Source organism: Geobacillus sp. 47C-IIb (assembly GCF_014679705.1).
GTDB classification, from domain to species: Bacteria; Bacillota; Bacilli; order Bacillales; family Anoxybacillaceae; genus Geobacillus; species Geobacillus thermodenitrificans.
The window spans coordinates 1,229,367-1,286,809 of the sequence record NZ_CP061473.1; the positions used below are offsets into that span (position 1 = coordinate 1,229,367).

Sequence of the window (57,443 nt, forward strand, 5' to 3'; positions counted from 1 at the left end):
TGCACAAATGTTGGATATGCGGCAGCTTCAGAAGCTGCGGTGCTGTCGGCATCTCCACCGTCTCGCAAACGGAAGAAAACACGCGGCGGATCATGTGCACAACGAATTGATGTTCCTCACGGTTTTTCGAATCAGCCTGCAGCCAGGCGCCAAGCTGTTCATCTTCTCCAGGGCTGCTTCCGCGGCGCACGGATCCCGCCAAGCACACCGATTGGCACATCTCTCCGTCTTTTTGAACGAGCTGCTCAGGCGAGGCGCCAATAAAACAGCGGCCATCTTGTTCAAACGCAAAAAGGTAAGCAAACGGCTGCTGTTCACGAAGCCGCGCCAGCACAGCGGCGGCGTCAATCGTCCCGGTGAACGCCAACCGCCGCGAACGAGCGAGCACGACTTTATCCAACCTTCCGACACGAATGGAAGCAATCGCTTGACGGACCGCCGCGAGCCACCGCTCTTTTTCCTCCTCTTCATCTGAGACGAGCGCTGGAAGCGTTGCCGAAACCGGCTGCGGCTCCTCGATCCGTCTAAACAGCCGCCCGATTCGCTCCATATCCCGCTCTACGCCGTCAGTTGGTAGCGTGACCGTCAGCAGCGTCCGTCCGTTTTTAACCGAGAGAAGCACCGTCGGCGCGATGAGTTTTCCGGCCGGAAAACCGCGCCATACGGATGTGCGCGGTTGATGCGGGTCAAAAGCAAACCCGCCAAACAATAGCGGCGGCATATCCGCTTCACCGTGCCGCTCGATTTGTTCAACCCATCGTTGGCGCTGCTGTTCGACATAATGAAACCGTCCGTCTGTTTCCTCTGTTTCGATCGTATAAGCCGAGCCAAGGCCGACAAAGATGGTGCTGCCACTTCGGTCAGACCAAAAAAATCGCTCGCGAAACCCGCAGGATGGCCCTTGCATAAAAAAAGAAACCGGATCGATGTCTTCCAACGGTTCCGTCCAGCTCACAAACGGCCGTGCGGCATTTGCCGCCAACTCGTGCAGTTGTTGTTGGATTTTATGTTGAGATACAATTGCCACGACCCTCACGCTTTCTTTCGTTAGATTCCTTCTCCATCCCCTACTTTCATTATATATAATAGGAAATCATTTATCTATCGGAAAGGGTTGACACACCTGAAACGTTTTCCTACACTTATTTTGAACGTAAATGAAACGATATTTTCACGAAACATTAAGGGGAAATCAGTATGCAACCATCAACACATATTGATCACCAACCGCCTGCCCGCCGCGACTGGCGCGTCTTTTGGCGGCTGACGCGGCCGCATACGCTGACAGCGGCGTTCGTACCGGTATGTGTCGGCACGGTGCTGGCGCTTGGCGAGACGGGGGTTCGCTTTTCGCTCTTTGCTGCTATGCTGGTCGCTTCACTGCTCATTCAAGCCGCAACCAACATGTTTAACGAATATTACGATTATAAGCGCGGGCTCGATTCGCCGGAATCTGTTGGCATCGGTGGCGCCATCGTCCGCGATGGCCTCGAACCGAAAACCGTGTTAACACTGGCGTTCGCCTGCTGTGGAGCGGCCATGCTCATTGGCGTTTACATTTGCGCGCAAAGCAGCTGGTGGCTTGCGGTCATCGGAACCATTTGTATGGCGGCGGGCTACTTTTATACCGGTGGACCTGTTCCGATTGCCTATACACCGTTTGGCGAACTGGCGGCCGGGTTTTTTATGGGATTTGTCATCATTTTAATTTCATTTTTTATCCAAACCGGTGATGTCAGTGCGAAGGCTATATTGGTGGCCGTTCCTGTCGCCATTTTAGTCGGGGCCATCTTGCTCGCCAACAACATCCGCGACCTAGACGGCGACCGCGAAAAAGGGAGAAAAACGCTTGCCATTTTAGTCGGGCGCGATTGGGCAATCCGCGTGCTTGCGATGATGTTCGCCGCCGCGTTTCTTTGGGTTGTGGCGCTTGTTCTGTTCAGCGTCGTACCGTTTTGGACATTGCTTGCTTTATTGAGTGTGCCAAAAGCGGTGGCAGCGGCGCGCGGCTTTATCGGTAAAACGAAACCGATCGAGATGATGCCGGCAATGAAAGCGACCGCCCAAACGAATACGCAGTTTGGCTTTTTGCTCGCTATCGGCTTGCTCGTCAACCATTGGCTGTGACACGGTCAGAATGACCGTGTTTTTTTTTGATTTTCGCCCATACTACACCATATAGACGCTATTGTGAAGGAAGGGGTTGCAACCGATGTTGACGAGCGAACAACTTGCCGCCTTCCGCTCAACGCTGCTTGAGATGAAGCGGGACATTGAAGACCGGCTGAAGCAAAACGACCATTTCGGCATCGTGCGCAGCCATGCCCACGATGCCGTCGGCGAGCTGGCGAGCTACGACAATCATCCGGCTGACGAGGCGACCGAACTGTATGAACGGGAAAAAGACCTCGCTTTAGACGAACATACTGAGCGCGAACTTCGTGAGATTGAACAGGCACTCGAGGCTATCGATGACGGCACATACGGGACGTGCCGCGTCTGCGGGCAGCCGATTCCGTACGAACGGCTTGAGGCGCTGCCGACAACTCTTTATTGCCGGCAACATAGCCCCGACCAGACCGTCTCACAAAAACGGCCGCTCGAGGAAGGGGTGCTTATGCCGCCGTTTGGCAAATTTGATTTTGATGACCGCGATGAGTCGGTCGCTTACGATGCTGAGGACGCATGGCAGGAGGTCGCCCGTTACGGTACGTCCGACACCCCGTCCGACCTTGGCAAAAACGTCGATCATTACAGCGAAGTGTACGCCGAGTCGGAAGAGAACGTCGGCTATGTCGAAGACTTGGAAAATTTCGCCGCTGTCGATTTGTACGGGAGAAACGTTAACGTGTACCCGACCCGAGAACATGAACGGCTCGAAAACGTACTGGATGATGAAGGCATCATGTCCAATATCGGCGATTTGCCGGCCTATGAAAAAGACCCGTATACATCCAAAGACACGCATCGCCGCTAGACGAAGAGGGGCGATGGCCGCCGGAACGATGGACGCCACTATGCTAAGAAAAAGACCATCCGTGTGATGGTCTTTTTTGAAACAGAAAAGGCGTGTTTTTCGTAGTACATAATGGAACGTTGATGAAGATGATGGAGGAGAAATGATGAACGCACACGAAATTGATTACCAGTTGTACGGCGATGACATGCAGTTTGTCGAAATCGAGCTTGACCCGCGCGAAAGCGTCATTGCGGAAGCGGGCGGCATGATGATGATGGAGGACGGCATCGTCATGGAAACGGTATTCGGCGACGGTTCCTCGAGCGGAAAAGGGCTGCTCGGTCGCCTCGTTGGCGCCGGCAAACGGCTGCTCACCGGGGAAAGTTTGTTTATGACGGTGTTCACCAATCAAGGAACCGGCAAGCGCCGCGTCGCCTTCGCCGCTCCGTATCCAGGAAAAATCATCCCGGTCAACTTGCAGGAACTCGGTGGGAAGCTGATCTGTCAAAAAGACTCATTTTTATGCGCGGCCAAAGGCGTCTCTGTTGGCATTGAATTTCAGCGCAAGCTCGGCACCGGCTTTTTCGGCGGTGAAGGATTCATTATGCAAAAGCTGGAAGGAGACGGTCTCGCCTTTTTGCACGCCGGCGGAATGATTCACCGCCGCGAGCTGCAACCGGGAGAAAAGCTGCGCATCGATACCGGCTGCCTTGTCGCTATGACAAAGGAAGTCAATTACGACATTGAATATGTCGGCAACATTAAGACGGCCTTTTTTGGTGGCGAAGGACTGTTTTTTGCGACATTGACCGGACCGGGAGTCGTCTGGGTGCAATCGCTCCCATTCAGCCGGCTCGCTGACCGTGTGATCGCCGCCGCTCCCAGCTCGGGTGGGCGGTCGGTCGGCGAAGGCAGCATCTTAGGCGGCATTGGCGATTGGTTTGATGGAGACGACTAACACGAAAAGGGACGTTCTGCTTGGTTCAGAACGTCTCTTTTCTGTTCATGCCGTTGCCGCCCAATCAAGGTCAGCAACCGTGATTCACCAAACCTCTTGACTGGTGCGCAACCGCCCTTGATTTTGCTTTTGCCTCACATCGATGGTGAAATGCCCCAAATATCGACGGCGTACTCGGCGATCGTCCGGTCGCTTGCAAAGTAGCCGGAGTGCGCGATGTTGACCGCGCTCATATACCACCAGCGTGCCGGGTCGCGGTAAGCGGCCTCCACCCGCTCATGCGCTTCGGTATAAGCGGCAAAGTCGCGCAGAACGAAATATTCGTCGTTTTGCGTCAGCAAGGAGTCGTAAATCGGCTCAAAGTAATCAGCAACATCAGGGAAAAAGCCGTTCACAAGTTGATCGACCACTTGTTTAATCCGTTTGTCGTGGTGGTAATATTCATGCGCCCGGTAACCGCCGTGTTCGTAGTAGTTCAGCACTTCTTCGGCGGTCAGCCCGAACAAAAACATATTTTCTTTTCCGACCGCTTCGGCGATTTCGACGTTCGCTCCATCGAGCGTGCCGAGCGTGAGCGCCCCGTTCATCATAAATTTCATGTTGCCCGTCCCGGACGCCTCTTTGCTCGCGGTTGAAATTTGTTCGCTCACATCAGCAGCCGGGAAAATTTCCTCCGCAAGCGACACGCGATAGTTTTCTAAAAAGATGACTTTGAGCTGCTCGTTCGTCTGTTTGTCATTGTTCACCTTATCGGCAACCGAATGAATCAGCTTAATGATTCGCTTGGCGTAATAGTAGCCAGGCGACGCTTTCGCTCCGAAGATGAACGTGCGTGGGTAAATCGAGAAGTGCGGGTCTTCTTTTAGACAATTGTATAGATACATAATGTGCAGTACATTCAACAGCTGTCGTTTGTAGGCGTGCAGCCGCTTCACTTGCACATCAAAGATGGACGACTCATCAACACGGATCCCGGTCTTTTCATAAATGCGGGCAGCGAGCTTGCCTTTGTGCTGCTGCTTAACGGCCGAAAGCGCCTGCTGGAACGCCGGATCGGAGGCATGCGGTTTCAGCTCGATCAGTGTTTCCGGCTCGTGAATCCAGCGCGAACCGATCGTGTCGGTAATCAACGCCGACAGCTCGGGGTTCGCTTTTAACAGCCAACGTCGATGCGTCACCCCGTTCGTTTTATTGTTAAACTTGTGCGGCGCCCATTCGTAAAACAAGCGCATTTCCCGCTGTTTCAAAATTTCTGTATGCAGCTTCGCCACTCCGTTGACGCTATGGCTGCCGGCGATGGCCAAATGCGCCATTTTCACCACGCCATGGGCGATAATAGCCATTTGTTCAATCCGCCCCCAATCGCCGGGGTAGCGTTCCCATAGCTCACGGCAAAATCGTTCGTTAATTTCCTCGACGATCATATAAATGCGCGGCAAGAGCGGCTGAAATAAATGAATCGGCCATTTCTCAAGCGCTTCGGATAACGTCGTATGGTTTGTGTAAGCGATCGTATGGGTCGTAATGTGCCACGCTTCTTCCCAACTCATGCCTTCCTCATCGAGCAAAATGCGCATTAGTTCCGGAATCGCCAACACCGGATGAGTGTCGTTTACATGAATGGCGACATATTCATGAAGCTGGTGTAGGTTCCCGTGCTGAAGGCGATGGGCGCGCACGATGCTGCCAAGGCTGGCGGCCACGAGAAAATATTGCTGCTTCAAGCGTAAAATTTTCCCTTCGTCATGCGCATCATCCGGGTATAAAAATTCGGAAATGGCTTCTGTCTCCCGCTTGTATTGCATGACATCCTTATGAAGCGGGAACGTTTTCGCCGGCTCCGCGTTCCAAAGCCGCAGCGTATTGACCGTGTTCGTCCCGTAGCCGATCACGGGCATGTCGTATGGCACCGCCATCACTTTTTCGCTGTCGATATGGCGGAAGACGAGGCGCCCGTTTTGTTCGGACACCTCAACTTTCCCCCAAAAATTGACCTCGACAGCCAGCTCCTCTTTTCGTATTTCCCAAACGTTTCCGTGGCGCAGCCATTGCTCAGGCAGCTCGACTTGATAGCCATCGACGATCTTTTGGTCAAACAGCCCGTGTTTATAGCGGATGCCATGGCCATGGCCCGGCAAATTCAACGTCGCCAGCGAATCGAGAAAACAGGCGGCGAGCCGCCCGAGTCCGCCGTTGCCAAGCCCGGCATCCGCCTCGCTCTCCTCGACATCTTCAAGACGAATGCCGAGATCGCGAAGCCCCTCTTCAACGACCTGACGGACACCAAGGTTTAATAAGTTGCTGCCGAGCAACCGGCCCAATAAAAACTCGATCGACAAATAATACACTTGCTTCCGCTTTTGCGCCCGATTGCGCTCATTCGTGGCGATCCAATGGCGGCTAATATGTTCACGTACCATATGACCAAGCACATAATAATGGTCGCGCGTCGTCGACTCCTCGAACTGTTTGCCGCACAACGTTTCAAGCCGTATCAAAAACGCCTGTTTAAACGTTTCTTTATCCGTGAACAAGCGTGTGCTCCTCCTTTTTGATCAGCTGTTCATAGGCTTGTTTATATTGGTTTGCCGACCGACGCCAACTGTAATCACCGCGCATCGCCCGTTCCGTCAACTGCTCCCAAACGGATGGTTGGCGGTAAAATGACAGCGCCCGGCGAATCGTATACAGCATGTCATGAGCGTTAAAATTGGTAAAGCTGAACCCATTTCCTTCTTTTGTTATCTCATTGTATGATTGCACCGTATCGTTTAATCCCCCAGTTTCCCGGACGATCGGGATCGTTCCATACCGGAGCGCGATCATTTGGCTCAGCCCGCACGGTTCAAATAACGACGGCATTAAAAACAAATCGGCACCGGCGTAAATTTGGTGGGCGAGCGGTTCATGGAAGCCGATGTACACGCCGACTTTGCCCGGATACGCCGCAGCCATTTGCGAGAAAAATTGTTCAAACCGCCAGTCGCCCGTGCCGAGTACGACAAGCTGCATATCTTCACTCATCATCTCATGAAAGACGCATGTTACTAAATCAAGCCCTTTTTGCGCCGTCATTCTCGTGACCATCGCGATAAGCGGTACATCGTCCCGCTCCGGCAAGCCGAACTGCCGCTGCAAGGCACGCTTGTTGAGTTGTTTTCTTTCCCGCGTATGTACGCTATACGTCGCCGTCAAAAACGGATCCGCTTCTGGATTGTAAAACTCATCGTCAATGCCGTTTAAAATGCCGAGCAGATCATCCCGCCGCGCCCGCAGCAAACCGTCTAACCGCTCGCCGTAATAGGCGGTTTGAATCTCCTCTTTATACGTCGGGCTCACTGTTGTAATCAAATCGGAAGCAACGAGCGCCCCTTTCATAAAGCTGACGCAGCCATAAAACTCAAGATGATCCACAGTGAAATAGCGACCATCCAAATTCAATAAGTCTTCTAAAATGCCGCGCGGAAACAGCCCTTGAAACTGCAAGTTATGAATCGTAAAGACGGTGCGCATGTCGACATAAAACAGCTCATGCCGGTATTGTTCCCGAAGCAAAAACGGCACCATGCCTGTATGCCAGTCATGGCAGTGAATTACATCGGGCTGGAACTGAATTTCCGGCAACACTTCGAGCACCGCCCGACAAAAATAGGCGAACCGCTCGCCATCATCATAATGGCCGTACAGCTGCGGCCGCTTAAAATAATATTCGTTGTCGATAAAGTAATAGATGACTCCGTCATGCCGAAGCTCCTCCACGCCGCAATATTGGCGCCGCCACCCAACCGGCACGATGAGCTCGGCGACTTTTTTCATTTTCTTTTTCCATTCAGGGGCGATCGTTTCATATTTCGGCAACATCACGCGGGCATCAATGCCGAGCCGGCGCAGCTCTTTCGGCAGTGCGCCGGCGACGTCAGCCAATCCCCCTGATTTGGCAAACGGTGCACATTCGGAAACGGCAAATAGGACCTTCATCGGCTGATAACCTCCCCTTGCACCGTTCCTTTGCGGACGATAAACGGTTGTTCTTTCGTTCCTTTGAGGACGACACCTGGTTCAACCTTGGCATCTTTATCAATAATGACGCCATCAAGGACACAACCGTCACCGATTTGGCATTTTTGCATAATAATGCTATTGCGCACAACCGCTCCCTTGCCAATTTTGACGGAGCGGAACAAGACGCTGTTCTCCACCGTTCCCTCAATGACGCAGCCGTTGGCGATCATCGAACGCTTCACGTTCCCCTCCCGTCCATATTTCGTCGGCGGCTCGTCCTTGACTTTCGTATAAATCGGATGCGACGGGAGAAAGAGTTGTTCCCAGACGTCTCGGTCGAGCAGCTCCATGCTTGAGCGAAAATACTGTTCCACCGAGTCAATGACCGCCGCATACCCGCTATATTCATACTCGCAAATCGACAACGAACGATGGTAATCGCGGATGACATCGACAATGCTATAGTAACCGTGGTTTTTGTAGTCGGCGATTAAGTCAAGCAACAGCGACGTTTCAAGCAAATACATTTCCAGCGACCGACCTCGATGGCGGATTTCGGTCACATCGCAGCCATTTTCGATATGACGCTTCAAGACGGCGTCAAAATCGATGTTACATACCGTATAGCCGTTCGCAATGACCGCATATTTTTGCCGGCTCCGCAAAAAATAGTCAATATGCTGCTCAAAATGAGCAAACGCTCCGACCCGGCGCTCGCCAGAAAACAGCAAATCCGGCGACGGGAAGAAAAACAGCCCGTCCCGTTTTCGGTTTAAATCCCAGTTCTTCCCTGACCCTAAATGGTCCATGAGAGAGCGATACTGATATTTCGGAAAAATAGCGACACTTTCAATGCCGGAATTGACCATGCTTGAGAGCACGAAGTCAATGAGCCGGTACCGCCCGGCAAATGGTACTGCGGCGATCGAACGCTGCTCGATGAGCGGCTCCAACGCCTCAATATACGTTGTCGCGTCAATGACGCCTAACATCTTGTTGTTCATTATGCTTCATCCTTCCTAGCTGTTTCCTCATTCGATTGCTTAAGCCATTCGGCGGTCACCAACACGACATCGTCAGCATCTTCCGGGCAAACCGACGAATGCGGCGGGATGATCGAATCAGGAGTAACAATCGCCCGTTCGACATACGCTCCTTCGCTGACTGCCGCTCCGGGCATAATGACCGACTCTTTCACGACCGCCCCTTTACCGATACGAACGCCTTGGAACAGTACTGAACGCTCCACCGTTCCTTCGACGACGCATCCTTCATTGACGAGTGAGTCACTCACTTCCGCTTCCGGAGAAATATATTGCGGCGGCTGATTCGGATTGACGGAATAAATGCGCCATGAACGGTCGAACAAGTCGAGCTCATTGTTCTCATCAAGCAAGTCCATGTTCGCTTCCCATAAACTTTTCACCGTACCGACATCTTTCCAGTATCCTTCAAACGGATACGCAAACAGCCGCTTTTTCTCCCGAAGCAACATCGGGATGACATCCTTGCCAAAATCGTGTGAAGAATGCGGATTCGCGTTGTCGATTTGCAAATATTGCTTCAACAGCGGCCAGTTGAAAATATAAATGCCCATCGATGCCAAATTGCTTTTCGGTTCAGCCGGTTTTTCGGCAAACTCAACAATTTCCATCTCTTCGTTCGTATTCATAATCCCAAACCGGCTCGCTTCTTCCCATGGCACCTCAATGACCGAAATCGTCACATCCGCCTGTTTGGCGATATGATAGTCGAGCATGTGCTGATAATCCATCTTGTAAATATGGTCGCCAGACAATACGAGCACGTAATCCGGATTATATTGTTCGATGTAATTGATATTTTGATAAACCGCGTTTGCGGTGCCTTCATACCATTTCACACCGGAAGAGACGGAATACGGCGGAAGAACGGTGACACCACCATTTCGCCGGTCCAAATCCCACGCGCTTCCAATGCCGATGTACGAGTGAAGGAGGAGTGGCTGATATTGAGTCAGCACTCCGACCGTATCAATGCCGGAATTCGTGCAATTGCTTAATGTAAAATCAATGATCCGGTACTTCCCGCCGAATGGCACGGCCGGTTTAGCGATGTTTGTCGTCAGCGAGCGAAGCCGACTTCCTTGCCCGCCGGCCAATAACATGGCGATGCATTTCTTTTTCATTTCGCTTTCTCTCCCCTCGTTTTTGCACTGGCCGTAAAATGGAAATGCCAAATGGCGGAATCGTCATGCGCACGTGGTATGGTTTACCATGAAACGGCTCATTGAAGGCGGAAAGCCGTTTCCCATTGACATGCCCCGATCCACCAAACGTGACCGCATCGCTATTCAGCACTTCCCGATACGGTACGAGCAACGGCACTCCAACTTTGTAGTCGTCATACGCCTGATTTGTGAAATTGCAAACAATAACAAGCACATCATCTTCTTTTTTCCCGCGGCGGATGAATGAGAAAATGCTTTGTTCAGCGTTGTGAACGTCAATCCATTCAAATCCTTGCGGGTCATGATCCAATTCGTAAAACGGCTTATACCGTTTATAGCAGGCGATTAACTCTTTCATGTAATCGTTCATCTTCCGGTGCAGCTCAAAATCAAACAGCACCCAATCGAGTTCATCCTCAAACTTCCATTCATCAAACTGAGCAAATTCATTGCCCATAAACAACAGCTTTTTCCCCGGATGAGCCATCATGTAGCCGTACAAGAGGCGCAGCTGGGCGAACTTCTCTTCATACGACCCTGGCATTTTATTGAGCAGCGATTTTTTGCCATGCACGACTTCATCGTGGGAAAACGGCAAAATGAAATTTTCCGAATACGCATAAAGGAGGGAGAACGTTACTTGGTTATGCACATGCCTCCGCTCATACGGCGGTGTTTCCATGTACTTCAGCATGTCGTTCATCCAGCCCATGTTCCATTTATAATTAAAGCCGAGTCCGCCTTCATACGTCGGCGCGGTCACCTTCGGCCAGTCAGTCGAATCTTCCGCAATCATCAGCGCATTCGGATCATAGGCAAACACCGCTTCGTTTAACTTGCGCAAAAACTCGACCGCATACGGGTTCTCGTACAGCCTGTCATTGTTCGGCCAATAAAGCATATTGGCAACCGCATCGACCCGGAACCCGTCGATATGGTAATACTCGAGCCAAAACAACGCGTTCGAGATGAGAAAACTGCGCACTTCCGGCTTGCCTAAATCAAAATTGGCCGTCCCCCAAACGTAATTTTCTCGGTCTTTTTCATTCGCGTATTCATACGTCGGGGCGCCATCAAACATATATAACCCATGGGCGTCCTTGCAAAAATGCCCCGGCACCCAGTCCATAATGACCCCGATTCCCGCCTGATGGCAACGGTCGACGAAGTACATGAAGTCGTGTGGCGTACCATAGCGACTCGTTACCGCATAATACCCTGTTCCTTGATAGCCCCACGAGCGGTCGAGCGGATGCTCGACAAGAGGAAGCAGCTCAATGTGCGTAAACCCATGATCGAGCACATACGGGATCAGTTCATCGGCCATCTCACGGTACGTATAAAAACGCCCATCTTTTTTCTTCCACGAACCGAAATGGAGTTCATAAATCACCATGGGCTGATCATAAATCCGTTTTCGTCGCTTCTTCCGCTTCCAAGATTGATCGTTCCACTGGTATCCTTTCAGATCGTAGACAATCGAGGCGGTATGAGGACGCAATTCGGAGTAAAAAGCGTACGGGTCGGCTTTGAACAGCACCTGTCCGTCCGGCGTAACAATCTCATACTTATATAAATGCCCTTCCAAGTTTTCGGCGACAACAATCGTCCATACCCCTTCATCATTCACTTTCTCAAGGCGAAAATCCGTCCCGTCCCAATCGTTGAAACTGCCGACAAGACGCACCTCGCGCGCGTGCGGCGCCCAAACACAAAAACGGGTGCCGACCTTCCCGCCCTCATTAATCACATGGGCGCCAAACAGCTCGTAACTTTTATACAAGCTGCCTTCATGAAACAAATACACTTCCAAATCCGTCGGATTCGCCGCAATCAAACCGTATCGCATCCTTTCCAAAGCAAGATGATGGCCACACATTATTCCTTATTCGCCACTTCACCGCTGCATTCCTCGAAAAAATTATCTATATTTTTTGACAAAATCCATCAAAAATTGTGGGATTTGTCGATAAATTTTTTGCACACCTAGCACTTTTTATATTATAATAGATATAAATTAATAATTATTATAAAAAAGAGGTGTATTATGTCTCCTGGAGCATACGATTTTCATCATCTTCCACACGTGAAAACACAAACCCAGTCGAAAAAGGCGCTTTGGATTACACTCGTGCTCACCGTCTTTTTCACGGTTGTTGAAATCATCGGTGGGGTGCTCTCGAACTCGCTCGCTTTGTTGTCTGATTCAGCCCATATGGCTTCCGATGTCTTAGCGCTCGGCCTGAGCATGGTCGCCCTTTACATGGCGACACGCCCGCCAAACCGCCGCTTTACGTTCGGGTTTTTGCGGTTTGAAATCATTGCATCGTTTTTAAATGGATTGACGTTGGCAGTCATTGCGGTGTGGATTTTATGGGAAGGCATTGAGCGGTTTCTTCATCCAGAACCGATCCAGTTTCGCCTCATGCTCGGCATTGCCGCGATCGGTCTTATCGTCAACTTAACGTTGACCATCGTCTTAAGCCGGAGCACAAAAGAAGAAGATAATTTAAACGTCCAAAGCGCCCTTTGGCACTTTATCGGCGACTTAATCAGCTCCATCGGCGTCATCATCTCAGCGCTGCTCATTTATTTCACCGGTTGGACGATTTTCGACCCGATCATCAGTCTCGTGATCGCCGCCATCATTTTCACCGGCGGGGCGAAAATTATGCGCGAATCGTATCTCATTCTGATGGAAGCCGTGCCGGATGAATTCGACCTCGAACAAATCCGCGCCGATATACGGAACATCGAAGGGGTCGAAGACGTGCATGACATGCATTTATGGGCCATCTCGACCGACCATTATTCGCTGTCGGCCCATGTGTTTGTCAATGAGCACATCCAGCCGCTTTGTGTCATTTTGGCGGTGAATGAAATGCTGAAGGAAAAATACGGCATCGAGCACGCCACCATTCAAGTGGAACACGCCATACTTCATGACCACGGCAGCTATGGCAAAGCGTTTTTAGAGAAAAGAAAGGCGTCACAACCATAAAGACCGCCCATATCAAACTGGCACGGGCGGTCAAAAACGTAAGGAGGGTGTCTCAAAGGAAATGGGGCATCCTTTTCATCATTTATACACAAGTACAACATTTCCATTAGATAATCTCTTCTTGCTCTTGAAGCTCAGGATCCTCCTTTGGATCAGCCGTTGCTCTTTCGATCTCACACAAGGCAAAGCAGATGAAAAAGCCCTCCTTCGTTTACCTTGTACGGTTTTACCGTTGCAGCTCATATTGTTCTTCCCGCATCGTTCCGTATTGCTCATAACGAATATGCCACGAGAGCGCTTTTTCCAAGACGTGCGGCGTATGGCCGCCGCGCTTAAGCGCTTCGTTGAAGTAATCGCGCAGCGGCTGGCGGTAGTCCGGATGGGCGCAACGTTCAATGATCAACGGAGCGCGTTCCACAGGAGCCAGCCCGCGCAAGTCGGCGTATCCGTACTCGGTGATAATTACGTCGACATCATGCTCGGTATGGTCCACATGCGATACGAATGGAACGATGCTCGAAATCGCCCCTTGCTTAGCACTTGATTTCGTAACAAAAATCGTCAGACGCGCATGGCGCGCAAAGTCACCCGAGCCGCCGATCCCGTTCATCATCTGGGTGCCGCGGACGTGCGTCGAGTTGACATTTCCGTAAATGTCGGCTTCAAGTGCCGTATTGATCGAAATGAGACCGAGACGACGGATGATTTCCGGGTGGTTTGAAATCTCTTGCGGTCGCAAAACGAGTTTTCCTTGATACGCTTCCAAATTTGTATACACTTGTTCCATCTTGCTTTCTGACAACGTCATCGAACAACCGGAAGCGAACCGTACCTTCCCTGCATCAATCAAATCGAACATGGCGTCCTGCAATACTTCCGAATACACTTCCAAGTCATAAAATTCAGAATCTAATAAGCCGTAAAGAACCGCATTCGCGACCGAACCGATTCCCGCTTGAATCGGTGCCAACCGCTCCGACAACCGTCCCGCTGCCACTTCGGCGCGAAGAAAATCGATTAAATGATTGGCGATCGCCGCCGTTTCCTGATCAGGCGGTACAATGGTTGATGGCGAATCCGTTTGGCTCGTAATGACAATGCCGGCGATTTTGGCGATGTCTACCGGAATGCCAATCGTTCCAATCCGTTCATCCACTTTGGTCAGCGGAATCGGGGCGCGCTCTCCTTGCTTGCCAACTTCATAAATGTCATGAAACCCATACAGCGCTTTCGGCTGAGCCATGTTTAATTCAATGATCACTCTTCTTGCTTTGTTAACAAAAACGGACGAATTGCCGACAGAAGTCGTTGGGATGATCATTCCGTCTTCGGTGATCGAAACCGCCTCCACAATCGCGTAATCAATTGGTTTCAATACATCCGAACGGACCAGCTCCGCCGTATGCGACAAATGCTGGTCAACAAACAGCAGCTCCCTTTCATTGATTTTCCGGCGCATCGTCGCGTCAGCTTGAAACGGTAACCGTTTCTGAATAATCCCCGCTTCCGCCATCAGCTTATCAATATCCGAACCGAGCGAAGCCCCTGTATAGACGTCAACTTTCAGCGGCTGCTGCTTCGCTTTCTCTATGAGTGCCATCGGCACCGCTTTGGCATCACCTGCACGGGTAAAACCGCTTAATCCAAGCGTCATGCCGTCATGAATCCACGAGGCCGCTGTTTCCGCTGTCACAATCCTCTCCCTCAACGCTCGATGGCCGATCCGTTCGAAAATGCGTTGCTCCACAGCGACTTCCCCCTTTTTCTTTTTTCTCTCATTATAGCGACCGGCAAGGGGAAAATCATTCGAATGGGAGTAAAAGGGCTTTCTTTTGCATTCAAGCAGCATTTTTCCTACATAACACAGAAAAATTCATTCTATGGTGACGAGCGCCTTGCTCAATTTGCGCCTAAAACGATGGCGGTTTAATGACAAAAAACCTTTCTCTCATCTAGACATGAGGATGTTTGAAGGTTTCGAGAATCAACATGGCCACGACGCAGCGATTTTCGACAACCTGTCTCGTTACCAAAAAAAATAGCCGCCCGTATCGGCGGTTTCATCAAAAGCCGAGCAATCTTCGAAAATGGCTCGCATACGTTTGGCTGACAGGCACTTTGGAGCCATCTTTCATCACAAGCAAAAACGTGGAGTGTGAATCCGGGTGAATTTCCGCGATAGAATCGACATTGACAATATACGACCGATGACAGCGGACAAACCGATGGCCGGGAAGCGAAAACTCCAATTCGGTCAAATTGTATTTATGATACCCTTCGGCATGCATCGCTTTCACAAATGTCTTTCGGTTTTGCGCCTCCAAATACACAACCGCTTCAAACGGAATCGGAATCCACCGATCCATCGTCCGTACAGTCAAATACGATGTCGCCAGAAGCGGCCTTTTCGGCCAAACAGCGGTCACACACCCTTTTGGCACGCCGTCTTCTAAAATCGGAACCGACACGCCGAAATACGGAACGCCAAACACCCGGCTATCCTTTTGTTCCTCAATCTTCCGGCGGATTACCAACGCTTTGTATGTCACCGAATCCGGCTTAATTTCATCCCCTGGACGGATTTTCAAATCAATTTGTCTGCTCGGCTGGTAGTAAATGTACCGCCGGTCATCCGAAATGGCAAGCGATGCTTCAACGGGAAACAATTCGTTCACCACTTGGCTGATGGCTGAAACAAGCCGCGAATCCATACGCCTCACCTCTCGCAAACCATGGCCACACCTTTATTTTCAAGCGAGCCTAGTGTGTTTGTCAAACAGGAAGGGAAATGAATCCATTTTTAGCGAGAAAAAAGGAATTCAACGGGAGCATGGCGAACCTTAGGAATCATCGTCATGATCAACAACCAAAGAGGTGTGTTCGATGGAAATGGATACAGCTTTATCGTTTTTAAGTGTCGCTGTTGTGCTGACGCTCGCCCCAGGCCCAGATATTTTATTCGTCATCGCCCAAAGCCTATCTCAAGGCAAAAACGCGGGTATCGCCACCGCGCTCGGGCTTTGTACAGGGCTTGTCGTCCATATTAGTGCGGCGGTGCTCGGCGTCTCGGCCGTCATTTACCAATCGGCCTTAGCGTTTGCCATCGTCAAATACGCAGGCGCCGCTTATTTGCTTTACTTGGCATGGCAAGCGTTCAACGAAAAAGACGCCGGCTTGGCGCTCGAGCGTCAAGAGCGGCTAACCTTGATGTCACTGTACAAAAAAGGCATTTTTATGAACGTGCTCAATCCGAAAGTGTCCCTCTTCTTTTTGGCGCTATTGCCGCAATTCGTCCATCCGTCAGCGGGCCAAATCCCGCGGCAAATGCTGGTGTTAGGCGTCATCTTTCTCGTTCAAGCGCTCGTTGTCTTCACCTTAGTGAGCATCGGTGCGGAAAAACTGCGCCATTGGCTGTTGTCGAACGAACGAATCGCTCGGCGGATCCATTGGCTAAAAGGCGTCCTCTTTGCCGTCATCGGCATCCAAATCGCCTTCAGCGAGCGGTCGTAGGGGGCAAACAAAGCGAGCGGGCTGTTTTGGCAAGCCCGCTCATCATGCTTTCGTCTGCAACAGCTTCACACCAAGCCCAACAAACACAATCCCCGTCAATCGATTGATGAGAAGCGCCATTTTGGCGTTTTGGCGCACCCGTTTCGTTGCTAGCGCAGCAACATAGACGACGCCAAGCCCCCACATCGTGCTCGTCACAACGAACGACAAACCAAGCAACAAAAACGGAAGCGGGCCGTATGGCTGATCCGTTTGAATGAATTGCGGCAAAAAGGAAAGGAAAAACAACGCCACTTTCGGATTCATCACATTGGTCGTCACGCCTTGCCAATAAATCTTTTTCAGCTTCGTCGGCGCCAATTCCTCAGACTCCAGCGCTGGCGGCGCCGGCTGCCGCATCATTTTGATGCCAAGATACACCAAATACGCCGCACCAGCAATTTTCACAGCCGTAAATAAGACAACCGACTGCTGCAAAATCACGGCTAAGCCAAACGCAGCGAGCAGCGTATGAACGAACACTCCTGTCGAAATGCCCAACACCGAATACACGCCCGCTTTTCTCCCTTGCGCCACACTGCGCCCCATAATATACATCGTATCCACTCCCGGAGTGGCATGCATCAAAATCGACGCCAGCAAATACATCCCATAGCTTGTAATGCCTAACACACGTCTCCCCCCTGACCAAGCTAGCAAACGGTCGTCCACGGACCGCAGCACCGTTTTCGTGCAATGTCACAAAAGGTTGGTAGCTTCACCACCGATACAGTGACAAAAGCGGGTTGTTTTCCAAAACCCATGATTCCAAGATCCCCCGATTTCCACCGGCCTTCGAAAAAGCCGGTGATGGAGAGCGCCCGGTTGGACAGCATTCCTTCCCAAAGCGAAAATCTTTTTTTCCTGCCATGACCGCTCGCTCAACAAAAACAGCTTTCTTTCACTGTCCTTTCAAAATTACAGTAAAAGATCTGCCTTTCATCGTCAATCAAAAAAAGCGATATTTTCGAAATAGAAAAAAATGAAGTGGACACCCATCCACTTCAACACACTCCCCGCCAAACCTATTTGACAAAGCGGGCCATCACGATCAAATCCCAGTACGTGTTGTCATCGATTTTGACGGCGTTTTTCTTCACCCCTTCTTCGACAAACCCAAACGTTTGATACAAGCGAAGCGCATTCGTATTGTCAGCCACAACCTCGAGGCACACTTTCTCAATGAACGGATGTTCCGTTGCCCAATCAAGAAGCGCCGCAAGTAGCGCCTTGCCGACCCCTTGGCCCCGAAAATCGCTTTTCACGCTCATGCCGAAGGACCCTTGGTGTCTGGTTCGCTGCTTATGGCCGTTATGAAAATCTAAAAGCCCGATTATTTCCCCGTCATGCTCGGCGACAATCGCCAACTTTCCCGGATCATCCATGATTTGTTGCAGCCATTGTTTTTGCCGCTCGCTCGTAGTCACCACTTCCGCTTCCGTCGTCAGCAAATACGGCGCTTCCGCCGCCACCGCCTTCACAAACGCAACGACACGCTCGGCATCCTCAGGTGATGCCGTCCGTACGACAATCGGCCGGCCGCTTGCCGTCATCAACCGCCTTGGTTGAATGCTCCCCATGGCTATCCTCCTTGCTTGATGTTCATCTGTATAGATTCGTAAGCACGAGGGCCATATCCTGCACGCAAAAGAAGATCTCTTCTGTCCCATAGTTCGTATTGCCGTCAAACCCTTGTACATTCACCAAAAGCCCCGATATATTCTTAGTGATTCGCCGGATGAAAGTCGAAACATCCATTTTCGGTATGCTCTACGAACCACCACCCTAATCCTTTCATCATCTCCATTGTTTGGATGGCTCGTTTGTCAATAAGGCAACCACTTGACGAACAGAAAAACAAAAAGTATACTCATAGTATACTTTTGATACTAGGGGTATCCACTATGAAAGAACATATTGCTGCTGTGCACAAACAAACGATTGCCCAAGCCGCTGAGCGGCTGTTTCTCGAACGCGGGTTTGACGGCACGTCAATCAGCGACATTTGCGCAGCGTCGGGATACAGCCGCCGCACGGTGTACCGCTACTTTGACACAAAGGAGGAGATTTTGTACTACATCGTCGCGAATGGTCTCGAACAGTTGCGTGATCGTCTAACCGACATCGTGCAAGCCGAGCAGCCGTTTTTGGCTAAGTACGAACACATTTGTAAAGCGATGCGCGCTTACTACGAACATTGTCCCGTTTCGGCACGCGCCGTCCATCAGTTTCAACCGAAAGCGCTTGAGACAGTAACGCCAACCATGGAAACCATTTTCTCTTTAGGAACGGCCATCAATGACGCCCTCGCCCGCTGGATTGAGCAAGGCATCGCAGAAGGCGTTGTCCGCGAAACGGCGGACGTCATGATGACCGTGTACGTGTTTTCTGCACAACTACATGCGCTGTTTGACCTTGTCGAAACAAAAGGAGCGTTTTTGCTGCCGACACTCGGCAAGACGAAAGAGCAGTTTTTCGCCTACGGCCAGAAGATGATTTTCAATAGTCTCGCAAAGGAGCCATTGCGATGAAACCAAATGAACCGAGCATGACCGCATTGATGTCCTGTTTCGTCCGCGCCTATCATACGGAACACGACACGCCTGTCATTTTTCGTGACGATATGGCCAGACAGCTGATCACAGACGAAGAATACAAACAAATCCAAACCTTTCTCGCCAACGGCTTGGGATTTTTTGCCCCCGAGCGGCTTGATGCGTTCTCATCGGACGAAGAGAAAGTGAAATGGATCGTCCAAACGCAGCTCGCTCCGACTCCAATCGCTCGCGCTGCCTATACCGAACGGATCATCCACCACGAAAAGCGACTTGGCGCGACGCAATATGTCATTTTAGGAGCAGGGCTGGATACGTTCGCCTTCCGCCATCCAAACAGCGGCCTGACGATATTCGAAGTCGACCACCCCAACACGCAGCAATTCAAGCGCGAACGCATCCACATGGCCAACTGGAAGATGCCGAACTGCTTGCAACTGGTCGCCGCTGATTTTACCAAAGATGACGTAGCCCCCCGATTGCTCGCAGCCGGCTTTCGCCCAAGTGAAAAAACCGTATTCAGTCTGCTTGGCGTCTCGTATTATCTGGAAAAAGAGCACTTCTATCGCCTTTTGCACCAACTCGCTCCATTGATGACAGAAGGCAGCTCCATCGTGTTTGATTTTGCGGATGAGCAGCTGTTTACCTCCCCCGTCAAGCGGGTGCAAAACACGCTTGCTCTTGCCCAACAAAGCGGTGAGCCGATGAAAGCGGCGTATTCAATCAAGGAATTGGAACAACAGCTGCAGTACGACCATCTCCTGATTTTCGAACACGTATCGCCACAACAAATCCAAACACAATTTTTCTCCAATCGCAATGATGACCTAACGGCGTTTGAACATACTCATTACCTCCACGCCGTGCGCAAATAACCGCTCCTTCATCGGCCGGGAAGCGCTAGACGCCTTCCCGGCCTCATCCATTCAAATAACGGAGGCTTCGGTCGCCATCTCCTGCACCGTCCATTCCATTCACTTTCGCTATTTTTCCATGTGGAACGATATGGGCGAACAACGAATGCATCCCCGCCCTTTCTTTCGCTTCAGAAGACGGTTCGACCGATGAACAACCGTTGTCCCCCCAATTCCCGCCTCAACGGAACACATCTCTTCCTCTCATGCTTCCACGCCCGTTATCTCTTTTTTCATCATCACGACCTTTACCGGCACTCCATTAGCGCTGATAACCGTTTGTTCTTGAACGAGGGCATACCCTACCGATTGATACAGCCGAATATTGCGTGCGACCGACCGCCGGACGTTGCACCATATTTCCTTCTTCCCGTTTTCTTTTGCATACCTTTCAAGAAAGGCTAACATGGCTTTGGCTCTCCCTTTCCCCTGCTCCTTGGGACAGGCGGCAAGACGGAAAAACGAAAGCGAATGTTCATCCATTTGAAACCGCACCGTTCCAATCGGCCGGCCGCTCTGAATACAAAGAAGAGCCTGTTCATCCCCGTCCTCTAATCGCTCTCTAATGAACTCGACGGTTTCGTTCAAAGCTGCAGAGGGAACACGATCATGCTCATATTCGGCGAACGCAGCCATCGTGATCTGATGGATGAGATGAGCCTCATCTGGATCAGCTAGACGAATGACAACCTCTTCTTTTCCATCAGGTGTTCGCACTGGTTCTAGCTCCATGTTGGCCGCCCCTTTTCCGTTTCCATATGGGCACATGATAAATAGCGGCTTTCTTGCAAAAATATAGGGGAGTTTTCCCACTAAACCGCTTTCTACTTCAACAAAAAAAGCATTACTCCCTGCTTCTTGAAGTAATGCTTCCGTTACTTGAATCATTTAAATAACCCTAGAGCATTTTTGCACGATCTACATCCATTTAGTTGTTTCATTTATCTCATCGTTTTCAACGATTTCTTAAAACTCAATCCCTCCCCCTTATCATGAAATGGAGTTTTATTTCTGTTGGAGTTGTTCGTTTATAAATGAGAAGATTTTATTTTTAATGGAGATGGCATCTGTCGTAAATAAAATATAGGTGTTGGAATGTGTTAAAATGACCAGTCTATCCGTTGCTCCATATGGTGTGCCAATTCGAATAGCTGTTTTCTCCTCCCCGCCATAAGTATCGTCAAATGTTACTTTTACAATATCAGAAATGGGTACTTCTATTTTTGATAGCAACCAACTAATCACTAACTTATCATTTAATTTTTCTACTTTTATCCCTGACATCACATTTCTCCCTGTCTTCTGTTACTGTTATCTATTTATTGAGCGAATCCCTCATGGGTGGAATAAGCTTTTGTTTCAGTACAATGATTAATTTATTTCCACCACATGATCCAATGAACCCTCTTTCTTACATAAAGAAGTTGATAATGCCTCTCACTAAGCGTTGAAAACGTCTCCTTCTTTATGTACAAAGTGATCATTCATCTATTTTCGTTCCTCTAAATCTCACAAAACAATTCCCACAGAACTGCCTACGTGCTTGTCAAATAAATCCCGATTTGCAGTTAAAAAACAAGGTAGCGAATAAGATTCATACACGCTGAGATTGTTTTATAAAACGCACCAAAATTGCCGTTCCTGTCATGTTTAAGATAATACTTATACCAAGCAATACACTCCATATAGGGGTAGGCAACGTAAGAGTTAATGATAGCATCAAGAAAATGAAACCAACTGTCACGAAAACCAAACCCGCAGTTTTATGATTCAATGTCAACACTCCTATTTGAATATTTTAGAAACCATTCCTTCATTATTATATACGTTTTATCCATCATATGGTTTCATTTTTTTTCTTACTATTTGTTCGTTTTCAACTTATTTCAACAGGATGTAACATATACTTTTGTAAAAGTTTCCTAATCACCTGTTAGCCGAACGTTTCAACCGCACTGTTTGGCTGCACCAACAGCCTGCATTTGTCTCGATTTTTCCGTTTCTTCTACCCCTCCCGCCAACGTGGATGGCCTTATCACATACTGACAAAGCTCCTGCACCATGGAATCAATTGAGCGGAAAGAAGGACCGGTTTCCCCAAATGCTCCTGACAGGCTATGATCAACGGTGTCTGCATCACCGTTGATGATGAAAAGATCCGAGCCCGAATCATACATCTTAAAATTTTGACGAAGTCTTTTGGCTTCTTGTAACTTTCTTTTCTGTTCCGCTACTTTCGTGCGCAAAAACCTTATCTTTCCCAAAGTGATGATGTTGAATATGGTGTAGCAAACAAGGCTTGCCGAATACTCGTTGTCCTCATTCATATCGTGAAAAAACTTCATGTAACTCCTCCTTGATCTCATCTTTCCCCTAAAGGGTGATGATTGAAAAAGCATTCTTCTAATAGATAAACCTTAATGGTTAAACTTCTCCAAAATCAATCGTACCAAGAAGCAGCGATTGTCACTAGCCTCCTCAAAGGATGATGCAATGTCCCTCCAAGGCAGGGATTCAAAAGGCTGCTGTCGAAAAGAGAAGGAATTGATTGAATGAGAGTCTTTCCATGCAAGCTCGGATCCCAGATTCGTGCCACACCTAGGTTTCTATCATCTTTCCTATTGAACGAAAGAAACAGAAACGCTGGCGTCAACACAAGTCTTTGACCATCTGGCGCAAAACGAAAGGAGTGCTCGACGTGAATGTGCCGTTTGAAATTCGCCAAGCCACCATTCAAGACATCGAAGATCTGACTCGATTGCGCTTGGAATTTCTTAAGGAGTTAGGAAAAATACAGTCGGAACAAGAGGAAACGCTTGTCACAACCGCAACAAAACAATATTTAGAAGAAGCCCTTTCAAACCATGAATTTATTTCCTTTGTCGCTTTATCCAATCATCGCATAGTCAGTGTCAGTGGCATCGTCTTATTCAAACGGCCCCCTTCTTTGCAAAATCTAAAAGGACTCGAAGCGTATATACTGAACGTGTATACGATCCCTCCGTATCGGAGAAAAGGATTGGCCAGAACGCTGTTGGAACGTTGCATTGAGGAATGTAAAACAATCGGAGTCAAACGAATTTGGCTGCATGCCACGGAAGATGGGAAGCCGTTATATACAAAAATGGGATTTACCTTTAAAAACAGTGAAATGGAATTATTCATTTGAATGTAACCAAACATTATAGACGACTGCCGGAAGCGAGCTTGTGCTCGTCACACCAAGGTGTGGAAAGACCGAACACCGCTTCCCCCTACATGAACGCGGAAGCGGCGTTGTTTCGGGCGCCAGCAGTCGCTCCAATGTTTGGTAAAAGCCGCATCCAATTGCCTCTATAGACATGCTCAAGTAGCTCCTAACATAAAAAACATGGCTTCATATGGTCATCAATACTAAGGAGTGAATCAACGTGAAATTTGATCCCAATCAGCATCTTCATTTAGGATATTATGAGAACAATGTTGATGTAGAAGCAGTTGCCTATAAACTTGAGCATACAAATCAATGGGTAGTTTTTCTCGATCATGAACAGGGTACTACAGTCGTGAAAAGAATATTAGATCAGTATGATCTCCATGAAAAATATGGTTACAAAATTTTCACAGTCGAAGCAGATGAGTTATCTTATGACGTCGGAAGTAAGCTGCTGGAAGAATGGTTAAAAGCAAATAATATCATATAAGATCATGTTGCCATTTGGTTGAATGGTGATTGGGCCAAATTCGAACTGTATGACTCAATATCACTGTTGCATGATTCACAACGAAAAGTGAGGTCTGTACATGAAGACGGTTAGCCAAGAAATCCAAGAATTGTCCATTCAATCCTTAGAGTCCACTTTTCATAAGCTTTCCAATGCTTTTCAAAGCATGACAGAAAAAGGTGCAAACACCGCTCTTGTGGAAAAAAGACGAAACGCAGTCAAAATTGGTTTAGAAAGCCTAAAAAATACTTGGTATGGGGAAGAGTTTTGCTATGACGAAGAAATCATATTGACTTCTAAAGATGTTCTACAAGGTCTCATTCCGCCGATCGAAACACAAATAGCCAAAGCAAAGGAAGGAAGTTCGCAAAAAACATTAAATGAGCGTCGCTTAATGGCGTTAAAACTGGCCATCGAATCTTTGGAGAACCGTCTTACATAAGACGGTTTTTCAATTTTTTATTGTTCCCGAATTGGGTGTGTGACATAAACAAGATGGAAGGAAAGCTTATTTATGATAGCATCCCGTTATGTTTACGCCATAATCAACTGAAATCAAGTACGTCGTTCATTCAATCACAGGAATCCCAGTATCGTTCCATTAATGAGACCGACCAAGCAGGCTGCCTTACTTCGCCTTTAGGTAAGAACTCCTTCATAACCGGTTTAATATCAATAATCGGCGTACCATCTATGGCATCTAATCCTCTTACTTTCAATGTCCGCCCTTGATGTTCTAACAATTCAACCGTTGTTAACCCTAATTTATTCGGTCGATGTTTGCCCCTTTGAGCAAAAATTCCGACCTTCGGATATTCTTTACGATTTCTTGGATGCCTTGCTCCATAGTGAATGGTGTCATCTGTCACTCGGTCAAAATAAAAAATAATATCTAAATGCGAAAACTCACTGATCCCTTGTAAAGCGGAATCATCGATTTCATCTACTAATTCAATGATTGAAATCACATTCCCCCAATAATCATCTTCGACATCTTTGCGGTTGTTTCTCACAAATGCGATTGGCGTAATGGTATATTGCATCATTTCCCCTCCTCGTTTCACTATTCACCTGCTTGTAGCCAACCATAAATCGCAGAGTGAGCGTCCGCAGGCTCTCTCTCCCACGTAAAGGTCAAGATATGAAAAAGATTGATTTTCCAGATCGTTGGATAGAAAGTGCGATTTCATTCCCTGTTTCCGGCGCTTCTAACTTCATTATGGCACCAAAAGACTGTTGAGCCGGCGTAAAGATAATAAACACTCATAGCTCACTGATTTCACCTGCGGAAAAGGATTGCCTCAATAGGTCAAAAGCAGAATCCGGGATATCTGTTTTAAAAAGACCTCCACAAATCCTACGGCAACAGCGATTTTTTCATTAAATGAATGAGGTTCAGGTTTTTCCTTTGGCTTTGCAATATTCACAACCATTCCCTTGCGCTAATGTTCTTTTCATTCGGCTGATAGCAGCCCGTCTTTTTCCCATACTTCTCCTAAATGTGCCCACCCCTCCATCACTTCTTTGTTATGTCCTAAACGCTTCTGAAACGGTGTATTCCCGAAAGTGGATGCATGAATTCTTGCCATTTGCTCATCCCTTCTTGTAGTATTAATGAAGAGTAAATTTGTTACAATCCATTATAAAACAAATACCCAATAAGGCTACAAAAGTAAAGTGTTTTGTGACTCGTTCAAGTCAATCGACAACCGCTCCCATACAGATAAAAAACGAGTATTGCTATGAGGAAATACATGATCCATGGTTTGGAGGTATTGTATATGTATGTCACAGTCGCAGATTTCATTAGGGAATGGAATTGGGAAGCAAGCCTAACTCAAAAGGTTTTGGATGGTTTGACCGATGAAGCGTTAAACCAAAAAGTTTACCCAGAAGGTCGTACGTTAGGAAGGATTGTGTGGCATTTTACAACAAACATCCCGGAATATTTAGCCCATTTCGGGTTGAAGATCGATAAAGTAGAAAATGCAGAAAACGTTCCAACTTCAGCCAAAGAAATAGCAGAAACCTTTCAAAAGGTAAGTTCCTATGCGGCCAAAGTCATTGAACAACAATGGACAGACGAATCGTTGAAGGAAGTGCAAAATGCATTCGGAAGGCAAGAAACCAATGCTCAAATCTTAATGGGGCTAATCAAGCACATCATTCATCATCGTGGCCAAGTGACTGTTCTTATGCGTCAAGCGGGACTCAAACCTTTTGGAGTTTATGGTCCATCCAAAGAAGATTGGGTTCATTTCGGTGTGGACAATCCACCGCTTTAATCATCATGGTCTAACGGGTGCATTCGTTGAAAAGAAAAGGGAAACCCTGATTGGGTTTCCCTTCATTTTATCGTTCCCACAGGCAGGAAAATGTTCCATCGTTTAGCGTAATCATAAAAAGTACGAAGAAAAACCATTAAGACGGGAGGTAGGACGATTGCGAATCGGAGGGATTAATCATTTGACGTTCTCTGTATCTGATCTAGATATAAATGCTAGTTTAAGAATGTACAAAAGTGATTGGATAAGAATGTACAATTTTGATTTTAACATGCATACTGATTTCGAGGTGAAATGGTGTGCATGTAAATTTGAAAAATCACAACAGAGATTGAAATTCATAGTTTATCAGATTTGCCAAAATTTAAAACCCTTATGGAGAGTTTGGGAATGAAAATTAATAAGAGTCAATTAGCACGAGATCTCAATGTAGATAGGAGGACGATTGATAAATATTTGAATGGTCTTATCCCAAAAAAGACACGAAAAAGAGGGTCTAAGATTGATAAATACTACGATGTGATTTCTCAATTGCTTTCAAAAGAATCGAAACAAATTTTTTATTATAAACGGGTTCTTTGGCAGTACTTGAAAGACAATCACGGCTTAGAATGTTCCCAATCAGCCTTTGATGATGTATAAAATTTTGTGTAAAGCATTTTGCTAGAACAAAAGAAAAAAGGTAGGGTATTCTCTGATTTGGACCACAACACATTCCAGAGAAAGGAGTACCCTACCTATGTCTAAAAGAAGTATACCGAATGTCGACTGGGCAAATCAACTGGAAAATGCCATTCGTCAGTTTGTAAAAGAAAAATTAGAACTGATTATGCGGGAAGAAATCAAAAATTTCCTCGAAATCGAACAGGCTGGAACGCCGAATATGAGAAACGGCTACTATCAGCGAAATCTAGATACACAATATGGCCGGATTGAGGGTCTTTTGGTTCCAAGAGACCGAAACGGGGAATTTCAAACACAGTTGTTTGCCCCTTACCAACGGCACACGGGCTGGCTGGAGGAAGCAATCATTAGGATGTACCAAAGTGGCATGAGCACGCGTGAAATTGGCAAGTTTATCGAACGAATTCTAGGAAGCACCTATTCTCCTGCGACGATCAGCCGGATTACCGATGTCGTGAAGGAAGACATCGAGAAATGGCACGCTCGTCCACTACACCAGCGTTATTCGGTCTTATATTTGGACGGCTTGTACGTGAAACTTCGCCGGGATACGGTAGAGAAAGAAGTTATTTATGTGGTATTGGGGGTGAACGAAGAAGGGTATCGTGAAATTCTTGATTTCTTCGTAGGAGGACAAGAAAGCGCCTATGTATGGCAGGAGATTCTCCAACAGCTCTACAAAAGAGGCGTCAAGGAAGTGCTTCTTGGCGTCTTCGATGGCCTTCCGGGGTTGGAGGAAGCCTTTAAGGCGGTGTATCCGAAAGCCGATGTGCAGCGCTGTGTCGTGCACAAAGTCCGCAACACCCTCAGCCGTGTTCGGAAAAAAGATCAATTCGAAATGGCGGAGGACCTGAAACTCATTTATCGTTCTCCGAATAAAGAAATCGCATTGGAGATGTTTCAACAGTTTCAATCCAAATGGTCTCACAAATACCCAAGGGAAGTCCAATCTTGGGCAAATGAGTTGGATGTCCTTCTCACCTTTATGGACTATCCAAGCAGTATTCGAAGTGTGATTTATACGACCAATGCCATCGAACGAACGATCAAGGAGATTCGGAAACGCCTAAAACCGATGAACAGTTTGAGCAGTTTAGAAGCCGCTGAAAAAGTCGTATATTTGACGATACAGGACTTTAACGAGAAATGGGCAGGGCGAAAGTTGCGAGGATTTGCCGAAGCGCAAGAAGCCCTTCAACGAATGTTTGAAGAACGTTATTGTTAACCAAATATTGTAAATAAACAAAATAAGGGGATTTTCCCTTTCCACACAAGAGACTGAATATTCAGTCTCTTGTGTGAAGGAAACTCGGTTCCCTATCCATTCCAAATCCATTTCAGAGATACCCTATCTATCTTACATTACACAAAATTCTTGACGGTACCCAGCCTTTCGGGCCTATATTTCTCGGAAACCAGAGTTTCAAGCATATTTTTCTGAGGGTAAACGGACAAAACCGGTTGGTCAGGTCGTTCGTTATGAAACGGAACCTGGAGAACAAGCGCAATTTGATTGGAAAGAAAATATTCGATACGTAACGAAAGAAGGGGAAATATTAAACGTTAATATAGGGGTATTTCTTCTGTCTCATTCACGATTTCGAACTTTTTTATTAACACTTTCAAAATCGCAGAGTGTGTTGATGTCCTTTTTGATGGAGACGTTTGAAAAGATTGGAGGCGTGCCGAAAACCATTGTCTTTGACAATATGAAGACCGTCATGGATGAAGCGAGAACGGAGTATTCGAAAGGGGTGGTCAATGAACGGTTTGATCAATTTGCCAAAGATTGCGGATTTGACATTCATCCGTGTAAAGCCGGTAGGCCTTATACCAAAGGGAAAGTGGAAGCCACGATGAAGCTAATCGATGAAATTCATGCCTATCAAGGTCAATTTTCATATGAGGAACTTCAGAATTTTGTTCAATCCCTTTGTGAACGGATCAATCATAGCTATCATCAAGGAACGGGAAAAATCCCTATCTTAGCCTTTGAACAAGAAAAGAATCTCTTACAACCCCTGCCAAGGAATGAAATAAGAGATTCTTACAAAATCAAACATACACTTGTAAAAGTCAATTCAGCGGGAATGGTTACCTATAAAGGGAATCAATATTCCGTCCCTGCTGAATACAAAGGAAAAACAGTTGGATTACAAGTGTATGATGACCATATTTACGTTTATTATAACATGCATTTGATTACTCAACATAGGATTAGTTCAATAAAACTGAATTATAAACAAGAACATTACATCGAAACCTTGTCGAGGGGATTACCTCATCACCCGGATATTGATGAGCTAGCCAAGAAGAATTTACTTGCGATTCATGAGGTGTATAAAAATGAATAGTAGTTATCAACAATTAATTCAAAACTTAGAGTATCTCAAGTTAAAACAAATGATTTGTCACCTGAATGAAACCATTGATTTTAGTACGAAAAATCAGCTGTCGTTCGTTGATACACTAGTAAAATTAACGAATTATGAAATTGATATGCGTGAAAGAAATATGATTAACTCGATGGTTAAGGTGGGGGCTTTCCCTCACCTAAAGGAATTAAAAGATTTCGATTTTGACTTTCAGCCTTCAATCAATAAACAACAGATTCTAGATTTTACGACATTACGGTTTATTGAAGAGAATGAAAATATTGTTTTTTTAGGTCCAAGTGGCGTTGGAAAAACCCACTTGGCGACTGCGATTGGAATCGCAGCTGCCAAAAAAGCGGACAAGTACGTATTTCATTAAATGTCACGAACTGATTTTACAATTGAAGAAAGCGAAAATGGAAAATCGTTTAGACAATCGTTTAAAACATTATGGAAAATACAAGCTATTAATCATTGATGAGATTGGCTATTTGCCGATTGACAGAGAAGATGCAAAATTGTTTTTCCAGTTGATTGATTTACGGTATGAAAAGAAAAGCACGATATTTACTACCAATGCCAATTTTAAGGATTGGGGGGAGGTATTTCAAGATTCAAAGCTAGCCAATGCCATCCTAGATCGTATTTTACATCACGCGACCGTGATTAATATTGTAGGGGATTCATATCGAATAAAAAATCACTTAGAAAGAGAAAAAGAAAACGAGTAAAAATGTACATTCTTAAACAGTCAAAAGTGTACATGTTTATCTTGACATTTACAATCTAGAGAAATCCATTCATTTTTATCAAAACGTGTTCGGAGCAAAGCTATTAGTCAAAGGGAGAAATTTGGCTTACTTTGACTTAAACGGAATCTGGTTAGCTTTAAATGTTCAACAAGATATTCCACGCAACGACATCCAGCATTCATACACCCATATCGCTTTCTCTGTAAAGGAAGAAGACTTTGATCATGTCGTGGAAAAATTGAAAGAGTTGGGCGTCAATATTCTTCCAGGTAGAGAAAGGGATGAAAGAGACAAACGTTCCGTTTATTTTACAGATCCGGATGGACATAAATTCGAATTTCATACAGGCACGCTAAATGACCGATTATCTTATTACAAAAGTGAAATGCACCATATGCAATTTTTTGATTAAAAGAACATTGAAATTACGTCTTTATTTTTATGAAATGAATTCCTAGAAAAAATCAACAATGCGTTCATCATCAAGGCTTTCCTCTACTTTCGATGTCGATCGTGAGAGTCAAGCCCATATATAGGGATGCCCCTCGATAATGAAACCACGCAGCCGTAGAGAAACAAAATGATTGTATCATTGAAGCTGAGATGCTGTTGATTTTCTCGTTTGATGAACAGACGGGAATGTTCAAAAAAGGATGGTTGAATCACTTGCAGAATAGATAAAAGTAGTTTACTATAAAAGTAGTTTACTAATGCAACGACTCAGTAGGAGGATAGGATGGACATCAAAATACATAGTGATTTTTCTCATGCCAATCTTAATGAAATGAGAGAAGTGTATAGTTCTGTCGGTTGGACAAAGCATACAACCAAGATCATTAAGCAAGTTTTTGAAGCAAGTAATGTGATCGCATTGGCTACTATCAATGGTCGGATTATTGGATTTGGAAGAGCGATTTCAGATGGGGTTTTTAATGCAGCAATCTATGATGTTGTGGTCCATCGAGATTTTCAAAAGCAAGGGATAGCGAAAAAAATCATGGAGTTTTTATTGGATCAGCTCAGTCATGTTTCTTGTGTACATTTAATCTCAACCACTGGAAATGAAGAATTTTATCGAAAACTTGGATTAAAACGGGTGAAAACAGGAATGGCAAGATATTTAAATCCCGAGCTAAGTGACGAGTATTTAGAGTAAGAAATCATTTCTGTGTTATCATAGCAATCACTCGTCATGAATTCGCTCTCCTCTTTTCCCTCTCTTGCTCTTTTTCTGCCATTTCACCTCACCGAACACGATGTTCTTTTCTCAAATCGTATTCGGTAAATAAAAAACAAGGGATTTCACAAAAGTGAAATCCCTTGTCCTTGTTTTTTCGATGCCGATGGTGGGAGTAAAACCATCATCCTCTAAACCTTGATTTTTCAAAGTTTATAGTCTTTCAAATTCCTTGCCGTGCAAAATTTGTGCAAAATTATTTTCGGCTGCTATCCCGTGCAAAAAAGGCGGAGCGATCCGCCTTTTCTCTTTCCAACATTTCGTTCCATCTGGCCTATGCGATCTGTACAGAACTGAAGAGACCGCTTGAGGAGATATGGATAAAAAGGAGCCTACTCAAAGTGAGTAGGCTTCATTACTTCAATTTCAATTCAACTTCGTATTCTTTCGTTTCTCCGTCAAACTCATCTTCACCGCCAACATGTGCAGACCATTTTAGTTTAATCCATTGAATTTTATCCGCATTTCCTCATTTTAAGTACCAAATGACATATCACTCTTTTAACTGTATTTTCTCTGTAATGGCAGATAAACACCAACTATGATAATATTATTAAAAAAAATTATCAAAGGGGATGATAAAACAGTGGAATTTCTTGTCGCACTGGGATTTGTCGGGATAATTGTTGGTGTTGTACTGTTTATCGTAGGTAAAATTAAAAAGAAAAAATATTACGGTGGGGTAATTACAATTGTTTCATTGGTTCTTTTTATTATCGCATTAATAGCTATGCCGCCGACTGAGGAACAGAAAAACACAGAATCCGCAGAAACACCTAAAGAGGAAATCCAAAAAGAATCATCGAAACCAGCCGAAGAAAATACTAAAGCAAAAGAGGAAGCTGAAGAGCAAACCAATAAAGAAGATGTAGATTGGAAATCGAAAATTAAAGAAATTGCCGAAAATGATGATAAACCGGCAGATAAATATTATGCAGTTGAAAAATTAATGATGGAATATAAAACAAAATTCAATAAGGATGAGATTGAAAAATTCAAGAATGACATAATCAATGATTACAAATCCGGAAATTATTTAAGTGAATTGGATAATCATGAACGCATGTTAACTAATATTTTTAAATCTTATATTGTTGAACGAAACAGTGAAGGTGCTGTAAAGATTTTGCTTTTGACTATCATCAAAACTTAAAATATACATATCGCGGTGTGGATACTGTGAATAGTTCTGCCGTAAAATCGAATGAAAGACAGATGGATAAAGCATTGAAGGAAATGGGAAAATGACAGAATACAATAAGAGTCGAGGTTCGTTATATCAGTGCAGTTAAGGAAAATGAGTCACATTTAAATTAAAAAAGCCCCTCTCGAATGAGAAGGGGCTTTTCATATCGAATCATCTTCATCGTCCTCATGAAAAAACGGATACTTCAAAAGCATTTTCTGAAACGTTCCTTCATCTTTTATAGGAAGACGGCGTTGCGGAAACTTGTAGTAGCATTTTTGATGCATTACCGTATTGATAATGTCGAGGAACACTTTCTCGTCTGGCTGAACCGGCTCAGAACAAATCGGGCAACGCAAGCGACCAATGATTTGGAACATATTCGTTTCCCTCCAAGTTAATACTCATTGGATAAATACCTCATTCAATTGTTATTTCCTTCTTCCATAATTTATTTGAGGATTTAATCTTTTCTCATACAAAAAGGGGGTTATTTACATATAATTTGTTTTATTAGACTATGACTCTTTATCACATCAAAAGAAGCGAAGAGGCATTTAGACACACTCCAAGAGCTGAAGAATTTTCCTTAATCGGATAGGACCTTACTTTTAGCTTTTACCTCTCTCTTCCACTTTTCTCATTACCTTAATATCCACTGCTTTCGTAAATACGATGTATTCACTATTAATTGACTGATAGGGATATAATTAATTTAAGTACTAATATTTTAAGAAGAGGAGCGATAGTGACAGTGAAGCAACCTAGACGGTGGGTTGATGAGATCATTGATGTGCTAAATGAACTAGGGGGACAAGCACACCTTAGTGAAATCTATGATCATGTGAAGAAAAGAGGAATAATGAATATTTCCAAAACATATGAAGCTACAATTAGACGTACAATTGAGACTCACTCTAGTGATTCTGACGCCTTTTATGGAAATGAGGATCTATTCTATTCTGTCCATGGGAAAGGGAGCGGTGTTTGGGGATTGAGAAATATACTCAGCAATCAGGAAATACAGCTATTTAAAAGCAATATCTCCCATATTCAAGAACAGGAGCTGGAATCGTTGATTCAAAATGCCTCTGATGAAGATATTAACCGAACACTTTCAAATTTTGATCATTCAGGTAGCATTGAGTTGAAACAAACTTTCCGAAAAATCCGTAAAGTTAGTCGAAAAACGGTTCAATATCTTAAAGAAATTTATAACTACTCTTGCCAAATTTGTGGAGTCAATCATCAACACCCCTACGGTGTGAATGTTGTTGAAGCACATCATATCGAGTATTTCTCCATTAGTCTAAACCATCAACCTTCCAATATCGTAATTTTGTGTCCAACACATCACCGATTAGTTCATGCCGGAAAAGCAATTTTTGATCGTGATAAGAAAGTTTTTAGATATATTAACGGATTTGAAGAACCATTAAAGATCAATAAACATTTATAGAGAAACAGAAAAATGCTCAATCAGAAGTAGAGTTAATACTAAATCTTTGATATCAGAACTGAATCAATTAAATGTCATTTATGACTTGCGAGGTTCAGGTCTTAACCATCCGAACATTCGTAATCAAATTAAGCACAGCCGAGGGACTTTCGAATGAATGGATATGCTCTTTTATCCCATGCAAAATTATTTTCGGCTGCTATCTCGCGCAAAAAAGACGGATCACTCCATCTTCTTTTTCACAGTGATTTCGAGATCTCCGCCTACAAAACCTAATAAAAATTAAATGTGGTCACACAAAAAGCGGGAGCAATCCCGCTTATTTTATTTGGTATATTTACATAGCACCTCATGTGGAATGTTATATTCCTTGCACCAATCCTCTAATTTTTCTTTCCGTTCCGGCGAAACAACGTTGAGTATCTAAACACAAACATGGTTATTTACAGAATTTTTTGTTTTTTATATATTATATTTAAGGACGATGGTCCTTACCACCCACAGGCAGAAGCCCTTTCAGTGACCCTCCGTCCACAAGCATCAAAGTTTCTTCATCCACAGTCTGATCAAAGGAGCTGAACGCCATGAATGTATCCGCCTATCTCAACCGTATCGGTATCAAAGCAGTTGATCGTCCTGATCTATCGTTATTGTCGCTCCTTCAGGAGAATCATTTGCTCCATGTCCCGTTCGAAAATTTGGATATCTTCCTCAACAGACTGATTCGGTTATCGTTACCAGCGTTGTTTGAAAAAATTGTTGAACAGCATCGTGGCGGTTTTTGCTACGAATTGAACGGATTGTTCGATTGGCTTCTTCGGGAGTGTGGTTTTATCACATCACTCATCTCTGCACGTGTGCGGAAAGCGAACGGTTCGTTCGGTCCCGAATTCGATCATTTAGCCTTGTTGGTTCATTTGGACCAACCATATTTGGTGGATGTAGGCTTTGGTGACAGTTGTCGACGTCCGCTGCCATTGACGGGGGAAGAAGTGGAAGACATCAGCGGTCGTTATAGAGTCATTCCGGACGATGTTCCAGAAGTCTATGCCCTGCAAAAACAGACGGAAGACGATTGGGTTACAGAATATCGTTTTACGACCCGGCCATATGAGCTAGACGCGTTCGCCTCAATGTGCGAATACCACCAAACTTCTCCTGCATCTACTTTTACGCAGAAAAAAATATGCACGATCGCCACTCGGGATGGTAGAATCACGCTCACCCAGGATTTTGTGACGATCACCCGAAACGGAAATAAACAAAAGCTCCCCGTTTCATCCAATCAACAATTTCATGAAGCGCTTCAGCGTTTTTTTGGAATTAAGCTGTGATAGGCTCCTACAGCCCGAGAGTTGGCCAAATACCTTTGTGAAGAACGGCTAGATTGTAATTACTTGAAAAGTATATTCCAGTATCTGCGTAACGAGTTAGAAGTCGAGGTGCCAAGAACAAATATCCTGTAATGATAATAGGGTAATGCAATTCCTAAATGACATATCCCCAGAAGGCTGTAGTCTTACTCCGCCTTCTTTTTACAAAAAGGAGTCTACTCAAAATTAGTAGACTTCATTAATGCCATTTATTTGGGTCAATAATTGATATTATTAGTTGCCTTTAAAAAAGTTTTTATATACATTTTGTTTTAAATAATTGTATTGTCTTTCATTCGTATCCGAGAAAGCTTCTTCCCTATTAGAAGGGATATCCATATATTCAATAGCTTCCGAGAATTGAGATTCTGTCAAATCATAAAGCTGACCATTTATTTTATTGTAAAAATGCCAACCTTCAGGAGTCAGTGTTTTCAGTATTTCTCCACCAAATATATCGTTAACCACTAACGCAGTGACTCCACATTGTCCTTTTGCTGGATTCTGAGGAGTCCATTTAGAGCTTGATTCGATTGACCAGACTTTCATTAAAACATGTTTAAGTTCAAGTATTTTCTCTTCTAAATTATGCACTGGTTACCCCCTTCTTTCTAAACCAAAAATTACTCTAATAAAAAATTAATCAATGCACATATATAAAGCAAATAAAAAATTGTAATCTTTTTAATTATTTATATTATGACTAATCAAGAAGACCGGAGTCTTACTCGGCCTTCTTTTTTCTTCGCTGCTTACACAAAACCTCACATTTTTTCACATCCGAAACGGTTACCAAAGTAGCACCGAATCCCCGATCTGCTGACGCTGTATGAATCGGAAAAGATATGCGTACTTCTCGACCTTTCGCTTGTTCTTGATCATTTTTTGTGTGATGTCCACCTCTAAAAAGTACATTTGTCCGTGATATGTGAACCGCGCATCGGACACGATGCTGTATTCCTTGCCTCCTTCTTTCCATCTCGTTTTTGCTTCCGTTTTCCAGTCAGACGGATAATGATAAAAGATAAAAATGTCATTCCACATGACAATATGTTCAATCGGGCTATTTCGTCGAATGGTTGCCTCTCCGCCCACCATTTCCGCATCTTTTTGTTCAAGTAATACACCTCTTCACCGATGCGTTTTGTATGCGTGTATTCACGGATCCCGCTCAAAATACGATTCGCATTGTGTTTACCGCCCAGATCAAATCATTACTTTGTTTCTTCCTTACCAAGAAAATGGCCGCTAAAATTGGCTTGTAACACGTTTTAAATACCGTGGTAATGGTTTTATATCCCTTTCAAGAAAACGTCTATATGAGGCTGTTAGAGGCTTTAAAATCGATGTTCTCATTTCCGAGGGGTATTGCCACCTCAAATGTGCCGATATCGACGCATTTCCGAATTCAACTTCGTAAAAATCCGATCGCCGACATGTACTTTCAGATAGAAATGTCCAAAAGCCAGCGGCTTCCTCAATGTTGAGGGGGGATGGATGATCTGTCCACCCCTTTAAGCACTCTTTTCTCATCCCCCCTCCTCCTAACAAACGCTGGATTTCTTGGTACATGAGGCGTTTCACTCGTACAAGTGCACTAGGAAAACAGCGTAGAAAAAGTGACTGAAGTGAAAATAAACAGTTTCGAAATCCTGTCGAGAGAGTGATACTGAGACACCTAATGAAGTGAAGGGAAAGTTTTGCTACTGTGTGGCTTTTGTATTATTAACCTATGTGGGGATGATTGTCTGTATAACTTGTCCTACATATTTTTCTTGAAAAAAATCAAGTAAATAACGGTATTTGGGGGATAAGAAAATAAAAAGGGATTTTTGAAAATAAATCGAAATATAAATAGTAATTTACAGAATTAAAAGGGGATCACAACAATGGAATTAGAACCGCGGATTAGAGAAATACGAGAGAATAAGGGGTTAAAGCAAAAATTTGTGGCCCAAAAAACTGGGATATCTCAACAACAATTAAGTGATTATGAAACGGGGAAAGCATATCCTCGTATCGATAAAGCATATAAAATCGCAGCAGTACTGGATTGTAAGGTAGATGATCTGTACATAAAAAAAGAGCCTACCCCAAACGAGTAGGCATCTGCTTATCATTTCAAGTTGTCAATAGCGTATTGTGCTTCCTCTGGGGTGAATTTTTCCCCGTGTTCGGAGGTTAACTGCTCATAAATCGCTTGATTGGACATATTCATCGTTTCGGCGTATTGTTTAGCCTTTTTTAATGCATTTGCTTTCCAGTCCCATTCAAGGTTGTCGATAGCATATTTCGCTGCTTCTTCCGGGAACGCTTCGCCGTATTCAGATGTTAATTGATCGTATATTGCGGCCTTTGACATGTGCATCGTTTTGGCGTATTGCTTAGCCTTTTCTAACGCTGCTTTATATTCCCGAGGCACGTTGTCTTCTTTAGCTTGTTCCTCTTGTTTCTCTTCTTTCTTTTCCTCTTTCTTTGGCTCGCTCTTAGTTTCTTGTGCCTCTTGTTTTGGTTCTGTGCTTGCTGTTTCGCTTCCTTCTTCGCCACCACTTACCGCGGCAGCAACGATGATAATCGCAAGCACCTTTCGCTGATTTTGGGTTCGTAAAAAAATAAAAAATCCCTGCCATTTGGCAGGGGGGATTAAACAATAATTGCTGGATATCCTTTTTTCTTCAGTTCCTCTACAAGCCGTTCCGCATTTTCTTGATTCGCAAACGCTCCGACTTGCACGCGGTACAGTTTGCCAGCAGACAGTTTCGACACAGAATTTGCTTTCGTTTTCCAATCATGAGCTTTAGCCAGTCCATGCGCGTGTGCCAGTGCGATTTTACGCAAGTTGGCGTCCGATTTCAGAAAATCAGCGTTGTTCCTATTGTCGATAAACCCGTTCTCTGTCAACACTGCCGGCATGGTTGTTTCGCGAAGCACCGCAAGGTTAGCTTCTTTTTTGCCGCGGTCTTTGAACCCGGTTTCCGCAATGATCACGTCGTGTAATGCGTTGCGGAGCGCATTTGTTTTCGACTTGTTCGCGTATGAACCGCTATAAATAAACGACTCAAAACCGTCGCCCCCACCTGCGTTAATGTGGATGCTGCAAAAATGAGTTGCGCCTAATCGATTGGCAAAAGCAGCACGTTCGCTCAAGCTGAGAAAGACATCTTGTTCACGAGTGAGATAGACCTTTACGCCTTCGTATAGCTCATGAATGTAGTCGCGCGTATAGAGCGCGATTTTCAGAGTCAAATCCTTTTCGCGGAGTCCATTTGCGACAGCACCAGGATCATGACCGCCATGACCAGGATCGAGGACTTGAACGAATTCAGCCATGTCAATTCCTCCCTTTCGTTTTTGATGCAAACATTTGATGCAAACAAAAAAGACGCCCGTAAATGGCGTCTTTTTTGTTTGGATTAATTATCAGCATTCTCAGTGAGCTTCTCGTCAATAAAGTGGGTTTTATTGAAATGTAAATCTAGATTGTGAATGACTTGGTGAATCTCGTCAAAAATTTCATCACCTTTTTTCGCATCGTTCTGAATCGCTTGATTCACCAATTCCTTGGCTTTTTCGAGTTCATCCTTTTTCTCTTCACCTTTATATTTAATCTTGTCTAAGCTGCTTTTTATTTCATTCAAAGTCATCTTATAATCTTCATCGCTCAAAGGAGTTCCTCCGTTATTAGCGATCGCCTTATCTACAAAAACAGCAGAGTTCAAATGAGCATTGTAGAGTTCGAAATTCGAATCGTATTCCGGATCATTATTCGGGTCGGCACCGACAATCAGCCATTCTTTTTGTTCCTGCTCTGATTGTTGCTGTGCCTTTACAGGTTTGGCGTCATCTTTTTCACTCGTTAGGACAAAAAAACCGATCCCTAATAAAACAACAGCGACTGCTCCAGAGATCCATTTGCCCAACTCAAATCCTCCCCCTTATTGCAACCTCGTCGCTATTGTAACTAAATTTCTACCTCCTTTCAAATCAAAGAGCGCCAAAAATTGGTGCTCTCATCACTCACCGGTACACCTTGAAGGAATATGTTGCTACTTGACCTGAATATTCCGGGTTTTCTATCGCCTGATAATACAAACGAACTCTGTATGTTCCTGCTTTTTTCCCAGCTAAATAAAACTTTCTAGTTGCCGACTGAACTCTAAAAGTTCCTGACTGTAGCTCAACGGCCTTCCAATAGCCGTCATAAATCTCTAAGGACATTGTATACTTCCAGGTCGGCGCAATGAATCCATCGCCCTTTGGGTCTCCGATCCCTCCACCAGAATAATACGCTGTTACATCGATTGAAGTGGCTTTGGCAGTATAGTAGCTTGCGTCTGTGCATACGACCATCGGCTTTGGCACTTCGCTGCAAGGCATAATAACCACCCTTTCCACTTATTTTTCGGCGTTTTTATCGTGAGTCTTATAGACGCCAATCGCTGCCAACAAACCAAAGACGCCGGAAGCGATAATTTCCAATGCACCTTCGATTTGCTCCGGATCATCGACCTTGGCGATATTCGCGATGACAAGAGCAACAATCGGGATGAAATACCCGATGATTTTCTTCCAATCCTTCATCACCACTCACCTCCTTTCTGGACAAGATAAATAAGCGCGAATAAAAAACCTAACAGCCAAGGAATGATGGCCGTTAGGATCGCGCTAAACCACATTTTCTTGAACTCTTTTTTCTCAGCCTCTTTTTCTTGGATCAGGGCAAGCGCTTCGCTTGCCTTTTGAAACGCTTCTTCCGCCTTTTTCAAGGCGTTCCGGCTTCTCTCATCAGCTTCACTGGCTATGGACGTTTTTTCCTCCAAACGAATGATTCGTTGTTCCAGTCTGTCCAATGAAGAAGACACCTCATTTAGCGAATCGTAAATTTCACGCAGGGTAATCGTTACTCCATTCCCATCTGAAACACCCACGGTTTCACCTCCTGTCATGGAATATAGGTAAATATCTGCGGATCTTCTTGCCCCATCGTCCACATCGCCACCCCTCGACAACCATATCGATGAATCAGGTGCGATGTAGTAATAAATCCGCTCAGGTCACTATTCCATGCCACGGAATATCCTTCTGTATCGCCAATGTAGAAATACGACAGCCATATACCGGCATCCAACATCTGAACACGGATTTTTTTCCTTCCTCCCCATGCAGGTACGACAGCGAGAGGTTCGTTTATATAGTCCAATTTCCATTCCGTCTTGTTGACATTCGTTGATTCCACGTCCAGACCAGAGTAGATGAGATAGCCAAACTCGTCATACTCAACCGTTCTCGGCACCTCGCCAAAAACATACTCTTGACCATCCATCTCCACCCTCAGTTTCTCCATCGGCTCGTACCGGTCGAGAGTGGAGATATTCAAAAACGATAGCGTGATACTACCGCTTTTTACGAAAACTCCGTATGCCCCCGAATCTGGCTTATACGGGAGATCAAAACCGTCAATATACAATCTGTCGCCTATCTTCACCCAGACTTTCCCGTTCCAAACGCTCACGGTCATTGTGACTGTCTGCCCTTTTAACCCTACGAGCTGATCGCTCATCCAAGCATAAGTCAGTTCCTCCCATCCGCCGTTCCCGTCCTCGTAAATAATCGAAACCCGATTCATTGAGTAATCCAAAACCGCGATATATCCTTGATTTCCGTTCCCTTCTTCGGTGACAAGAAACCGCACGCCACCATACGGATAAGTGCCAGAAACCGCAATGTCGGCTCGCACCTGAATGTTGCAACTGAACTTCTTATGCAGCACAAGCTGATTAGAGTATCCAACATTCACAGTCGCCCTTACCACTCCATCAGCTCCAAGCCGCCATACTCCATCCGAAAATCCAATCGTCCGCACTCCCTTTTCATCCGTACAGACGTTTCGGTCTCCTAGCTTTCCTACATGAGGACCGCTATTATATGCTTGCTGAATGCCCATATAATACGCTTCGCGCTTCACGTCATAGTAACCTTGCTGATTAATCGCCTCTTGAACATCAGCACGATTCAAGTAATGGCTGAATGTATCCTCGAAAATGATTGCCGGACGGGGCGCTCGCCTTAAAACCTCGCCCGTTAACGTGAATTTTTCCGGCAGATCGGCAGTCACTTTTTCAATGTTGCCTTGTTCATCCATTTCCCCTCGCTTCATAAATGGGGCGATAAACGCATTAAACTCAACCTCTCCGCCCAAAAAGTTCTGCTTAAAATCCTTGCAAATCACAAATCCCCAAATATAGCCGCTGCTCGGCAGGATCTCCAACACATTCTGCGTGGAAAAATTAAACTCTCCTACTTCTAGCCACGCATACTTATCAACATAAAACGGCCACCACTCCACAAGGTTATCTCCACCGATAACCAGAGCTTGGCCGTTCAATTTCACGTTTATTTCGTTATTCACGAACGTATTGAAGTGAACCAACGCTATCAGCTTGTATTTTCCCGCCTGAGCCACGTTAAAGTCGAATCGAATATATCCATCCTTGCCAGTCTCATCATTGGCTCTGACGCACGAATTAGAGCCAGAATCGTAAAGATAAACCGCACGATTTGCTCGCTTTGCAGACGGAAACGTCGTGTCTTTTCCAAGATATTCAGCAGGAATCAGAACGCCGTTCGTCTTGTAGATTTCCGATACATTCCCGCTAGTCTCGCTCGGTTCATTTAAAATAGCTTGAATTCCTGTGAATTCAGGCTGTTGGCTCTTGAAATAGCTTGTTATGATTGGTTTTCCACCATAAGTTATTCGGTTCACCGTGCCTTTGCCGGTGTCCGTGCTCATTGACGCATCAAACCGGTCGTACAAATGAGGATAGGTGATCTCATAGCCTGACTCCTCATCGTGCCACCCAACGAACGGAAGCCAGTCTTGCTTATGCCAGACCCAACGGTTTCCGTCTTGGTGGTTATGAACGTACATCCCGTTCTGCCACATCACCAACTGTTTATACGTCACGGTTCGTCCTGGCTGCTTATTATCGAGTCCCCATCTTCGTCCATATCCGGCGTTCCCTACCCATGTGGCTTCGACGGGCAACGAATTTTTAACATGTTCTAATACCTGTTCTAACCACCAAATAGGCGTAGATGGACCCGGTGCTGAACCAGCATATGAAAAGTCATACGTCATGACCTGGAACTCATCAATCGCCCGATTTCCGTTCTTATCCTTGGCCGAAGCTAGCGTTTTATAATCGTGCCACGAATAGTAGTTAGGGTTAAAATCGCCTGTCATGGCATATAGATTCACTCGCAACCCTAGTCCCAACGGGATACAGACCTCATTTTTCATTTGGACTAAAAAGTCCCGGAATTTTATCTCATCACCTTCCCGGTGATAAGCTCTCTCGAAGTCAACCTCTATATCCTTAATCATTGGAAACCGTGCGATATATTGTTCAGCAATTTTCTTTGTGTCGCTTATGCAAACATCCCACTTGTTCGTATCATCCAAAAACTTATCGACTTTCGTTTCAGCAGGCGAATCTTCGGTTGCCGGGCTTTGCGTATTGACAAGCTGAATCGCATACCGGACATGAGGATAGGTTTCCATCAAATACTGCAACGAATTTTTGACCCATAGCACAACGTTCCCGTTTTCATCTAAAACCCTTGTGCCAGCCTTTTCGTTGTCGATTTTTCTTTCAGTTGTTCTTTCGTAAATCGTACCATCAGGATTAACGCCAAAATCGTGAAGCCCAAAAGCTGTGATTTTCTCATGATACCTCTCAAACATAATGAACATGTCTTTCCGAGCGTCTGCCCACGTATGAATGGCCTCTGGATCTTTTATCACCCATTGACCATTCACCTTCTCCATGTACCGATTAAATTCAGCATTCGTAGGGGCATTTAAACTCCACGATAAAAAATTCAAAATTTCACCCCCGTCACCCACTGCGAAAACTCAACGAATCCGTAATACCCTATCCCCATATCTTTCATAATTTCAAGGACTTGGCCGCTCTCTCCGACAGTGATAGGAGATAATTTGTAAAACTCAATCCGAATTCTCGTAGATCCCCACGGCAACAGCATAAACCGTTGCCGATTCTTAAAGGTGTATTTATCGTCCCCTGTCCAACTAAACCCCACGGGGAACGACTGAACCCCAAGAGGCACTGCCTTCCCATTCACTCTCGCTATATGCTTAGATGAAAGCAGCTCGATTTTATCCCCGGCCTTGCCGGCTCCGAAACAAAACTCCCTCGTATAGCGACGATTTAATGGGTGACTCGCCAGTTCCTCTATGTCATAAGTGGAACCATCACCCTCAATAAAAGCCCCATAGTTCGTCGAAATACGCAAAAAATCATAGTCATCTTTCGGAAAAATCGTTATGTCTACGCCGGTTGGAAGCAAATCCACACGATAATCCTCGTGATACACATTCGGGATCACCATGACTGCGTGACCCCTGTTGGCAAAGTTAAAAAAGCGATTCCTGACATTCTCGAATTTCCTTGGCTCCTGCTTCAAATACACGTTCTGATAACCACTCACGGCATTGTGACTCTCATCAATGCTGAACCTCTTGAGGTTAAAAAACTCCCTCGTATTCGGCACGTAGCCAGTGATCTGGCCGCCTTCTTGCAACTGCAAGTCTGTAACCCGAATCTCTCCTCGAATCAACCCCTCGGCAGCGAACTTCAAATCAATACTTTTCACCTTTTTGTCTTTGTGATAGTGCCGAATCGTCTTCAAATACCGGGTGAATTTGTCTTTATCCATCGTGCGACCACCTGATTTCGGAGGGGTGGTAGCTCCAGTTTGTAGCTACCCGTCCGCCTTGGAGCATTAAGTCCGTGATGTTCACCTCGCCTTGTTTCACATCATTACAAACAAGCGTCACTTTCACGGACTGAACACTCTTTGACGTGTCCTTTATTTCCACGACCTTGTTGTAAGTCTGGAAAGACTTCATCGATCACCCTCCCTCCGATTCAATCAGTGAAATAAATACAGGCTCATCCTCCGTGCCATCCTCGTATTTGATCGTCACATAAACACCTACCCGGCCATTGGGACCTAACGCGATATTTTCCGCAGAAGCCCGGAAACTGATCGTATATTCTTCCCTGTGTGCCGGGAAAACCTCTTGAGACATTTCTTTAGTCACCCCGGCCTCTCCTACGGCCTTGAAAGAGGCATTCCCGCTATAACCATTCACGGGGTCAATTTCCCAACCGTTGTTCGTCCAGTAGGCAAATCCATCGTCTGCCCTCGAGTTCAACAAATAGTTGAACACGCTCAAATTCAATAAATCCTGCCGGTCTACCGTATCTTCCGATTCAAGAATAGGAGCCGATTCCTGAACGCCTGTCAGTAAATCAGATAGTGTCGGCTGTGGACGCTCAAGCTCTACTTCTGACTCCCACGGCCTCTTGATGTTGTATTTCCACCGGACGATGCGCTTTTTCTCGTTGATGCCCAATTCTTTGTCATACACGAATACGTTATCACCAAGCGCGAATTCCTCATGGCTCAACCCTGACAGTCTCGACAAAACGGCAATTTTCATCACGTATGAATCAGTCGGGCGCGACAGGATGTTCAAAGCATATACACCACGCTCGTAAAGGTGGAACGGGTTGGTGAAACGCTCGTCTTTCGCCACAAGCACTCGTTTCTTGGTCGTATATTGATAGTTTTCGATGTACGGCAATCCTTGAGGGTGGGCGTCTTCAATCGTCATGTTGTCCTTCCCATACAGGTACAGCTTCGTCACGAGGTCTTTTGTGCTTTGATATACTTCGATTTCCTTCATGTTTTTCCGATAGACGATAGACGCTCCTGAATCTCTTCCTACCGGTAGCAATAAATCCACCGTATTATCGCCTGTGTTGAACCATAGCTCACCATTAAAGATGCTAGGAAGCTCCCTCAAGGCTTTTAGCCGGTTTGTCAATCTTTCTTCTAATTCAAGATTTCGGCGTCCGGTCACTTCCACACGCCCAACTGACCACTCCGTCCCGTCTAAAATGTCCGCCATGATTTGTGCTGCTGTAGCGTTTTCCCACTTCCACACTTTCATCGGCTCGGTAGATTGCAGGTCATACCATGTCGCTTCGCAATACACAGCGAGTTCAAGCCGTCCTCCGGCTCTCACTTTTGAGACTTCTCGGATGAAATAACGCTGATTTACGACCTCGACGATGTTTTCATTTTGGATGTACTCCCGTTTTGGATCGTTGAAAGGCAAGGAAAACGTCAGTATATCTATGCTGCCGATTTCCTGCTCCAAAATCGGATCATCGGCGTTTTCCAATACGCCGAGTCGGTTGCCATCTTGGTCATACACGACAAGCAAGGCATTTGCCAGGCGGTTATACAACGGTTGCTGTCGTTGTGGCGATTGGCTGTTGTAGCGAATTTTCCCGAGGCTGTTATATCGTCCGACTCCTAAACGGTTGTATTTTAGCATACACGTCACCTCACGCCACGACTAGCCAAGGCGAGCAATAGGAGGCTCGTTGGAACAATGCTCCGCTCTCCGGGAACGTGGAGGGCATATCGCCAAAAGAAATATCTGTTGCCCGATAGCCGCCATAAAAGTTATGAGGGTTCGGTCGTTCAGCCAAATCTTGCAGGAACGTTTGGGCATTGAATTTCACGATAGGAATGGCACTGACTTGGTTCAGTCCGTCATAATACGCCGTTGCCCCATCGTGTCTCGCAATCCAATAGAATCCCGGATCTAACTCCCAATCAATGTCAACCATGCCCCATCCTCCGGCCGCCGGAATAGTGATGACCGGACTTTGAAACAGCAATTCGCTCGGCCGTAGGCCGCTATCTCGGTAAATGCCGATTCTCAACGGCACGTCCGTACTGGCCGAATTCAGCTTCATCGCCGCCTTGCTGAACCGTGTTTTTGTCGTCACCGGAAAAGGAAAAGCGTCGATGGTGTTTCCATAAACCAATATCCGAAATGCTGGCACATGGCTGTTCACATTGGCTGACCCATCCGAATTTATCGGGTTATAGTCACGCCGAAAATGACTGACATACGTTCCCGACACCGGATAAAACGGTTCAACTCCCGATGGATTATTGGCGAATAACTGTGCATGTCGATTCACAGTTTGTTGCAGCGTAGGGATGCTTCCGATGCTCCCGTCTATGCTTTGTCGCCACGCAGAAGTGTTCGTGATGTACGTAAAATCCGCCGAAATCGTATCATTGGAGTTTTGTTGGTCATGAAAAACGACAACGCCATGCGCCGGACTGATTTCATACTCGTTCGGGTTCACTTGAACCCCGTTTCGATAGATAACCGGCGTAGGGTTGTCGAGCCAATTACGAATCGTTCCTTCATAAATCCGATACCGAATAGTCGGGTCGTCTTGATCTGCTACTGGCGTCAACACATGCCCCGTCGCTTGCGCTGTTTTCATTTCCAAAACTGCTTGCATTTTATTGATGTCGTGTTGCAAACCTGAAATGTGCGCAGATAGAATGTCTTGACTCGCTAAATCGTGATAAGGAGTTTGCGCCATGGTTTCACCTCTTTTCTTTTCTAAATCCACCGGCTCCGAGCATAGACAGTCGCTTTCTCAATGGTCGCATTTCCCTCTGTCAAAAACTCAACCTCGTTTTCCTCTATGTCCAGAAATGGAAAATCCATCGAATCTAAATACTGATTCGCCGGCCGCTTGTTTCCGTATCCATCGAGAATATAGGACGTGATGAAATGGCTGTCGAAAACAAGAGTCTCCCCTTGCTTCAATGTTCCTGTAAAATGGACAGACGTGAACGGCGTTCGCACACCAATCGCTCCGCCGCTGCATGTTCCCTGTATTTCAATCAACGGCTCTGAATACTCGTTCCCCTTTTGTCGGTTCACGACATACACGCCCGCGCCGCTGAACTCAAATACTTCGTCCTCAATCGCGTAGTAGCACGGATCAGGACAGAAAAAGTTCAACGTGCCCTCTCCGGCGCGGATTAATTCTCGTATCTCTGTTTGATCTTGAATGATACCGTTAATATACCTGTCCGGTTCGTCATCGAAGACAATCGGCTTTGGTTCACTCTTGTTCAGCTTCCCGGCCAAGAGGCGTTTCAGTTCAGAATACGATAAGTCGAGGTGTTCATAGATGACCACCTCGACAGGAATGACAACTGGTTCATGCCGCTTTTCCAAGAAATACGCACCGTGTCTGCCGGGGATAGACATGTACGTGATTTCTTGTGGCGGCATTAAGGGGCGCCCGATATTCCGAACGAGTAAATACGTTGAAAGGTCAAACCCATCGTACGTAATCACAGGATGCTACCCCCCATGCCATTTGCTCTCCGTTTTCCAATGCGTCGTTGACCAAGATCACGGTCAATATAAGGCGTGGTCGCTCGTGCGATTTCCCTGCCGTCCAAGATGACAGGAACGACAACTTGTATTTGCTCTGCTCCTTGTGCTCCGCTGTTTTTCAGTTCTTCACGGATGATGCTTCTCAGCATTCGTTGTGGCGCTACAATCTCTGGGTTTCCTGCTCCCGCGTCCCCGACAATGGCTAGCGTTGGCTTATCAACCACACCACCTGTTGCCAATTTCGGGATGTTCGGGATGTTGAACCCAATCGAGCCGCCGCCGCGTCCGCCAATTCCAGGCACCCAGTCAGGAATCTTCGGAATCGGAATGCGAACGCTGTTGATCGAGTTAATCATGCGGTTGATAAAGCCAATGACTTTGTTTACTGCGCCACGTACTGAGCTAACCACGCCGTTCCATGCACTCGATGTCGCGCTTTTCACTCCATTCCATACGCTTGAAATGATACTGCGAATGCTGCTGAACGTGCTTGAAATTCCCGAACGAATGCCGTTGATAACAGAACTGATTGCACTTTTGATACCATTCCACACGCTCGACGTGACAGAACGGATGGCGTTCCAGACTGTTGAAATCACGTTCCGAATTGCATTGAAAACAGAAGAAACCGCAGATTTAATCGCGTTCCATGCAGTAGTCAAAGCCGAACGGATGGCATTCCAGACCGTTGTCGTCATGGTACGAATGACGTTCCACACGGTCGAAATCACCGTCTGGATCGCGCTGAATACTGTCGATACGGCGCTTTTAATGCCGTTCCACGTTGCCGTCAACGCCGACTTGATAGCGTTCCAGACGGTCGATGTCACGCTTTTAATCGTGTTCCAAATGTTCGAGATCGCTGTTTTAATTGCGTCAAAAACGGTAGAAGCCACAGATTTAATCGTGCTCCACGCCGTTGACAACGCGGACTTGATAGCATTCCAGACCGTGATGGATACGCTCTTGATGCCTTCCCATACACTCACGAAGAACGCTCCAAGTGCGCTGAACACGGTTTGCGCCACGCTTTTGATCGCGTTCCACGAGTTCGACAGAAACTTACTGACCGAATCCCAGTTCTTCCATAGCAAAATGATGATCGCGATGAGTGCTCCTATAACGCCTATTACAATCAACACCGGCGCCGCAATCGCCCCAAAACTGACGCCAAGAACTCCCATCGCCGTAGCGATGGTAGACACAATCGGGGCGAGCGTCAAAAATAATCCGGTGATAATGCCAATCACCGTGACAATCGCCGCGATGGTTGCCGCCAGTTTCGGGTTATTAGAAATCCACTCGGCCACTTTGCTAACCACATCAGCAATTCCCCGATACACCGGAGCTAGGGCTGTGTTTAAATCGTTAAACGCCTTTTGCATTTGGAACATCGGATCAGCCTGCATCTGTTGCACGGTCTGATTGAACAAGTCTTGGTTCTTGTTTGCGTCATCCAAGTGCTTGTTCATGTTCAGGAGCGTTTCGGTGATGTTCGTTCCTTGATCTTCCCACATTGTCAATTTGTTATCGCAAAGGCTTTTTATCCTCTGCTTCCGGAGGTTTCCCTCATACCCTTTCACGGGATACGGCTGGTCAATTCCAGCCCGGTTCGGCGTACATTTTCAACCAACAAATGTTGGTTGCCGGACACTCTTGGGCGGATTATTGCTCCCTTAACGCTCACCGCCTACGCTCTACGGTGCAGGGTGGTGTTCCCTGTTACCTCGGTGTTGGCATATGAATCGGCATAATAAAAAGCGCTCAAACAGAGCGCCTATTTACCATCGACAGAAATTCATAAAATTGTTGTTTAGTGTTTTTTCCGTATCCATATATATCATGGAAAATTTTGTGACATGTTATGCATAAGGTTATGCCGTTATCCACATCAAGTCGTTTCTCTTTGCACCAATCCCAACTATCCAAGTGATGGGCAATTAAGTTTCCACCTTTATTATCTCCACAACATTGACATGTATAATTGTCTCTTTCATAGACTTGTGTTCTCCACAAACCATAACCTTCAATAAGCCGTTCTTTTTCTCTTTCCTCATCTGTTTTGTTCGGGTTGTAATTAGGATTGGATTTTCCAAAACGTCTAACTCCATACATAGGATTGTTTTCTCCGCTCCAATCCATGTATATCACTTTCGACGGGTTGGTTTCTAAATCCCTTAAGAGTTCCGAGTAGCATTTTTTGCAATAAGTAGATTTCTTTTTGCCCGAATGATAACTTTTTCCACATCTTTGACATGTATGAGAATATTTATTTCGGTTATATTCTCTTTCGCAATCTTTGCAATAACTAAATGGCTTCTTTTCTCCTTTGACAGTTCTAAAATTAAATTCGTCTAACGGCTTTTCTTTTAAACATTTAGAGCAATATTTATAACCGTCTTTTGGTGTTGGTAACAAAGGAGTCTTTCTTCGTCTTAAATTTTCGCACCGTTTGCATCTTTTTCTACGCCCATCAGGATAACGTTTGTCTTTCACAAAATCATCTAATTGTTTTTCTTCACCACAATCACAACAAACCTTATTCATTTTACAACCTCCCGTAGTTGTATCCCGAATAATTAAATGAAGGGCAGGCAGTCGGGAATCTGCTTTTCGGGGCGTCCCCCTAGCCCTTTATAATTATTATAACATACTTTTTATGCCGATTCACTTAGCTTCCACCGATTTTGCCCGGTTTTGTTTCGGCACAACTTTCGTTTACCGAAAATAGCTACACCAAGCGCGTTCCTTTTTGTCTCGTCTTTGACGTTCATCAACGCTTTGGCGACCTGTTGCATGGCCTGCTTTCCTTTGTCACCGCCGGCCGCAACAGCCTGTCCCCACGTTTGTAACTGCTTGGCTGAAATGCCTGTTCCCTGCAACAGCTCCTTCATTGAGTCGTCAACGCCTTGGCCAAACTCAGCCAATAGGATACGCCCCTCCTTGAGGCCATCCAAGAGGTTATCTATGTTCCAAGTTCCGGTCTCAACGCCAGCCGCGAAAATCGCTTGAATTTCTTTGGCGTCAAATCCAGCTCGTTGCAGTTGTTGGCCGTACTCAGAAATGATGTCGAGTTGTTCAGGAGGGAATCCAACACGTAGCAAGGCGTTGACTAGTTCGAGCGCTTGCTGATCCGACATTTCAAGCTCGCTGCCAATCTCGTTCACTTCTTGGATGAGCTCCGTGAAGTCAATTCCTGAGTAGGCAGCCGCAATCGCTCCGGCTCCCTCGACAATCTTTCGGTTTGCGGCGTCACTCGCATCTGCGTTTAGCGCAAATTGACGCCGTACGCCTTCTAGGGCGCTTTCCGCGTCAATCCCGTACGCTTTGACCGTGTTTGTTGCTTCTTTGACTGTTTGGATAGACTCGGGAGGAACGTCGAAGGATACGCGAATTTTCGTTTCCGTGTTTACGCTCTCTAACGCTTTCCCGACAACCGCTGAAATGCCTGCGCCTGTCGCTAAGCCGGACAGAACGGGCTCAAAATCAATGTCTTTCAGCGATTTTTGGGTATTCTCCGCTTCATCTTGTAGTTTCTTGAGTTCGCCCCTTGCTTGCGACGTATCCACTTTCGGGGAGGGCATGGAACGGATGGTTTGAGTGAGTTCTCGGATCGCTCCTTCCAGTCGAACGATTGAAGACAGGTCTGCTTGAATATCCAAATCCGGCATCGACTCAATAGCACTTTCAACCGATTGGAAGGCCTTTTCGGCGTTTCGTGTGACGCGGTTCAAAATGCCGGACACCTCGTCTACGCCGGAAATGGCAATTTGAACGACTTGATCCGCCATGCCTCATCTCCCCTTTCGTAAACGCGCCCGTGAAGGGAGTTTCCTTCTCAATTTCTCCGCTTCTTTTTGGCGCTCTTTTTGAATCTTGTTATGATGGGCGATTAATACCTCTTGTTGCAACGGCGTCATATATGGAACATCGAGTGGTGAAACGCCGCACTCTTTCACAAGAAAATAAAAATTCCTTCCTTCACGATTGAAGAAAGGAATCATCATCGTTTTCTACCGCTTCTTGCACTTGCTGCTTGTTACCGATGCCCGTGATTGCATAAATCCGTTCGGCGATTTCCTCAACCAGTTTTGGTGGGAATTCATTCTCCACAACCTGTTCTGTAATCATCGGGTCAACCGTTCCGTATGCCACAGCTTTGATAGCCGCCCGTTTCCGGCCGCGCAGGTTGGCCTTCGTATCGAATTGGATCGTTTGCGCCATCTTGCCTTTTAGTGTTGGCGTTCCTTTTACGGCCACACCTTCTTGTAAGAGTTCTTCAATTTCCATCGCTTCTTTGTTGTTCAGTGGCCGAATATCCACCTCGAATTCTTCTCCGTTCCATGTCACAATCATCGTTTCTTGGTAGGCTGTTCCGTTCAATACACCGGCAGTCAATTTTCTAGCCATTCGTTTTCCCTCCAATTTTTTCATTTTGTGTACACTTTGCCAGCGAATTCAATTTTGTCCACGTTTTTATATCCCAGTGCTTTATATACTTCCACTGCTTGAACAACGTCTTTTTCGTCGGTAACGATCATCTTCGTTCCGTCTGCTGTATTAAAGAAATACCAAATGTATTTTTCTTTGACCTCGCCCATTTTTTTACACCTCCAAAAAATAGATGAGGATAAGCATTTCGCCTATCCTCACGAGACTGTATAGGATTCCTTGTCGTTAGTCAGCGACACTTGAATAGGTCCTGTGCCTGTCGATTGGTCAAACAATGCTCGCGCTGTCACTGTTTGGACAATACCTTCCCGTCCTTCGACCGGCTGGCTCGATGCCGTATAAATCAACCGAGGGAAAATGATGTCCAAGTTGCTTCCTAGATGCAGCGCGTAGCTGAATTCTTGCAACGTGTCAGTGCTTGGACCGTCTGAGCCGCCCCAAAAGGCGATCAGCTCCTTGTCGCTGTCGAATCCAAGAGCGACTTCTAATGTGACCACCATCGAGCCCATGAACGCTTTTTTCGGGAATCGCGACCCGAATCCTTGAGCACTCTCAATGTCCGCGCCTGTCTCCACGGTCAATGACAGGCTGTTTACAGACGCGCTCATGTCCGTCCCGTTCTTTTCAAGTGACGCCATCGGTGCAGTAAAGACGTTGCCCTCGGTAAATTGAACATCAGACGCCAATGGCGCTCGCTTATCCGATGCTCCTAACGTATTGACAGTTAGCAACGCCCATTCATTCTCGATCTCTAATTCAAGCGACTCAATCACGTTGCCAAGAAAGACATGCTCCATAATGTCCTTCCCAACCTTGGCTGAAAACGAAGGCATGAGCGCACTACGAGCCGGGTAGAACGTGTGCGTATATCCGGTTGATTCGTCCCCTGTCACCTCGTAGCCGCCTAATGCCCACTTCCAAAACCATCCCGTCGCTTTGTCGTCCAGTGGCAATGTAATCGAACCGCCTGTCGAGTACACGCCTAATTGCGCCAAGCGATCCAGGCCGGAAATGCCTTCATAAATCAGCTTGTCGTCTTCGGATGGCTCAATCGAAACACTTTCAGGGTCTAGCGTTTCCACATATTGCGCCGCTTCCACCCCGAACTTTGTTTCCTCGCCAATCATTAAATAGCGAGTAATTGCCATCTATGAATCACCACCTAAAATTATTCTGATTGACTAGGAAAAGGAATTTGTCTTGTGGTTCCATCTGACAAGTGAAAAATGATGTTGGTTCCGTCCGTTGTAATATCTGTGATGCCAACACCATCCTCGCCCTTGTCGCCTTTGTCTCCCTTGTCCCCTTTTGGTCCTTGCTCTCCCTGTGGGCCTTGTGGTCCTTGGGGACCGACTAACGATGCTAGCCATTCTTGCTCTGTGCCCTGGAATCCGTTTTCGACCGCGATCTCATAAGCCGATTTCCCAGGTGGTCCTTGTGTTCCTCCTGATTTCAGACTGTCGATATGCTCGTCAACCTGAGCGAAATATTCGTATAAATGAGGCAGCGTATTTCCACCCTCACCAATCCCTAACGAAACAGGAATCTTCAAATGCTTCAAAGGTTTTCTGTCGTCTTTTAGCGACAAGGCTACTCTCCCCCTTACTGTTGATTTTTTACTCCCTACGTTTCACTCGAAAATCAAATTGCACCGCAGACCAACAAACCTGCGTGTTATTGCCCATCTCGTAGGCCGGATCGATTTGTGTTGCACGAACATCCGATACAGTGCCACCTAGCGTCCGATCTTTTACAAGCACGTCATAGACCGTCAACGCCAAGTCATGGGCTTTTTCAAGCGCTTGTTCGGGGTCATTCGCTTTGACGAGCACGACAAAGTTGAACCGTATGTCATGGTCGGCTGTTTTCCCGCCTACCAAGTTAGGAGCATACGGCTCGGGAACAATCCAAATCGCAGGCGTGTGCAACGTCCCGACTCTCACCTTGTCCCCGTAGACAATCCGTTTGATTTCAGCGAGTTCCGGCGCCTGCTCCAATACCTCCCGAACCTTTGCTCGAATCTCCCTGTGAATGTCCTTGAGAGGCTTGTTTTGAATCATATCAGTTTCACTTCCTTCAACGCCTGTTCAACGAAATCGTCAATTCGCCGTTCGGCTGCGGCGATAGAACGCTCAATAAAGCGTTTCGGCTTAATTCCCGGGTGTTTGACCTTTTTGGCAAAGACCACTTCACCGTTTACCTCAAATCGCAACGCTTTCGCTCGCCGCGGATAGATTTCATATGGTCCAGAACCATAGTTTTGCACAAGCGCATATTCAACGTTCGTGCCAACTGTATAGAACCGCGCATTTCGCTTTTCCAATTTCCACGAGCCGGCCAAGCGTCCGTGTCGTTGTGGAGAAAACTCCATCAAATTCCCCCACACTTCTACCGCTGTCAGCTCGGTCGCGCGATTTAATGCTGTTCGTATTTTCGGAATCAGTTGTTTCAAATCTTCCTTGTTGATTTCAGCATCAAACATTCTTAGTCACGCCCCTACGCCAAGAAGACGTCGATTTTCTGTCTCGTATATGGCCGCAATTCCGCCTCTAAGTCTTTTGTAACGTCCGATGTATTCAAAATGGAGACGGCAAAGTCGTTAATCTGAATGATCGGGCTAGCTCGTTGCTGTTGAGCGACCGCGACAACCTTGGCGACAGTCCGTACTAAAATGTCTTGAATCGCCAAATAGTCGTCGTCCGCTTCAAGAACGGTTCGCTTGAGCCGAGCGTGGATATGTGACGCGATCCGCTCAATCCACGTAGACAACAAACCGTCCAATTTCTTTTCGGGGTCATCGGTGTCGGGTGGAAATCCAAAATGATCCGCAGAAACGCCCGTCAAATCACGGACGTCCTGCGGAGTCACCACCTCGGTCACAGGTTTTTCAAACAAAGGCATGGACTATCACTCTTCTTTCAACGCTTCGAGCTTGTCGATGAGCGTGGAGCGATTCTTTCCTGCTTTCTCTTGGAACAACGCTTCGTCAACGGACAGTTTGCCTTCTTTGACCGCCTCTAGCACGTCGTCAATTGTCAGACCTGAAATATCCAATGAAGGCGCGTCAGTCTCGGCAATGCCGTGACTTTGTTTCGTGTCGTCTTCGCTCACGATTTCCACCTCAAAATCCCGCACCGCTTTCACGGTCAGATATTCACGGTTGGAAACCGTAATTTCGACAGTTTGGTTAGGAGGGAACTCGACACCGAGACGGTATCGAGCTTTCTTCCCTCTGTTCACCACTCGTAATGTTTTCATCCCTGCTCACCTCTTATCAGCCAGTGTATCCTTTACCGACGACAGCCGCGTTTTCGTCCTCGTAGTGGCAGTCAACACGCAAAGTCGTGACAAAGTCCGTCCGGCGTAGTTTCGGCTGACGGTCTGGCTCGATGCGAATGTCGCGATAGATGCCGTAGACAAGGTTAGCCGGGTTGACCAAGAGCGCTGTTCCGGCAGGCATGTTGGCCGCATCGACGACCGCAATCCCTTTGTACGCCAGTTGTGTCGCAGTCGTTTGTGCCGTGTCACCAAGTCCCGTACCACGAGCACGGAGGACGTCACGGTAGGCGTCTTCGATGTCCCAATGGACGTAGAAGCGCCATTGCGAACGGTCACGCAGGTATTTTTTCGGCAGAGCTTGAATCATCGCGTCAAACATGGCCTCGACGTCCTTGGCGTCAAAATCCGTATCGCCTTGAACGAGGTTGGCCGCTTTCTTGAGCCAGCCGTCCGTTTTGGCCAAGAACGAGTCGCTGCTCGACTTGTCGCCGTTGAGGAACAGTTCTTCGAGGTCAACGCCCACACGATCAGCAATCAACTGAATCAGCGTGTCCTCAAACCCTTCACGTTCGATGTTGTCCTCGAGTGTCGAGTCAGTGATGCCAGAAATGCCAATGACCTCAACCGACTCCAGTTTGTTCGTGCTGAAATCCGGCTTCGTTTCGCCGCTTGGAGCTTGATCTTCCGTCGCTCCTTGCAAAATTCGAGAACCAAATGCAATACGGTCAATGTCGTGTGTGTGGCTCGTCATGTCAATCCGGCGCGCTTCATCCAAAATGCGTGTTGCTTCGGAAACTGTACGCACGAACAGCCGTTGTTTTGCCGGAGTTAAGCGAGACGAGCCAAGGTCAGTCGTCGTGATGGCTTTCAGTGCGTTTTCTAATTTTCCAAGAAGGACATCGTTCGTGAACATATACTCAACACTCCTTTTCTCGTTTTTTGTCTTATTTGCGCTTAAAGCCAAACGGGTCGCGGTCGTATTCGTCTTGCGTCTTCGACTTTTCCGCCGCTCCATCTTGACCCGTCAGCCGCTTCGAGAACGGGATTTTCCGCTTGAGTTCGTCAAGCTGTTTCACCACTTGCTCGTATTTTTCTTTGTAGTTTTCATCGTCGCTCTTGGCCGCCGCTTCGCCTTGTGTGTTGTCTTCCTCTTGCTGTCCTTGTGGTTCTTGTTGTTTTGTCGGCTCTTGAGCCGGTGCCGCGCCTTTCAGCGTATTCATGATCTCGGCCAGCTTGTCGTTTACTGGCTTCAATGAGTCATCAATCATCTTTTGAACGTCCTCGACTTTCACTTCTTCGTCACCCTCCTTCGATTTGCTTACGCGCTCTTCTTCGGCGATCCGCAGGAGCTCGTCAATGACCTCCTTTGCGGCTTTCAGCTTCTCGTAGTTCGCATCGGAAATTTTTCGCCCCGCCTTTTCGGCTGGTTTTAGACCGAGCTTTTCTTTTAATCTATCGAAAAGGCTTTTATTCGCCCGCTGTGGGCTTGTTTCTTCTTTCGAAAGGGTTACCCCTTGCTCGTCATTTTCCTCGCCTCTAACGGCCGCCTGCGCAGCCACAGCGAGGTTTTGCGAGGACGGTTCCTCAACAGGGACGATATTTTCCACGATACGAACCTCTTGCAAGTCGCCGACGAATTCAACGTCTCCCTGTTCATTGATCGTGTAGCCGATCTGGAACAATCGCGTGCTGCCCGTTTTCATATCCTGAATACGGACAATCACCGAGTCATCAAAAATCGAATGGACGTGTGAATCGATTACGTTGCTATCGAACGTCTGATAGACTTTACGGCGTAATAAATCGGCTAGGTGTTCATACGAGCCTTGGAGTGCCTTTTTCACCGCCTCTTCCCGGCTGTTCTTGCTTTTAATCGCGATGAACTTCGCTTTTGGCACGGCAGGCTCGTCAACAAGGGAAACGGCATTGACCACCCAATCACCTGCTGAGCGTTCCAAGTCGGCTAGCGTCGTGCGTTTCGCCGCTTCTTTCGATTTCAGCGCCACTTTCGGGACACCCATAATCGAGAAGCCCGTCAGTTTCCCTTCCTTCACCGCCTGCCACACTTCCTCGTCCTGAACACGAACGCCCATCATCCAACTTCCTTTCGGCACGGTTAAATCCTCGTTAATCTCCCAATCAAACGGCAAGATGTACGATTCCACCACCTTGCCGACATTGTTCAGCGTGT

General features: G+C 46.2%; 60 protein-coding genes and 4 pseudogenes (2 of these 64 cut by a window edge). 22 read left to right on the top strand and 42 right to left on the bottom strand.

What is annotated here, in order from left to right; translation table 11 throughout:
* On the bottom strand, positions 1 to 1,027 hold the 5' portion of the coding sequence (locus tag IC804_RS06190; protein WP_029760552.1) for an isochorismate synthase. Its footprint begins 350 nt before the window's first position; the window shows 1,027 of its 1,377 coding nt (coding positions 1–1,027); its start codon is at positions 1,025 to 1,027; its stop codon lies off the left edge, out of view.
* 170 nt (positions 1,028 to 1,197) lie between these two features.
* Between IC804_RS06190 and IC804_RS06195 the strand changes: the two genes are divergently transcribed.
* The 3 genes from IC804_RS06195 (at position 1,198) to IC804_RS06205 (ending at position 3,917) form a co-directional block, all read left to right on the top strand.
* Positions 1,198 to 2,127, top strand: coding sequence for a 1,4-dihydroxy-2-naphthoate polyprenyltransferase (locus IC804_RS06195; protein ID WP_081157196.1), 930 nt, complete (start codon positions 1,198 to 1,200; stop codon positions 2,125 to 2,127).
* An 85-nt stretch (positions 2,128 to 2,212) separates the two neighbouring features.
* Positions 2,213 to 2,977 (top strand): yteA family sporulation protein, encoded by a 765-nt coding sequence (locus IC804_RS06200; protein ID WP_008880978.1) that lies wholly within the window; start codon positions 2,213 to 2,215, stop codon positions 2,975 to 2,977.
* Positions 2,978 to 3,122: 145 nt separating this feature from the next.
* Positions 3,123 to 3,917 carry a TIGR00266 family protein gene (locus tag IC804_RS06205; RefSeq protein WP_029760550.1) on the top strand — a complete coding sequence of 265 codons (795 nt, stop codon included), beginning with the start codon at positions 3,123 to 3,125 and terminating at the stop codon, positions 3,915 to 3,917.
* A gap of 134 nt (positions 3,918 to 4,051) precedes the next feature.
* Here the strand turns inward: IC804_RS06205 and IC804_RS06210 are convergent, their stop codons facing one another.
* Genes IC804_RS06210 through glgB form a run of 5 tightly spaced genes read right to left on the bottom strand, consistent with a single transcriptional unit; the run spans position 4,052 to position 12,007 of the window.
* A complete protein-coding gene (locus tag IC804_RS06210; protein ID WP_081157195.1) occupies positions 4,052 to 6,451 on the bottom strand; it encodes a glycogen/starch/alpha-glucan phosphorylase in 2,400 nt (799 codons plus the stop codon).
* Positions 6,438 to 7,895, bottom strand: coding sequence for a glycogen synthase GlgA (gene glgA / locus IC804_RS06215; protein WP_029760549.1), 1,458 nt, complete (start codon positions 7,893 to 7,895; stop codon positions 6,438 to 6,440). The genes IC804_RS06210 and glgA overlap by 14 nt, the downstream gene beginning before the upstream one ends.
* The gene (locus IC804_RS06220; RefSeq protein WP_008880982.1) at positions 7,892 to 8,923 is read right to left on the bottom strand and encodes a GlgC family sugar phosphate nucleotidyltransferase; all 1,032 of its coding nucleotides are present in this window, start codon (positions 8,921 to 8,923) and stop codon (positions 7,892 to 7,894) included. The genes glgA and IC804_RS06220 overlap by 4 nt, the downstream gene beginning before the upstream one ends.
* Positions 8,923 to 10,086: a glucose-1-phosphate adenylyltransferase gene (locus IC804_RS06225; RefSeq protein WP_081157194.1), complete on the bottom strand. Its 1,164-nt coding sequence runs from the start codon at positions 10,084 to 10,086 to the stop codon at positions 8,923 to 8,925. Before IC804_RS06225 ends, IC804_RS06220 begins: the two co-directional genes overlap by 1 nt.
* Positions 10,007 to 12,007 carry a 1,4-alpha-glucan branching enzyme gene (glgB, locus tag IC804_RS06230; RefSeq protein ID WP_081157193.1) on the bottom strand — a complete coding sequence of 667 codons (2,001 nt, stop codon included), beginning with the start codon at positions 12,005 to 12,007 and terminating at the stop codon, positions 10,007 to 10,009. The genes IC804_RS06225 and glgB overlap by 80 nt, the downstream gene beginning before the upstream one ends.
* 168 nt (positions 12,008 to 12,175) lie before the next feature.
* Between glgB and IC804_RS06235 the strand changes: the two genes are divergently transcribed.
* On the top strand, positions 12,176 to 13,129 hold the full coding sequence (locus IC804_RS06235; protein ID WP_011888030.1) for a cation diffusion facilitator family transporter: 954 nt from the start codon (positions 12,176 to 12,178) through the stop codon (positions 13,127 to 13,129).
* Between the two features lie 226 nt (positions 13,130 to 13,355).
* Here the strand turns inward: IC804_RS06235 and IC804_RS06240 are convergent, their stop codons facing one another.
* On the bottom strand, positions 13,356 to 14,876 hold the full coding sequence (locus IC804_RS06240) for a succinyl-CoA:acetate CoA-transferase ScpC (protein ID WP_008880986.1): 1,521 nt from the start codon (positions 14,874 to 14,876) through the stop codon (positions 13,356 to 13,358).
* Here IC804_RS06240 and IC804_RS06245 point away from each other — a divergent pair.
* Complete coding sequence (locus IC804_RS06245) at positions 14,844 to 15,059, top strand: hypothetical protein (protein WP_190300667.1); 216 nt, start codon at positions 14,844 to 14,846, stop codon at positions 15,057 to 15,059. The genes IC804_RS06240 and IC804_RS06245 overlap by 33 nt on opposite strands.
* A gap of 133 nt (positions 15,060 to 15,192) precedes the next feature.
* On the opposite strand, the gene IC804_RS06250 is transcribed toward IC804_RS06245, so the two are convergent.
* Positions 15,193 to 15,840 (bottom strand): LytTR family DNA-binding domain-containing protein, encoded by a 648-nt coding sequence (locus IC804_RS06250; RefSeq protein ID WP_008880987.1) that lies wholly within the window; start codon positions 15,838 to 15,840, stop codon positions 15,193 to 15,195.
* A 172-nt stretch (positions 15,841 to 16,012) separates the two neighbouring features.
* Between IC804_RS06250 and IC804_RS06255 the strand changes: the two genes are divergently transcribed.
* Positions 16,013 to 16,639 carry a LysE family translocator gene (locus tag IC804_RS06255; RefSeq protein WP_008880988.1) on the top strand — a complete coding sequence of 209 codons (627 nt, stop codon included), beginning with the start codon at positions 16,013 to 16,015 and terminating at the stop codon, positions 16,637 to 16,639.
* 42 nt (positions 16,640 to 16,681) lie between these two features.
* Here the strand turns inward: IC804_RS06255 and IC804_RS06260 are convergent, their stop codons facing one another.
* Positions 16,682 to 17,311 (bottom strand): LysE family translocator, encoded by a 630-nt coding sequence (locus IC804_RS06260; protein WP_029760545.1) that lies wholly within the window; start codon positions 17,309 to 17,311, stop codon positions 16,682 to 16,684.
* A gap of 392 nt (positions 17,312 to 17,703) precedes the next feature.
* Positions 17,704 to 18,258, bottom strand: coding sequence for a GNAT family N-acetyltransferase (locus IC804_RS06265; protein ID WP_008880991.1), 555 nt, complete (start codon positions 18,256 to 18,258; stop codon positions 17,704 to 17,706).
* 324 nt (positions 18,259 to 18,582) lie between these two features.
* On the opposite strand from IC804_RS06265, the gene IC804_RS06270 reads away from it, so the two are divergent.
* On the top strand, positions 18,583 to 19,209 hold the full coding sequence (locus IC804_RS06270) for a TetR/AcrR family transcriptional regulator (protein WP_011888033.1): 627 nt from the start codon (positions 18,583 to 18,585) through the stop codon (positions 19,207 to 19,209).
* Positions 19,206 to 20,108: a class I SAM-dependent methyltransferase gene (locus IC804_RS06275; RefSeq protein WP_011888034.1), complete on the top strand. Its 903-nt coding sequence runs from the start codon at positions 19,206 to 19,208 to the stop codon at positions 20,106 to 20,108. Before IC804_RS06270 ends, IC804_RS06275 begins: the two co-directional genes overlap by 4 nt.
* A gap of 243 nt (positions 20,109 to 20,351) precedes the next feature.
* Here the strand turns inward: IC804_RS06275 and IC804_RS06280 are convergent, their stop codons facing one another.
* The 3 genes from IC804_RS06280 to IC804_RS06290 form a co-directional block, all read right to left on the bottom strand.
* Entirely contained in the window at positions 20,352 to 20,879 is a 528-nt protein-coding gene (locus tag IC804_RS06280) for a GNAT family N-acetyltransferase (RefSeq protein ID WP_060476133.1), read from the bottom strand.
* A 273-nt stretch (positions 20,880 to 21,152) separates the two neighbouring features.
* Positions 21,153 to 21,431 (bottom strand): SunI/YnzG family protein, encoded by a 279-nt coding sequence (locus IC804_RS06285; protein ID WP_008880996.1) that lies wholly within the window; start codon positions 21,429 to 21,431, stop codon positions 21,153 to 21,155.
* 662 nt (positions 21,432 to 22,093) lie between these two features.
* Entirely contained in the window at positions 22,094 to 22,492 is a 399-nt protein-coding gene (locus IC804_RS06290; RefSeq protein ID WP_081157191.1) for a hypothetical protein, read from the bottom strand.
* A gap of 353 nt (positions 22,493 to 22,845) precedes the next feature.
* Between IC804_RS06290 and IC804_RS06295 the strand changes: the two genes are divergently transcribed.
* From IC804_RS06295 to IC804_RS06305, 3 genes are all read left to right on the top strand, one after another.
* Positions 22,846 to 23,316 (top strand): GNAT family N-acetyltransferase, encoded by a 471-nt coding sequence (locus IC804_RS06295; RefSeq protein WP_008880998.1) that lies wholly within the window; start codon positions 22,846 to 22,848, stop codon positions 23,314 to 23,316.
* A 241-nt stretch (positions 23,317 to 23,557) separates the two neighbouring features.
* Positions 23,558 to 23,830 (top strand): DUF3986 family protein, encoded by a 273-nt coding sequence (locus tag IC804_RS06300; protein WP_081157190.1) that lies wholly within the window; start codon positions 23,558 to 23,560, stop codon positions 23,828 to 23,830.
* A gap of 100 nt (positions 23,831 to 23,930) precedes the next feature.
* The gene (locus IC804_RS06305) at positions 23,931 to 24,293 is read left to right on the top strand and encodes a hypothetical protein (RefSeq protein WP_008881001.1); all 363 of its coding nucleotides are present in this window, start codon (positions 23,931 to 23,933) and stop codon (positions 24,291 to 24,293) included.
* A 130-nt stretch (positions 24,294 to 24,423) separates the two neighbouring features.
* On the opposite strand, the gene tsaA is transcribed toward IC804_RS06305, so the two are convergent.
* Together tsaA and IC804_RS06315 are read right to left on the bottom strand one after the other, a co-directional pair.
* The gene (gene tsaA, locus IC804_RS06310) at positions 24,424 to 24,894 is read right to left on the bottom strand and encodes a tRNA (N6-threonylcarbamoyladenosine(37)-N6)-methyltransferase TrmO (RefSeq protein WP_008881002.1); all 471 of its coding nucleotides are present in this window, start codon (positions 24,892 to 24,894) and stop codon (positions 24,424 to 24,426) included.
* Between the two features lie 91 nt (positions 24,895 to 24,985).
* A pseudogene (locus tag IC804_RS06315) lies at positions 24,986 to 25,440 on the bottom strand (carboxymuconolactone decarboxylase family protein).
* A 192-nt stretch (positions 25,441 to 25,632) separates the two neighbouring features.
* On the opposite strand from IC804_RS06315, the gene IC804_RS06320 reads away from it, so the two are divergent.
* From IC804_RS06320 to IC804_RS06355, 8 genes and pseudogenes are all read left to right on the top strand, one after another.
* On the top strand, positions 25,633 to 26,136 hold the full coding sequence (locus tag IC804_RS06320) for a DinB family protein (protein ID WP_029760538.1): 504 nt from the start codon (positions 25,633 to 25,635) through the stop codon (positions 26,134 to 26,136).
* A gap of 318 nt (positions 26,137 to 26,454) precedes the next feature.
* Positions 26,455 to 26,766: pseudogene (locus tag IC804_RS06325) on the top strand (IS21 family transposase); the annotation flags it as partial.
* A 109-nt stretch (positions 26,767 to 26,875) separates the two neighbouring features.
* Positions 26,876 to 28,045, top strand: coding sequence for an IS256 family transposase (locus IC804_RS06330; RefSeq protein ID WP_008880572.1), 1,170 nt, complete (start codon positions 26,876 to 26,878; stop codon positions 28,043 to 28,045).
* 163 nt (positions 28,046 to 28,208) lie between these two features.
* A pseudogene (gene istA / locus IC804_RS06335) lies at positions 28,209 to 29,174 on the top strand (IS21 family transposase); the annotation flags it as partial.
* Positions 29,167 to 29,926: pseudogene (gene istB / locus IC804_RS06340) on the top strand (IS21-like element helper ATPase IstB). The pseudogenes istA and istB, both read left to right, overlap by 8 nt.
* 46 nt (positions 29,927 to 29,972) lie before the next feature.
* A complete protein-coding gene (gene fosB, locus IC804_RS06345; protein ID WP_190300693.1) occupies positions 29,973 to 30,359 on the top strand; it encodes a metallothiol transferase FosB in 387 nt (128 codons plus the stop codon).
* 324 nt (positions 30,360 to 30,683) lie between these two features.
* Positions 30,684 to 31,103, top strand: coding sequence for a GNAT family N-acetyltransferase (locus IC804_RS06350; RefSeq protein WP_008881006.1), 420 nt, complete (start codon positions 30,684 to 30,686; stop codon positions 31,101 to 31,103).
* A 667-nt stretch (positions 31,104 to 31,770) separates the two neighbouring features.
* Positions 31,771 to 32,337 (top strand): hypothetical protein, encoded by a 567-nt coding sequence (locus IC804_RS06355; protein ID WP_223812901.1) that lies wholly within the window; start codon positions 31,771 to 31,773, stop codon positions 32,335 to 32,337.
* 194 nt (positions 32,338 to 32,531) lie between these two features.
* On the opposite strand, the gene IC804_RS06360 is transcribed toward IC804_RS06355, so the two are convergent.
* On the bottom strand, positions 32,532 to 32,750 hold the full coding sequence (locus tag IC804_RS06360) for a hypothetical protein (protein WP_060476135.1): 219 nt from the start codon (positions 32,748 to 32,750) through the stop codon (positions 32,532 to 32,534).
* A 368-nt stretch (positions 32,751 to 33,118) separates the two neighbouring features.
* Here IC804_RS06360 and IC804_RS06365 point away from each other — a divergent pair, with 368 nt between their 5' ends.
* Positions 33,119 to 33,829 (top strand): HNH endonuclease, encoded by a 711-nt coding sequence (locus IC804_RS06365; protein ID WP_151506763.1) that lies wholly within the window; start codon positions 33,119 to 33,121, stop codon positions 33,827 to 33,829.
* 584 nt (positions 33,830 to 34,413) lie between these two features.
* Positions 34,414 to 35,163: an arylamine N-acetyltransferase family protein gene (locus IC804_RS06370; protein WP_008880475.1), complete on the top strand. Its 750-nt coding sequence runs from the start codon at positions 34,414 to 34,416 to the stop codon at positions 35,161 to 35,163.
* A gap of 273 nt (positions 35,164 to 35,436) precedes the next feature.
* Here the strand turns inward: IC804_RS06370 and IC804_RS06375 are convergent, their stop codons facing one another.
* Together IC804_RS06375 and IC804_RS18495 are read right to left on the bottom strand one after the other, a co-directional pair.
* Complete coding sequence (locus IC804_RS06375; RefSeq protein ID WP_190300695.1) at positions 35,437 to 35,751, bottom strand: YunG family protein; 315 nt, start codon at positions 35,749 to 35,751, stop codon at positions 35,437 to 35,439.
* A gap of 240 nt (positions 35,752 to 35,991) precedes the next feature.
* Entirely contained in the window at positions 35,992 to 36,246 is a 255-nt protein-coding gene (locus tag IC804_RS18495) for a hypothetical protein (protein WP_232724473.1), read from the bottom strand.
* Positions 36,247 to 37,091: 845 nt separating this feature from the next.
* Here IC804_RS18495 and IC804_RS06385 point away from each other — a divergent pair.
* Entirely contained in the window at positions 37,092 to 37,307 is a 216-nt protein-coding gene (locus IC804_RS06385) for a helix-turn-helix transcriptional regulator (protein WP_081157452.1), read from the top strand.
* Positions 37,308 to 37,318: 11 nt separating this feature from the next.
* On the opposite strand, the gene IC804_RS06390 is transcribed toward IC804_RS06385, so the two are convergent.
* The 24 genes from IC804_RS06390 to IC804_RS06505 form a co-directional block, all read right to left on the bottom strand.
* Complete coding sequence (locus tag IC804_RS06390) at positions 37,319 to 37,786, bottom strand: Ltp family lipoprotein (RefSeq protein WP_223812903.1); 468 nt, start codon at positions 37,784 to 37,786, stop codon at positions 37,319 to 37,321.
* A 59-nt stretch (positions 37,787 to 37,845) separates the two neighbouring features.
* Positions 37,846 to 38,532 (bottom strand): N-acetylmuramoyl-L-alanine amidase, encoded by a 687-nt coding sequence (locus IC804_RS06395; protein WP_008880470.1) that lies wholly within the window; start codon positions 38,530 to 38,532, stop codon positions 37,846 to 37,848.
* Positions 38,533 to 38,615: 83 nt separating this feature from the next.
* Positions 38,616 to 39,122, bottom strand: a complete 507-nt coding sequence (locus tag IC804_RS06400; protein ID WP_008880469.1) for a hypothetical protein — start codon at positions 39,120 to 39,122, stop codon at positions 38,616 to 38,618.
* Between the two features lie 97 nt (positions 39,123 to 39,219).
* Positions 39,220 to 39,564, bottom strand: a complete 345-nt coding sequence (locus IC804_RS06405) for a hypothetical protein (RefSeq protein WP_190300668.1) — start codon at positions 39,562 to 39,564, stop codon at positions 39,220 to 39,222.
* 33 nt (positions 39,565 to 39,597) lie between these two features.
* Entirely contained in the window at positions 39,598 to 39,783 is a 186-nt protein-coding gene (locus IC804_RS06410; RefSeq protein WP_008880467.1) for a hypothetical protein, read from the bottom strand.
* Positions 39,783 to 40,193: a hypothetical protein gene (locus tag IC804_RS06415; RefSeq protein WP_223812904.1), complete on the bottom strand. Its 411-nt coding sequence runs from the start codon at positions 40,191 to 40,193 to the stop codon at positions 39,783 to 39,785. Before IC804_RS06415 ends, IC804_RS06410 begins: the two co-directional genes overlap by 1 nt.
* A complete protein-coding gene (locus IC804_RS06420) occupies positions 40,145 to 43,030 on the bottom strand; it encodes a glycoside hydrolase family 18 protein (RefSeq protein ID WP_190300669.1) in 2,886 nt (961 codons plus the stop codon). Before IC804_RS06420 ends, IC804_RS06415 begins: the two co-directional genes overlap by 49 nt.
* 53 nt (positions 43,031 to 43,083) lie before the next feature.
* Positions 43,084 to 43,941: a hypothetical protein gene (locus IC804_RS06425; RefSeq protein WP_008880464.1), complete on the bottom strand. Its 858-nt coding sequence runs from the start codon at positions 43,939 to 43,941 to the stop codon at positions 43,084 to 43,086.
* A gap of 196 nt (positions 43,942 to 44,137) precedes the next feature.
* Positions 44,138 to 45,634 (bottom strand): phage tail spike protein, encoded by a 1,497-nt coding sequence (locus IC804_RS06430; protein ID WP_008880462.1) that lies wholly within the window; start codon positions 45,632 to 45,634, stop codon positions 44,138 to 44,140.
* 10 nt (positions 45,635 to 45,644) lie between these two features.
* Positions 45,645 to 46,739: a hypothetical protein gene (locus tag IC804_RS06435; RefSeq protein WP_223812905.1), complete on the bottom strand. Its 1,095-nt coding sequence runs from the start codon at positions 46,737 to 46,739 to the stop codon at positions 45,645 to 45,647.
* Positions 46,730 to 47,479, bottom strand: a complete 750-nt coding sequence (locus IC804_RS06440) for a distal tail protein Dit (RefSeq protein WP_008880460.1) — start codon at positions 47,477 to 47,479, stop codon at positions 46,730 to 46,732. The genes IC804_RS06435 and IC804_RS06440 overlap by 10 nt, the downstream gene beginning before the upstream one ends.
* Positions 47,476 to 49,038 (bottom strand): phage tail protein, encoded by a 1,563-nt coding sequence (locus tag IC804_RS06445; protein ID WP_081157450.1) that lies wholly within the window; start codon positions 49,036 to 49,038, stop codon positions 47,476 to 47,478. The genes IC804_RS06440 and IC804_RS06445 overlap by 4 nt, the downstream gene beginning before the upstream one ends.
* A 247-nt stretch (positions 49,039 to 49,285) precedes the next feature.
* The gene (locus IC804_RS06450) at positions 49,286 to 50,068 is read right to left on the bottom strand and encodes an HNH endonuclease (RefSeq protein ID WP_081157449.1); all 783 of its coding nucleotides are present in this window, start codon (positions 50,066 to 50,068) and stop codon (positions 49,286 to 49,288) included.
* Between the two features lie 110 nt (positions 50,069 to 50,178).
* Positions 50,179 to 51,312 carry a phage tail tape measure protein gene (locus IC804_RS06455; protein WP_081157448.1) on the bottom strand — a complete coding sequence of 378 codons (1,134 nt, stop codon included), beginning with the start codon at positions 51,310 to 51,312 and terminating at the stop codon, positions 50,179 to 50,181.
* A gap of 190 nt (positions 51,313 to 51,502) precedes the next feature.
* A complete protein-coding gene (locus IC804_RS06460) occupies positions 51,503 to 51,931 on the bottom strand; it encodes a hypothetical protein (RefSeq protein ID WP_041264898.1) in 429 nt (142 codons plus the stop codon).
* A 20-nt stretch (positions 51,932 to 51,951) separates the two neighbouring features.
* Positions 51,952 to 52,122 (bottom strand): hypothetical protein, encoded by a 171-nt coding sequence (locus IC804_RS06465; RefSeq protein WP_008881957.1) that lies wholly within the window; start codon positions 52,120 to 52,122, stop codon positions 51,952 to 51,954.
* Positions 52,123 to 52,170: 48 nt separating this feature from the next.
* Positions 52,171 to 53,121, bottom strand: a complete 951-nt coding sequence (locus IC804_RS06470; protein WP_081157446.1) for a phage tail tube protein — start codon at positions 53,119 to 53,121, stop codon at positions 52,171 to 52,173.
* A gap of 20 nt (positions 53,122 to 53,141) precedes the next feature.
* Positions 53,142 to 53,561: a hypothetical protein gene (locus tag IC804_RS06475; RefSeq protein ID WP_008881959.1), complete on the bottom strand. Its 420-nt coding sequence runs from the start codon at positions 53,559 to 53,561 to the stop codon at positions 53,142 to 53,144.
* A 28-nt stretch (positions 53,562 to 53,589) separates the two neighbouring features.
* Complete coding sequence (locus IC804_RS06480; protein ID WP_008881960.1) at positions 53,590 to 54,033, bottom strand: hypothetical protein; 444 nt, start codon at positions 54,031 to 54,033, stop codon at positions 53,590 to 53,592.
* The gene (locus tag IC804_RS06485) at positions 54,030 to 54,455 is read right to left on the bottom strand and encodes an HK97 gp10 family phage protein (protein ID WP_081157445.1); all 426 of its coding nucleotides are present in this window, start codon (positions 54,453 to 54,455) and stop codon (positions 54,030 to 54,032) included. Before IC804_RS06485 ends, IC804_RS06480 begins: the two co-directional genes overlap by 4 nt.
* Before the next feature lie 14 nt (positions 54,456 to 54,469).
* The gene (locus IC804_RS06490; RefSeq protein WP_008881962.1) at positions 54,470 to 54,874 is read right to left on the bottom strand and encodes a hypothetical protein; all 405 of its coding nucleotides are present in this window, start codon (positions 54,872 to 54,874) and stop codon (positions 54,470 to 54,472) included.
* A 6-nt stretch (positions 54,875 to 54,880) separates the two neighbouring features.
* The gene (locus tag IC804_RS06495) at positions 54,881 to 55,231 is read right to left on the bottom strand and encodes a hypothetical protein (RefSeq protein WP_008881963.1); all 351 of its coding nucleotides are present in this window, start codon (positions 55,229 to 55,231) and stop codon (positions 54,881 to 54,883) included.
* Between the two features lie 16 nt (positions 55,232 to 55,247).
* Positions 55,248 to 56,267 carry a phage major capsid protein gene (locus IC804_RS06500; RefSeq protein WP_081157444.1) on the bottom strand — a complete coding sequence of 340 codons (1,020 nt, stop codon included), beginning with the start codon at positions 56,265 to 56,267 and terminating at the stop codon, positions 55,248 to 55,250.
* Positions 56,197 to 57,443, bottom strand: partial view of an XkdF-like putative serine protease domain-containing protein gene (locus IC804_RS06505; protein ID WP_081157443.1) — the 3' portion only. It continues 175 nt past the right edge of the window; only the last 1,247 of its 1,422 coding nucleotides appear in the window; the start codon falls outside the window, past its right edge; it ends in the stop codon at positions 56,197 to 56,199. The genes IC804_RS06500 and IC804_RS06505 overlap by 71 nt, the downstream gene beginning before the upstream one ends.

Bases quoted from the DNA above. Each gene is read 5' to 3' on its own strand.
- IC804_RS06305 (WP_008881001.1), top strand. From the start codon at position 23,931: ATGAAGACGGTTAGCCAAGAAATCCAAGAATTGTCCATTCAATCCTTA.
- tsaA (WP_008881002.1), bottom strand. From the start codon at position 24,894: ATGCAATATACCATTACGCCAATCGCATTTGTGAGAAACAACCGCAAA.
- IC804_RS06235 (WP_011888030.1), top strand. From the start codon at position 12,176: ATGTCTCCTGGAGCATACGATTTTCATCATCTTCCACACGTGAAAACA.
- IC804_RS06450 (WP_081157449.1), bottom strand. From the start codon at position 50,068: ATGAATAAGGTTTGTTGTGATTGTGGTGAAGAAAAACAATTAGATGAT.
- IC804_RS06395 (WP_008880470.1), bottom strand. From the start codon at position 38,532: ATGGCTGAATTCGTTCAAGTCCTCGATCCTGGTCATGGCGGTCATGAT.
- IC804_RS06280 (WP_060476133.1), bottom strand. From the start codon at position 20,879: ATGGAGCTAGAACCAGTGCGAACACCTGATGGAAAAGAAGAGGTTGTC.
- IC804_RS06330 (WP_008880572.1), top strand. From the start codon at position 26,876: ATGTCTAAAAGAAGTATACCGAATGTCGACTGGGCAAATCAACTGGAA.
- IC804_RS06470 (WP_081157446.1), bottom strand. From the start codon at position 53,121: ATGGCAATTACTCGCTATTTAATGATTGGCGAGGAAACAAAGTTCGGG.
- IC804_RS06460 (WP_041264898.1), bottom strand. From the start codon at position 51,931: ATGGCTAGAAAATTGACTGCCGGTGTATTGAACGGAACAGCCTACCAA.
- IC804_RS06420 (WP_190300669.1), bottom strand. From the start codon at position 43,030: ATGGAGAAGGTGAATGGTCAATGGGTGATAAAAGATCCAGAGGCCATT.
- IC804_RS06205 (WP_029760550.1), top strand. From the start codon at position 3,123: ATGAACGCACACGAAATTGATTACCAGTTGTACGGCGATGACATGCAG.
- IC804_RS06375 (WP_190300695.1), bottom strand. From the start codon at position 35,751: ATGAAAGTCTGGTCAATCGAATCAAGCTCTAAATGGACTCCTCAGAAT.
- IC804_RS06425 (WP_008880464.1), bottom strand. From the start codon at position 43,941: ATGGATAAAGACAAATTCACCCGGTATTTGAAGACGATTCGGCACTAT.
- IC804_RS06455 (WP_081157448.1), bottom strand. From the start codon at position 51,312: ATGGCGGATCAAGTCGTTCAAATTGCCATTTCCGGCGTAGACGAGGTG.
- IC804_RS06490 (WP_008881962.1), bottom strand. From the start codon at position 54,874: ATGCCTTTGTTTGAAAAACCTGTGACCGAGGTGGTGACTCCGCAGGAC.
- IC804_RS06250 (WP_008880987.1), bottom strand. From the start codon at position 15,840: ATGGATTCGCGGCTTGTTTCAGCCATCAGCCAAGTGGTGAACGAATTG.
- IC804_RS06430 (WP_008880462.1), bottom strand. From the start codon at position 45,634: ATGCTAAAATACAACCGTTTAGGAGTCGGACGATATAACAGCCTCGGG.
- IC804_RS06480 (WP_008881960.1), bottom strand. From the start codon at position 54,033: ATGATTCAAAACAAGCCTCTCAAGGACATTCACAGGGAGATTCGAGCA.
- glgB (WP_081157193.1), bottom strand. From the start codon at position 12,007: ATGTGTGGCCATCATCTTGCTTTGGAAAGGATGCGATACGGTTTGATT.
- IC804_RS06320 (WP_029760538.1), top strand. From the start codon at position 25,633: ATGTATGTCACAGTCGCAGATTTCATTAGGGAATGGAATTGGGAAGCA.
- IC804_RS06370 (WP_008880475.1), top strand. From the start codon at position 34,414: ATGAATGTATCCGCCTATCTCAACCGTATCGGTATCAAAGCAGTTGAT.
- IC804_RS06485 (WP_081157445.1), bottom strand. From the start codon at position 54,455: ATGTTTGATGCTGAAATCAACAAGGAAGATTTGAAACAACTGATTCCG.
- IC804_RS18495 (WP_232724473.1), bottom strand. From the start codon at position 36,246: ATGTGGAATGACATTTTTATCTTTTATCATTATCCGTCTGACTGGAAA.
- IC804_RS06200 (WP_008880978.1), top strand. From the start codon at position 2,213: ATGTTGACGAGCGAACAACTTGCCGCCTTCCGCTCAACGCTGCTTGAG.
- IC804_RS06410 (WP_008880467.1), bottom strand. From the start codon at position 39,783: ATGAAGGATTGGAAGAAAATCATCGGGTATTTCATCCCGATTGTTGCT.
- IC804_RS06270 (WP_011888033.1), top strand. From the start codon at position 18,583: ATGAAAGAACATATTGCTGCTGTGCACAAACAAACGATTGCCCAAGCC.
- IC804_RS06385 (WP_081157452.1), top strand. From the start codon at position 37,092: ATGGAATTAGAACCGCGGATTAGAGAAATACGAGAGAATAAGGGGTTA.
- glgA (WP_029760549.1), bottom strand. From the start codon at position 7,895: ATGAAGGTCCTATTTGCCGTTTCCGAATGTGCACCGTTTGCCAAATCA.
- IC804_RS06195 (WP_081157196.1), top strand. From the start codon at position 1,198: ATGCAACCATCAACACATATTGATCACCAACCGCCTGCCCGCCGCGAC.
- IC804_RS06465 (WP_008881957.1), bottom strand. From the start codon at position 52,122: ATGGGCGAGGTCAAAGAAAAATACATTTGGTATTTCTTTAATACAGCA.
- IC804_RS06290 (WP_081157191.1), bottom strand. From the start codon at position 22,492: ATGAAGTTTTTTCACGATATGAATGAGGACAACGAGTATTCGGCAAGC.
- IC804_RS06495 (WP_008881963.1), bottom strand. From the start codon at position 55,231: ATGAAAACATTACGAGTGGTGAACAGAGGGAAGAAAGCTCGATACCGT.
- IC804_RS06220 (WP_008880982.1), bottom strand. From the start codon at position 8,923: ATGAACAACAAGATGTTAGGCGTCATTGACGCGACAACGTATATTGAG.
- IC804_RS06350 (WP_008881006.1), top strand. From the start codon at position 30,684: ATGGACATCAAAATACATAGTGATTTTTCTCATGCCAATCTTAATGAA.
- IC804_RS06275 (WP_011888034.1), top strand. From the start codon at position 19,206: ATGAAACCAAATGAACCGAGCATGACCGCATTGATGTCCTGTTTCGTC.
- IC804_RS06225 (WP_081157194.1), bottom strand. From the start codon at position 10,086: ATGAAAAAGAAATGCATCGCCATGTTATTGGCCGGCGGGCAAGGAAGT.
- IC804_RS06245 (WP_190300667.1), top strand. From the start codon at position 14,844: ATGGCCGATCCGTTCGAAAATGCGTTGCTCCACAGCGACTTCCCCCTT.
- IC804_RS06285 (WP_008880996.1), bottom strand. From the start codon at position 21,431: ATGTCAGGGATAAAAGTAGAAAAATTAAATGATAAGTTAGTGATTAGT.
- IC804_RS06255 (WP_008880988.1), top strand. From the start codon at position 16,013: ATGGAAATGGATACAGCTTTATCGTTTTTAAGTGTCGCTGTTGTGCTG.
- IC804_RS06360 (WP_060476135.1), bottom strand. From the start codon at position 32,750: ATGTTCCAAATCATTGGTCGCTTGCGTTGCCCGATTTGTTCTGAGCCG.
- IC804_RS06500 (WP_081157444.1), bottom strand. From the start codon at position 56,267: ATGGAGCGGCGGAAAAGTCGAAGACGCAAGACGAATACGACCGCGACC.
- IC804_RS06265 (WP_008880991.1), bottom strand. From the start codon at position 18,258: ATGGGGAGCATTCAACCAAGGCGGTTGATGACGGCAAGCGGCCGGCCG.
- IC804_RS06445 (WP_081157450.1), bottom strand. From the start codon at position 49,038: ATGTGGGAAGATCAAGGAACGAACATCACCGAAACGCTCCTGAACATG.